Annotated in this window: 46 protein-coding genes and 6 pseudogenes (1 of these 52 only partly in view); 36 read left to right on the forward strand and 16 right to left on the reverse strand. The window is 58.2% G+C overall.

Features of this window, described 5'->3' with window-relative positions:
* Positions 1 to 58, reverse strand: the beginning of a protein-coding gene (gene istB, locus IVB45_RS05000; RefSeq protein ID WP_007605871.1) for an IS21-like element helper ATPase IstB. Its footprint begins 686 nt before the window's first position; 58 of the gene's 744 nt are visible here — the first part of the coding sequence; it begins with the start codon at positions 56 to 58; its stop codon lies beyond the left edge, outside the window.
* 11 nt (positions 59 to 69) lie between these two features.
* The gene (istA, locus tag IVB45_RS05005) at positions 70 to 1,602 is read right to left on the reverse strand and encodes an IS21 family transposase (protein WP_247807624.1); all 1,533 of its coding nucleotides are present in this window, start codon (positions 1,600 to 1,602) and stop codon (positions 70 to 72) included.
* A gap of 198 nt (positions 1,603 to 1,800) precedes the next feature.
* Between istA and IVB45_RS05010 the strand changes: the two are divergent.
* Positions 1,801 to 2,560, forward strand: a pseudogene (locus tag IVB45_RS05010) (porin); the annotation flags it as partial.
* A gap of 489 nt (positions 2,561 to 3,049) precedes the next feature.
* Here IVB45_RS05010 and IVB45_RS05015 read toward each other — a convergent pair.
* Positions 3,050 to 3,559: an IS5 family transposase gene (locus IVB45_RS05015; RefSeq protein ID WP_247807625.1), complete on the reverse strand. Its 510-nt coding sequence runs from the start codon at positions 3,557 to 3,559 to the stop codon at positions 3,050 to 3,052.
* A pseudogene (locus IVB45_RS05020) lies at positions 3,499 to 3,810 on the reverse strand (IS5 family transposase); the annotation flags it as partial. The pseudogene IVB45_RS05020 and the gene IVB45_RS05015, both read right to left, overlap by 61 nt.
* 114 nt (positions 3,811 to 3,924) lie before the next feature.
* On the opposite strand from IVB45_RS05020, the gene IVB45_RS05025 reads away from it, so the two are divergent.
* Together IVB45_RS05025 and folD are read left to right on the forward strand one after the other, a co-directional pair.
* Positions 3,925 to 5,145, forward strand: a complete 1,221-nt coding sequence (locus IVB45_RS05025) for an IS701 family transposase (protein WP_247285483.1) — start codon at positions 3,925 to 3,927, stop codon at positions 5,143 to 5,145.
* A 695-nt stretch (positions 5,146 to 5,840) separates the two neighbouring features.
* Complete coding sequence (gene folD, locus IVB45_RS05030) at positions 5,841 to 6,806, forward strand: bifunctional methylenetetrahydrofolate dehydrogenase/methenyltetrahydrofolate cyclohydrolase FolD (protein WP_247356431.1); 966 nt, start codon at positions 5,841 to 5,843, stop codon at positions 6,804 to 6,806.
* Positions 6,807 to 6,822: 16 nt separating this feature from the next.
* On the opposite strand, the gene IVB45_RS05035 is transcribed toward folD, so the two are convergent.
* Positions 6,823 to 7,785, reverse strand: coding sequence for a GlxA family transcriptional regulator (locus IVB45_RS05035; protein WP_247356430.1), 963 nt, complete (start codon positions 7,783 to 7,785; stop codon positions 6,823 to 6,825).
* A gap of 332 nt (positions 7,786 to 8,117) precedes the next feature.
* Between IVB45_RS05035 and IVB45_RS05040 the strand changes: the two genes are divergently transcribed.
* The 10 genes from IVB45_RS05040 (at position 8,118) to IVB45_RS05085 (ending at position 21,913) form a co-directional block, all read left to right on the forward strand.
* Positions 8,118 to 9,779 carry a class I adenylate-forming enzyme family protein gene (locus IVB45_RS05040; protein WP_247356429.1) on the forward strand — a complete coding sequence of 554 codons (1,662 nt, stop codon included), beginning with the start codon at positions 8,118 to 8,120 and terminating at the stop codon, positions 9,777 to 9,779.
* Positions 9,780 to 10,334: 555 nt separating this feature from the next.
* Entirely contained in the window at positions 10,335 to 11,516 is a 1,182-nt protein-coding gene (locus tag IVB45_RS05045) for an alpha-hydroxy acid oxidase (RefSeq protein ID WP_247356428.1), read from the forward strand.
* A gap of 156 nt (positions 11,517 to 11,672) precedes the next feature.
* A complete protein-coding gene (locus IVB45_RS05050) occupies positions 11,673 to 13,115 on the forward strand; it encodes an FAD-binding oxidoreductase (RefSeq protein ID WP_247356427.1) in 1,443 nt (480 codons plus the stop codon).
* Positions 13,116 to 13,164: 49 nt separating this feature from the next.
* Entirely contained in the window at positions 13,165 to 14,070 is a 906-nt protein-coding gene (locus IVB45_RS05055) for a fumarylacetoacetate hydrolase family protein (protein WP_247356425.1), read from the forward strand.
* 808 nt (positions 14,071 to 14,878) lie between these two features.
* Complete coding sequence (locus IVB45_RS05060) at positions 14,879 to 16,129, forward strand: sarcosine oxidase subunit beta family protein (protein ID WP_247356436.1); 1,251 nt, start codon at positions 14,879 to 14,881, stop codon at positions 16,127 to 16,129.
* Positions 16,130 to 16,149: 20 nt separating this feature from the next.
* The gene (locus IVB45_RS05065) at positions 16,150 to 16,425 is read left to right on the forward strand and encodes a sarcosine oxidase subunit delta (protein WP_247356423.1); all 276 of its coding nucleotides are present in this window, start codon (positions 16,150 to 16,152) and stop codon (positions 16,423 to 16,425) included.
* Positions 16,422 to 19,406 (forward strand): sarcosine oxidase subunit alpha family protein, encoded by a 2,985-nt coding sequence (locus IVB45_RS05070; protein WP_247356421.1) that lies wholly within the window; start codon positions 16,422 to 16,424, stop codon positions 19,404 to 19,406. Before IVB45_RS05065 ends, IVB45_RS05070 begins: the two co-directional genes overlap by 4 nt.
* Positions 19,399 to 20,019, forward strand: coding sequence for a sarcosine oxidase subunit gamma family protein (locus IVB45_RS05075; RefSeq protein WP_247356419.1), 621 nt, complete (start codon positions 19,399 to 19,401; stop codon positions 20,017 to 20,019). The genes IVB45_RS05070 and IVB45_RS05075 overlap by 8 nt, the downstream gene beginning before the upstream one ends.
* Positions 20,020 to 20,098: 79 nt before the next feature.
* Positions 20,099 to 20,962: a formyltetrahydrofolate deformylase gene (purU, locus tag IVB45_RS05080; RefSeq protein WP_247356433.1), complete on the forward strand. Its 864-nt coding sequence runs from the start codon at positions 20,099 to 20,101 to the stop codon at positions 20,960 to 20,962.
* A 162-nt stretch (positions 20,963 to 21,124) separates the two neighbouring features.
* Complete coding sequence (locus IVB45_RS05085; RefSeq protein WP_247356417.1) at positions 21,125 to 21,913, forward strand: SDR family oxidoreductase; 789 nt, start codon at positions 21,125 to 21,127, stop codon at positions 21,911 to 21,913.
* Between the two features lie 386 nt (positions 21,914 to 22,299).
* Here IVB45_RS05085 and IVB45_RS05090 read toward each other — a convergent pair whose 3' ends face one another.
* Both IVB45_RS05090 and IVB45_RS05095 read right to left on the reverse strand, forming a co-directional pair.
* On the reverse strand, positions 22,300 to 22,809 hold the full coding sequence (locus IVB45_RS05090) for an IS5 family transposase (RefSeq protein ID WP_247807626.1): 510 nt from the start codon (positions 22,807 to 22,809) through the stop codon (positions 22,300 to 22,302).
* Positions 22,749 to 23,060, reverse strand: a pseudogene (locus tag IVB45_RS05095) (IS5 family transposase); the annotation flags it as partial. The gene IVB45_RS05090 and the pseudogene IVB45_RS05095, both read right to left, overlap by 61 nt.
* Positions 23,061 to 24,157: 1,097 nt before the next feature.
* Between IVB45_RS05095 and IVB45_RS05100 the strand changes: the two are divergent.
* The 4 genes from IVB45_RS05100 to IVB45_RS05115 all read left to right on the forward strand — a co-directional run bounded on the left by IVB45_RS05100 (position 24,158) and on the right by IVB45_RS05115 (position 28,000).
* A complete protein-coding gene (locus IVB45_RS05100) occupies positions 24,158 to 25,417 on the forward strand; it encodes a Glu/Leu/Phe/Val dehydrogenase (RefSeq protein WP_247356756.1) in 1,260 nt (419 codons plus the stop codon).
* A 1,058-nt stretch (positions 25,418 to 26,475) separates the two neighbouring features.
* Positions 26,476 to 26,748, forward strand: a complete 273-nt coding sequence (locus IVB45_RS05105; RefSeq protein WP_247356759.1) for a hypothetical protein — start codon at positions 26,476 to 26,478, stop codon at positions 26,746 to 26,748.
* A gap of 394 nt (positions 26,749 to 27,142) precedes the next feature.
* Complete coding sequence (locus IVB45_RS05110) at positions 27,143 to 27,409, forward strand: DUF3551 domain-containing protein (protein ID WP_247356761.1); 267 nt, start codon at positions 27,143 to 27,145, stop codon at positions 27,407 to 27,409.
* 390 nt (positions 27,410 to 27,799) lie between these two features.
* Entirely contained in the window at positions 27,800 to 28,000 is a 201-nt protein-coding gene (locus IVB45_RS05115; RefSeq protein WP_247356764.1) for a hypothetical protein, read from the forward strand.
* A 1,495-nt stretch (positions 28,001 to 29,495) separates the two neighbouring features.
* On the opposite strand, the gene IVB45_RS05120 is transcribed toward IVB45_RS05115, so the two are convergent.
* A complete protein-coding gene (locus tag IVB45_RS05120; protein ID WP_247356765.1) occupies positions 29,496 to 30,026 on the reverse strand; it encodes a gamma carbonic anhydrase family protein in 531 nt (176 codons plus the stop codon).
* Between the two features lie 51 nt (positions 30,027 to 30,077).
* Positions 30,078 to 30,320 carry a hypothetical protein gene (locus tag IVB45_RS05125; RefSeq protein WP_247356766.1) on the reverse strand — a complete coding sequence of 81 codons (243 nt, stop codon included), beginning with the start codon at positions 30,318 to 30,320 and terminating at the stop codon, positions 30,078 to 30,080.
* A 2,678-nt stretch (positions 30,321 to 32,998) separates the two neighbouring features.
* Here IVB45_RS05125 and IVB45_RS05130 point away from each other — a divergent pair.
* The 4 genes from IVB45_RS05130 (at position 32,999) to IVB45_RS05145 (ending at position 39,752) form a co-directional block, all read left to right on the forward strand.
* Positions 32,999 to 34,042 (forward strand): ABC transporter substrate-binding protein, encoded by a 1,044-nt coding sequence (locus tag IVB45_RS05130; protein WP_247356768.1) that lies wholly within the window; start codon positions 32,999 to 33,001, stop codon positions 34,040 to 34,042.
* A gap of 538 nt (positions 34,043 to 34,580) precedes the next feature.
* Positions 34,581 to 36,689: a hydantoinase/oxoprolinase family protein gene (locus IVB45_RS05135; protein WP_247356771.1), complete on the forward strand. Its 2,109-nt coding sequence runs from the start codon at positions 34,581 to 34,583 to the stop codon at positions 36,687 to 36,689.
* A gap of 4 nt (positions 36,690 to 36,693) precedes the next feature.
* Entirely contained in the window at positions 36,694 to 38,445 is a 1,752-nt protein-coding gene (locus IVB45_RS05140; RefSeq protein WP_247356773.1) for a hydantoinase B/oxoprolinase family protein, read from the forward strand.
* 260 nt (positions 38,446 to 38,705) lie between these two features.
* A complete protein-coding gene (locus IVB45_RS05145) occupies positions 38,706 to 39,752 on the forward strand; it encodes an ABC transporter substrate-binding protein (protein WP_247356774.1) in 1,047 nt (348 codons plus the stop codon).
* 30 nt (positions 39,753 to 39,782) lie between these two features.
* Here IVB45_RS05145 and IVB45_RS05150 read toward each other — a convergent pair.
* Positions 39,783 to 40,019 (reverse strand): annotated as a pseudogene (locus IVB45_RS05150) (IS3 family transposase); the annotation flags it as partial.
* 549 nt (positions 40,020 to 40,568) lie between these two features.
* Between IVB45_RS05150 and IVB45_RS05155 the strand changes: the two are divergent.
* The 6 genes from IVB45_RS05155 to IVB45_RS05180 all read left to right on the forward strand — a co-directional run bounded on the left by IVB45_RS05155 (position 40,569) and on the right by IVB45_RS05180 (position 45,499).
* The gene (locus IVB45_RS05155) at positions 40,569 to 41,081 is read left to right on the forward strand and encodes an extracellular solute-binding protein (protein WP_253075472.1); all 513 of its coding nucleotides are present in this window, start codon (positions 40,569 to 40,571) and stop codon (positions 41,079 to 41,081) included.
* Positions 41,044 to 41,451, forward strand: coding sequence for an extracellular solute-binding protein (locus tag IVB45_RS05160; protein ID WP_247356778.1), 408 nt, complete (start codon positions 41,044 to 41,046; stop codon positions 41,449 to 41,451). Before IVB45_RS05155 ends, IVB45_RS05160 begins: the two co-directional genes overlap by 38 nt.
* Positions 41,452 to 42,185: 734 nt before the next feature.
* Positions 42,186 to 42,587 carry a transposase gene (locus IVB45_RS05165; RefSeq protein WP_247356780.1) on the forward strand — a complete coding sequence of 134 codons (402 nt, stop codon included), beginning with the start codon at positions 42,186 to 42,188 and terminating at the stop codon, positions 42,585 to 42,587.
* Positions 42,584 to 42,931, forward strand: a complete 348-nt coding sequence (gene tnpB, locus IVB45_RS05170; RefSeq protein ID WP_247356782.1) for an IS66 family insertion sequence element accessory protein TnpB — start codon at positions 42,584 to 42,586, stop codon at positions 42,929 to 42,931. Before IVB45_RS05165 ends, tnpB begins: the two co-directional genes overlap by 4 nt.
* A gap of 45 nt (positions 42,932 to 42,976) precedes the next feature.
* Complete coding sequence (locus tag IVB45_RS05175; protein WP_247356783.1) at positions 42,977 to 44,626, forward strand: IS66 family transposase; 1,650 nt, start codon at positions 42,977 to 42,979, stop codon at positions 44,624 to 44,626.
* 69 nt (positions 44,627 to 44,695) lie between these two features.
* Positions 44,696 to 45,499 (forward strand): carbon-nitrogen hydrolase family protein, encoded by an 804-nt coding sequence (locus IVB45_RS05180; protein ID WP_247356784.1) that lies wholly within the window; start codon positions 44,696 to 44,698, stop codon positions 45,497 to 45,499.
* 97 nt (positions 45,500 to 45,596) lie between these two features.
* On the opposite strand, the gene IVB45_RS05185 is transcribed toward IVB45_RS05180, so the two are convergent.
* Positions 45,597 to 46,729 (reverse strand): IS3 family transposase gene (locus tag IVB45_RS05185; protein ID WP_247360333.1). Its coding sequence is split into 2 segments (ribosomal slippage): positions 45,597 to 46,474 and positions 46,474 to 46,729, totalling 1,134 coding nucleotides; the frame shifts between segments, so codons are not numbered across the junction.
* A gap of 388 nt (positions 46,730 to 47,117) precedes the next feature.
* Between IVB45_RS05185 and IVB45_RS05190 the strand changes: the two genes are divergently transcribed.
* Positions 47,118 to 48,176: an amidohydrolase family protein gene (locus tag IVB45_RS05190; protein WP_247356673.1), complete on the forward strand. Its 1,059-nt coding sequence runs from the start codon at positions 47,118 to 47,120 to the stop codon at positions 48,174 to 48,176.
* 38 nt (positions 48,177 to 48,214) lie between these two features.
* Here the strand turns inward: IVB45_RS05190 and IVB45_RS05195 are convergent, their stop codons facing one another.
* Entirely contained in the window at positions 48,215 to 48,427 is a 213-nt protein-coding gene (locus IVB45_RS05195; protein ID WP_247356674.1) for a hypothetical protein, read from the reverse strand.
* 764 nt (positions 48,428 to 49,191) lie between these two features.
* On the opposite strand from IVB45_RS05195, the gene IVB45_RS05200 reads away from it, so the two are divergent.
* The 4 genes and pseudogenes from IVB45_RS05200 (at position 49,192) to IVB45_RS05215 (ending at position 53,342) form a co-directional block, all read left to right on the forward strand.
* Complete coding sequence (locus IVB45_RS05200) at positions 49,192 to 49,482, forward strand: hypothetical protein (RefSeq protein WP_247356675.1); 291 nt, start codon at positions 49,192 to 49,194, stop codon at positions 49,480 to 49,482.
* A gap of 850 nt (positions 49,483 to 50,332) precedes the next feature.
* Positions 50,333 to 50,824, forward strand: coding sequence for a CHASE3 domain-containing protein (locus IVB45_RS05205; protein ID WP_247356677.1), 492 nt, complete (start codon positions 50,333 to 50,335; stop codon positions 50,822 to 50,824).
* Between the two features lie 63 nt (positions 50,825 to 50,887).
* Positions 50,888 to 51,698: pseudogene (locus tag IVB45_RS05210) on the forward strand (IS701 family transposase); the annotation flags it as partial.
* A gap of 87 nt (positions 51,699 to 51,785) precedes the next feature.
* Positions 51,786 to 53,342 (forward strand): ISL3 family transposase, encoded by a 1,557-nt coding sequence (locus tag IVB45_RS05215; RefSeq protein ID WP_247356678.1) that lies wholly within the window; start codon positions 51,786 to 51,788, stop codon positions 53,340 to 53,342.
* Positions 53,343 to 53,478: 136 nt separating this feature from the next.
* On the opposite strand, the gene IVB45_RS05220 is transcribed toward IVB45_RS05215, so the two are convergent.
* From IVB45_RS05220 to IVB45_RS05230, 3 genes are read right to left on the reverse strand one after another with little or no spacing between them, the layout of a single operon-like run.
* On the reverse strand, positions 53,479 to 53,703 hold the full coding sequence (locus IVB45_RS05220) for a recombinase family protein (protein WP_247356680.1): 225 nt from the start codon (positions 53,701 to 53,703) through the stop codon (positions 53,479 to 53,481).
* A complete protein-coding gene (locus IVB45_RS05225) occupies positions 53,700 to 54,554 on the reverse strand; it encodes a recombinase family protein (RefSeq protein WP_247356682.1) in 855 nt (284 codons plus the stop codon). Before IVB45_RS05225 ends, IVB45_RS05220 begins: the two co-directional genes overlap by 4 nt.
* Positions 54,535 to 54,726, reverse strand: coding sequence for a hypothetical protein (locus tag IVB45_RS05230; RefSeq protein ID WP_247356684.1), 192 nt, complete (start codon positions 54,724 to 54,726; stop codon positions 54,535 to 54,537). Before IVB45_RS05230 ends, IVB45_RS05225 begins: the two co-directional genes overlap by 20 nt.
* Positions 54,727 to 54,916: 190 nt before the next feature.
* On the opposite strand from IVB45_RS05230, the gene IVB45_RS05235 reads away from it, so the two are divergent.
* From IVB45_RS05235 to IVB45_RS05250, 4 genes and pseudogenes are all read left to right on the forward strand, one after another.
* Positions 54,917 to 55,078, forward strand: a complete 162-nt coding sequence (locus tag IVB45_RS05235; protein ID WP_247356700.1) for a hypothetical protein — start codon at positions 54,917 to 54,919, stop codon at positions 55,076 to 55,078.
* Positions 55,039 to 55,236: pseudogene (locus IVB45_RS05240) on the forward strand (transposase domain-containing protein); the annotation flags it as partial. The gene IVB45_RS05235 and the pseudogene IVB45_RS05240, both read left to right, overlap by 40 nt.
* On the forward strand, positions 55,233 to 55,835 hold the full coding sequence (locus IVB45_RS05245) for a plasmid pRiA4b ORF-3 family protein (protein WP_247356685.1): 603 nt from the start codon (positions 55,233 to 55,235) through the stop codon (positions 55,833 to 55,835). The pseudogene IVB45_RS05240 and the gene IVB45_RS05245, both read left to right, overlap by 4 nt.
* A gap of 224 nt (positions 55,836 to 56,059) precedes the next feature.
* Positions 56,060 to 56,317: a hypothetical protein gene (locus IVB45_RS05250; protein ID WP_247356687.1), complete on the forward strand. Its 258-nt coding sequence runs from the start codon at positions 56,060 to 56,062 to the stop codon at positions 56,315 to 56,317.
* A 96-nt stretch (positions 56,318 to 56,413) separates the two neighbouring features.
* On the opposite strand, the gene IVB45_RS05255 is transcribed toward IVB45_RS05250, so the two are convergent.
* A complete protein-coding gene (locus tag IVB45_RS05255) occupies positions 56,414 to 57,454 on the reverse strand; it encodes an ABC transporter substrate-binding protein (RefSeq protein WP_247356689.1) in 1,041 nt (346 codons plus the stop codon).
* Positions 57,455 to 57,671 lie beyond the last annotated feature (217 nt).

Raw genomic sequence — 57,671 nt, forward strand, 5'->3', positions numbered from 1 at the left:
TGGCCATGCCGTGGAGGCCGAGGGCGTTGAGGCGGTCGAGGGTCGGATGGGTGAGCAAGGGATGATCTCCTAATTGTAGTAGCGCGGTCCGCGGATGTTGGCATGCAGGATCGGCGCATCGTCCGCGGAACGCTGGTGAGCAGAACGCCGATCGAGATTGTTGGCGAGGATCGACTTGACCGAGCCATAAGTGCGCGCGCCGATGTCGATTGCCCGCGCAGCCGCGGCGTCCAGCCGTTCGCGCCCATAGGAGGCGGCGAGCCTGAGGATGCCGAGGCAGGCGCGGAAGCCTTGCTCGGGGTGCGAGCGCTCGTCGAGAATGAGGTCGCACAACGCGCTGGTCGCCGGCCCGATCGCGGCGGCGTCCTGGCGGATACGCGCGATGGTCCAGCCGGCGTAGCGCCGATGGCTGGAGGCCATGTGCTCCGGCACGGTGGTGTGTTTGTGATTGCCGCTCATGCGCTGATGCGCGGCGATCCGCTCGCCCTTGTGGAAGATCTCGACGGTACGGGCCGTGAACCGCACCTCGACCTCGGCGCGGGCGAAGCGATGCGGAACGCTGTAGTAATGCTTCTCCACCTCGACGTGGTAATCGAGACTGACGCGGCGGATCCGCCACTCGGCGAGGACATAGGGGGAACCCGGCAATGGCTTGAGCGCCGGCCGGTCGACCTCCTCGAGCAACCGGCGGCGTGTCACGCCGAGCCGCCGGATCGGCCGTTCCTCATTCAGCCTCGTGAGCAGTTCGCCGATCGCCGCATTGACCTCGGCCAGGCTGTAGAAGGTGCGATGGCGCAGGCGACCGAGCAGCCAGCGCTCGACGATGAGGACGGCCTGCTCGACCTTGGCCTTGTCGCGCGGCTTGCGCGGCCGCGCCGGCAAGATGGCGGTGCCGTAATGCGCCGCCATCTCCGCGTAGGTACGATTGATCTGCGGGTCGTACAGGCTCGCCTTAATGACCGCGACCTTGGTGTTGTCGGGCACCACCAGCGCCGGTATGCCGCCGATCGCCGCGAAGGCGCCAACATGGGCGCTGATCCAGTCGGCGAGCCCCTGCGTCCACGTCGCCTGTGCGTAGGTGAAGCTCGATGCGCCGAGCACGGCGACGAAGATCTGCGCCGTTCTGCGCTCACCGGTCAGGCGGTCGACCACCACCGGCACGCCATCGCCGGCATAGTCGACGAACAACTTGTCGCCGGCCGCATGGGCCTGGCGCATCGTCACCGACAGACGGCCTTCCCAGGCGCGGTAGAGCTCACAGAAGCGCGAGTACCGGTATCCGCCGGGCTCGGTGGCGATATATTCCTCCCACAGGATCGACAGCGTCACGTGCTTGCGTTTGAGCTCGCGGTGCACGCTCGCCCAGTCGGGCTCGGCGATGCGGCGGTGACCCTGACGGTTGCCATTGCCGGTCTTCGCGAACAGGCGAAGTTCCAGAACCGTGTCGGTGACGTCGTCTGGCAACGGCCAGCTCAAGCCCGCGGCCTCGAACCGCCGGAGCGCCAGTCGCACCGTCGAGGGCGCCGCGCCCACCCGTCGCGCAATCTCGCGGCTCGGCAGCCCGGCCGCCTTCATTCTGATCACATCGCGCACACGGCGCATCGCAAGCCTGTCCGTCGGCATCCAGGGTCCCCTTCGCAAGCCGAAAGAGTTGACCCTATGGGAGCCAGAAGAGGCCTCGTCACCCGGGCGACATCATCCCGGAATGGTGGGCGAGATCATCTCGGAACGGGTGGCGACTTCAAATCGGAATGGTGGGCGAGATCATCTCGGAATCCTGGGCGACATCGATCGGAATCCGCACCAGACCTAGTCGCGATGCTTCGTGTTGACCAGACGTGGGGTCTCTTCCAGGCGTCGGTCGCCGCGCATGATAACCATGCTGCCTACTCTGGCGCGACTGAAGTCACCGGCCATCCAGGCGACAAGTGGGGTTGGGCTGGTCAGTTGGCATTGTCCATCAAGAACATTCCGACGGGACCGGGTGATACCATCAACGTCCAAGGCGTGTATAGGAACGGGGCAAGCCGCTACAACTTCGATAGCTATAAGTCGACCACCTATGCGATGCATGGGGGCACCGGCCTCGCGGGTGCCAACCAGAGCGTCGGCTTTGCTGGTATCTCTGACACCGTGTTTGTGACTGGCTCCGATCAGCAGTCGACCACGACCTATGGCTTCAACGGCGCCTACACCCACAACTGGGATCCGTATTGGAGCACGGCAATCTACGGTGCGTGGGCAGCCGTACGCTACAACAACGCGGCCAAGGGCTATGTCTGCGGCGCGGTCGTCGCGACTCTGGCGCTGTCGAGCGGTCTTGCCGGCTGCAACCCCGATTTCAACTATCAGGTTTGTCGGTACAGTCACGCGCTGGACCCCGGTCAAGAACCTGACTTTCTCGGCTGAACTTACCTTCATGATGCTCGACCAGAAGTACAAAAGCGGAAGTACGGTGACTCTTCCGGTACAGTCGAGCACTGCCAAGCCGGGTGCCGCGTATGAGCTGAAGGACCAGAGCAACGTGGCGCTGCTGCTACGCGCTCAGCGCAATTGGTAAATTTAACTCGAACTTGCGAAAGGAGAAAAGACGCGGCCTATGGATCTGAGTGACCTCCAAGAAGGCCTTCGGCATGCCCGCCGGAGGCCTTAGAAAGTTAGAACCGATAAGCTTTGGAACAACCTTCCCAAGCTCTGCAAAAGCATGGTGTCGCTGAGCTACTTCCCGCGAGCGGTAGGCCGCGCGGAGGGATTCCTAAAGCCAACGGCGTCATCTGTTCTCTGAGCCTTCGAGCGCCGCGGACCGCGTCGACAGATCGATCATCAAACAGTATCTGCAACCGGACTTGGATCCTGTAGATCCTGACTCCTAGGCCCATCGGGCGGAAAAAAGAGCACCAAGCGATCGAGCAAACGACCAAGCGATGCTGAGTCTGTGACTGGGTTCTGGATGTCGCATCGAAGGCGCTTTCGGCACGCTCATCATGCCATTCCGGTGAGAGCGCTTCGGAAGCACTGTTAGGATCCCGGGTTTTGCTAGGGTTCAGACTCAATTGATCCAATAAGCGACGAGAGCGGCGAGGTGGACGGCGGCCAAGAAGTTACTGGCAAGTTTGTCGTAGCGAGTAGCAACACGCCTGAAATCCTTGAGCCGGCAGAAACAGCGCTCGATAACATTGCGCCCTTTATAGAGGCGCTTGCTGAAGCTGTGGAGGGTTACCCGGTTGGATTTGTTTGGAATGACGGGTTTCGCGCCGCGATTGACGATTTCGGCGCGAAAGCCGTCGCCATCGTAGCCTTTGTCCCCAATGAGGGAAGACATGGGCGGCGCGAGCTTCAAAAGGGCCGGCCCTGCGGCAATGTCTGCGGCTTGTCCCGGAGTGAGATGAAATGCGCAAGGTTTGCAATCAGGGTCGCTCAGCGCGTGGATTTTCGTGGTCCGCCCACCGCGCGAGCGGCCGATCGCCTGTTCACACTCCCCCCTTTTCCGCCGCTCGCCGAGCGATGCGCTTTGATCGAGGTGGAGTCGATCGACAAAGCCACTCGGTCCTTGCCGCAGCGGGCGAGCGCTTCAAAGATCGCCTGCCAATGTCCGCGCTTAGCCCAGCGATTGAACCGATTGTAGATCGTCGTGTAAGGGCCATAGTCGGACGGGCAATCGCGCCAGCGTGCGCCGCACTGGAGCATGTGAATGATACCGCTGATAATGCGTCGATCGTCTTCGCGCGCCGGGCCGGTCTGGTTCGTTGGCAGATGCGGCTCTATCTGAGCCCACTGCTTGTCGTTGAGCCAGAACAGTCCTTTGCGCATCGAAGTCCCCCGTGCCGAATCAACTTGGCACCAGGGAATCAGAACTCGCTAATTAGGTACAGACCCTAGCATTACAGTTGCTTTTGTTGCGGGCTTCTGAATCCATGGGCAACCATGATTCGAATGTCGTGGGCGCGGGCCGCGTCGGTTGAGGCGACGCTTGCGTTGTGGGCGGCGTCGCTTCGAGAGATCAAGCAACGGATACGTCCGTTGTTCACGCAAGAGCGTGTTGCGACGAATGCAGGTCTGTTCCTGGAAGGTCTGCTCGGAGATGAGCAGCGCAAGACCGGTTGGATGCGCGCGGAGGCGGCTGGCGATCCCGGCCCATGGCGGCAGCAGGCGATTCTGGGTCGTGGAGACTGGGACGCTGATGCCCTGCGCGATATCGTGCACGACTATGTCATCGAGCATTTGGCGGATGACGATGCGGTGCTCGTGATCGACGAGACCGGTTTTCTCAAACAGGGCAAAGCGTCATGCGGAGTGGCGCGGCAATACACTGGTTCGGCAGGAAAGATCACGAACTGCCAGATCGGCGTCTTCGCTGCCTACGTTTCGCGTCATGGCCATGCGTTCATCGATCGCGCGTTGTATCTTCCGAAGGAATGGACCGACGATCCAGATCGTCTGGAAGCCACATATGTGCCTGCCGATGTCGGCTTTGCGACCAAACCAAAGCTTGCGACGAGAATGATCGCACGCGCGATAGCCGGGTCTGTACCATTCAAGTGGGTTGCCGGTGATACCGTCTACGGTGTTGGCAACATCGAACAGCAACTACGTCGGGCAGGCAAAGGCTACGTGCTTGGGGTCAGCAGCGCTCATGTGTTTCGATCCTGGGGCAAGCGACCGCCGGTCGCCGGTACGGCTGCAGACCTCGCCCGGACGCGGCGCTCATCCGACTGGAAGCGCCTGTCGGCGGGAGCCGGAACCAAAGGACCGCGGCTGCACGATTGGTGTTATCTCGAATTGGCGGATCTCGAGGCCGAGCAGTCCAACAGTGCAAATGACGGTTTGTGGACACGCGGTCTACTGATCCGTCGTCGCATTGCCGATGATGACCTCGCCTTCTTCACCACCTGGTGCCCAGCGGGAACAGCCATTGAAACGCTGGTCGCGGTCGAAGGCCATCGATGGGCGATCGAGGACAGCTTTGAAACCGCGAAAAACGAGTTCGGGCTCGATCACAACGAGAGCAGATCCTGGCATGGCTGGCACCGTCATGTGTCCTTGGTGATGCTCGCCTTCGCCATGATGGCCGCGATCCGACATCGCGCTAATCCGCCACCGCCCAAAAAAACGAAACGGCGCCCCCCGGCAAAAGCCAAAACATAACCACCCCACCACTGATCCGTTGGTCAATCCAGGAAATCCGCCGCATTGCTATCAGACTTGCGCGGAAGCGGATTCAACCCGCACACATCATCGCATGGTCCTTCTGGCGCAGAGCTCACCAGGCTGCCGCTCAACGCGCCCACTTCAAATCAAAAAAGCAACTGTAATGCTAGGTGACGACTATCCAAAAGCCGCAAGCCGGAACATTGCAAGGCGAGTGGTAGACCGGCTGCTGGCGAGTCGTTTTTGTCCTTCGATGCTTGGACGTTTCCGACGCGCGGTAGCATTAACCCACAATCGCAAATGTCGCATATGGTCATGTTAGTGACGTGCCCCGTCAAGGAAGCTTGGTCTCACCTGAGGTTTAATACAAATCAACAGGGTGGCAGATAGGGCTGCAATCGGCCGATCTCCGCTGAACGTGCGTGAAATATGTCAAATGCTCTCAATCAAACCGGCGACTTCGCTAGTTTCGTGCATGTTGCGTTGCCGTACTGCATGATGGTGGAGCGCGGTATTCCGAACCGTTAGAATGGCAGAGTGCGTCGGAAGCGGGATTGCGAAAAACCGACAGTGCCGCGCGAACGTGCTGCGTCGTACGCGTCAATCGATGGGGACTGCGATCATAACGACAGCAGCATCATTGGCGGCCCGCCGAATAGGCGAGAAGTCACTAACATGCTCAGGAATTGACGATGAGTGCTATCGTAATCGATGGAAAGGCGATCGCCGAGGTCCTTCGGAATCGCGTTGCGCGCGATGTGGCGTGGCTTCAAGCCGAATGCAACGTTACCCCGGGGTTAGCCGTGGTGCTGGTTGGCGAGGACCCGGCCAGTTCGGTTTACGTGAGGACGAAAGCCAAGCAGGCGCAAGCCGTCGGCTTTAAATCTCAACAATTCCTGCTGCCGAGCAATGTTGGCCAAGCCGAACTGCTGACGTTAATCGAGAAACTTAACGCTGACGACACGGTCGATGGCATCCTCGTTCAGCTTCCACTGCCGGGGCACATCGACCGTTGCCGTGTCCTGGAAGCCATCGATCCGGCTAAGGATGTCGATGGCTTCCATCCTTACAACATTGGACGATTGGCGGCCGGTCAGCCCGCTCTTGCCCCTTGCACCCCTCTTGGTGTTGTCCACCTCGTCAAGACTGTTGTGCGTGACCTGGACGGGCTTGACGTTGTCGTTATTGGTCGCTCGAATATCGTCGGAAAACCTCTGGCACTGCTTCTCGGTGATGCCGGATGTACCGTTACAGCTGCACAGCTCCAGACGCGCAATCTGCCGGAACATTGCCGAAGGGCCGACATTGTCGTGGCTGCCGCCGGCTGCGCGGGGCTGGTCCGTGGCGATTGGCTTAAGCCGCGCGCGATTGTCATCGATGTTGGCATCAATCGCGCGACGGATACGACCGGCTCCCCCAAAATTGTCGGAGATGTTGCTTTTGCCGAGGCAAGCAAGCGCGCGAGTTACATTACTCCTGTGCCTGGCGGCGTTGGTCCGATGACGGTCGGCTACTTGCTCGCGAATACTGTTGACGCGGCGATTTCGCGCCGAGAGTTGTCATCGCTGGCGAATCCTTACGATCGGAACATTTCGTCATCATCCAAGCTCAAATCCGACAGAGAGATCGTTCGGCTTGATCCTGAGCGAGCAACCTAGAGGCCCGGCGTAACTGCTACCTTTCGGGCGTTTCGTGCAATCGCTCTGCTCGCGGCGCTTTACCGAAGCGTGCCCGGTATGTGCGAGAGAAGTGGCTCGCACTTGTAAATCCGCAGGCTAGCGCAATCTCGAGTACCGAAAGGCTGGTTTGCCTGACCAGATCACGCGCGCGATCGAGCCTCAGCGCTAAATAGTGCTCGCCGATTGAGTGTCCGAGATGTTGGCGAAAAAGGCGTTCGAGATGTCGGAGCGAAACGTCAGCGAGACGAGCCAGATCTTCCCGCGATACTGGATTTTCCACAGTTTGCTCCATTCGACTGATCACCCGAAGCAGGGGCGCATGTGCGATGCCGAGACGTTCTCGCAATGGCATTCGCTGGGGACCGGTTCCTTCGCGAACGTGAGTCTGAAGGAACCACTCACTCACAGCCATTGCTAAAGCGCTTCCGTGTTCGCGAGCAAGCAGGGCGTGCATCATGTCAAGCGGCGCAGCGCCACCGCTCGATGTCAATCGATCACGATCGATTTCATAGAGAGAGCGCCGCAGATCGAGGTCGGGGTAGTCCTCGACAAAGGCCGGCGCATGCTCCCAGTGAATGGTAAATCGGTAGCCGGTGAGCAGAGTCGCCCGCGCAAGAATGTAAGGTCCGCCCGATACCCCACCTAGAGTGACGCCGAGCCGAGCAAGTCTCCGTAGCCATGCGAAAGTCGGAGCATGTCGAAAGAGCGCCGGATTGCCGCCGGCGCATACGAATAAGTAGTCGAAGTGAGCGTCTGTCCCGACACAATAGTCCGTTTGAATACGTACGCCGTTCGATGCCGCGGTGGCTTCTCCGTCGATCGAGACATGACTCCAGTGGTATAGCGCTCGACCGGATAGGCGATTTGCGGCGCGCAGCGGTTCGATCACCGACACATAAGGCAACATTGCAAAATCAGGAATCAACAGGAAGCCGACATGAGCCGCTGGTTTGGTCAAGTTGTCGCTTCTGGGCAATCGAAGGTCGCTGGCGATCATGACGGAGAAGCTACGCCGTTCAATGTGCACTAGACAAGCGGGACTTTTGGGGCGCCGGCTTTGGGCCGCTGATGCCTGCCTCAGGAAAACGCCTGGCGCAAAGAAAGCGAAAGAGGTTGCCTGTGCTTTTGCAAACAGATGATGTCTTGTTGCCGTCGTTGCTGCGATGCAGCGATAAATTGGTGGCGACGTCCTGCAACCAATCCTCCCGCACGAAGGATTCAATTCTGGCTCGATCGCGCCGATATCTTCACATCAGCTAGTTGGCTGCATTTTTACTCCTTAGGCTCCCTATGATGACCTCTGCAAAGATAACACGAAACAAGCTGCGTGATCAGGTGGCAGGCGCCTTGCGCAAGGTTGAGGCGCTGGAAGCGGCATACGAGACGATCACGGTTGGACAGCTTGTTTCAGAGCGAGCGCGAACGCACGGTACCGCCACTGCGATCAACGTCTTCGAGCGCGACGAGCGCGCAACGTACGCGGAGATGGACCGCTGGTCCAATAAGTATGCCCATGCTTTGCGGGCATTTGGAGTGAGCAAGGGGGATCGCGTTGGTGTGATGCTGCCAAATCGGATCGAGTTCCCGATCCTTTGGTTTGCCTTTGCAAAACTCGGTGCCGTGATGGTGCCGATCAACAAGCGCCTGACGCCAAGAGAGATTGAATATGTTCTTAGCGACACGCAGGCTAAGTGTGCGGTCGTTGACGAGTCCTCATGGGCAGTGTTTTCGGCAATGGATCCATGGCCGCAAGAGCTCTCGAAGGAGCGGGTCATTGTTGTCGGGCAACGCCCATCGACGAGCGGGACGTGTGCTTCCCTGGATGATCTGCTCAAGGGCGCGGGAGAGGCTCCGGTTAACGAGGATGTCGGCCCCGACGATCTGCTGAACATCCAATATACCTCGGGGACGACTGGCTTTCCCAAGGGCTGCATGTTGACGCACGACTTCTGGGGCATTGGCTCGTATCGATGGGCGTCCATGGACTATGAGCCGTACAAGAGCTATCTCTCCATGGGGCCGTTCTCCTACGGCGAGCCGCAAGCTCATCTTCTGAAGTCATACCGACAAGGCGGAACGCTTTACCTGGCTCCGCAAATCAGCTCGACGCGGTTGCTTGGCTGGATCAAGCAATACAGCATCGAGTGGTGTTCGTTTCCCGAATTGGTTGCACGCCAGGCAGAGGCCGAGGATATCGACGGAACGACTTCGCTCAAGCAGACCATAAATTGGGGCTGGACTCCCGAGACGCTAGCCCGCTTCCGAAAGCGGTTTGGCGTGCGTACCGGCGACGGTTTTTCGATGACGGAAATCAGCTTCGGCACCATATTGCCGAATGAACTTGAAGAGGCGATCGACCTTGGCTCGGTGGGCATACGCGCGTCGTTCCGTGAGTTGCGGTTGGTCAATGACGACGGCAGCCCTACGCCGATTGGCGAGATCGGTGAGCTCTGGGTGAGGGGGCGCGGGATTTTCAAGGGTTACTGGAACAATCCACAGGCAAATGCTGCCGTATTCGAAGGTGAATGGTTCAAGACGGGTGACCTGTTACGCTGCGACGATCTCGGCTTCTATTGGCTGGTCGGACGCAAGAAGGACATGATCCGTCGTTCGAGCGAGAATATTGCTGCGCGCGAGGTCGAGGCGGTCATCTGCGAAATCCCCGGGATCTCGGATGTCGCCGCGGTGCCAGTTCGCGATGTCAAGCGGGGTGAGGAGGTCAAGATCTACGTGGAGCTCAAGGAGGGCGTCACGCCAGCAGATCTGCCGGTGGAGCGCATTCTCGAGCATGCTCGAGCGCGTTTGGCTGCCTTCAAGGTGCCGCGATACATTGCCTTCATTCCAGCTCTTCCCCGGCCCGATACAAAGTCACGGGTGCTCAAGCGCGAATTGACGGCCATCAGCGATCCAATCTCCGGCTCCTATGACACGGAGGAGATGCGCTGGCGTTAGCTCGTTCTCTTTCGCGCGAGCGAGCTGAGGCCGCGGTTTGTATATTTCGACAAGGAGAAGGGGCGTGCGCAAAGCTGAGTGGCAAGAGTGGTTTCGTTACGACTTGGCGGCGGCCTACAGATGCACGGCAGAGCCGCAATCACCTTAGTAGGAGCTACGGCCAGGCCAGCGCTCAAACGCCGCTTTGATCGCATAAGCCCGGAGCACGCGACCTGACGGTACGTAGGGGCGTGCAACCTGAGCGGTGGCAACCAATAGAGCCCATCATGAAAAGACCCTCCAAGACATTTCCTTGATGAATGGCGTGCGCTCGCTCGCGACTGGAGCACAATAAGGATCGAATGATTGGAGTAATCAGCCGCTCCGTCATTTCGCATGCGGAGTGGATTTGAGGTCAAGTGATACCTTTCAAATGGAAAAAAGTGGCGACCGCCTTTTCTAGTTCGGAACGGATACTGTGGACGTGGTCGTGGGTCGGAAAACGTAGCGCGCCTACCTCCTCGGAAAGCGCTGAAGTCGAAATGTCACGCAATCAATCTTCGTGGAAGTAGCAGGATGATGAACGATGTGGTGAATATCGATGATCTGCGTAAGCTGGCGAAGCGCCGGCTCCCGAAGATTGCCTATGATTACGTTGAGGGCGGCACCGACGACGAGGCGGCCCTACTCACCAATCTACAGGCATTCCGCCGGACGCGTGTCATTCCGAGGTACCTCGTCGATGTCAGTGTGCGCGATCAGTCGACCGTCCTGTTCGGTCGCACTTATTCCAGCCCGATCGGTATCGCGCCGACCGGACTGGCCGGCCTTCTTCGCCCGGGTGCGGACATCATGCTGGCTCAAGCGGCGCGCGACGCCAACGTGCCTTTCATCATGTCGGGCGTTAGCACGGGTTCGATCGAGGATCTTGGGAAGGTGGCACCCGACCATGGATGGTACCAGCTCTACTCGTCCAAGGATCCGTCGATCTCCGAAGACATGATTAAACGGGCGAGCGATGCTGGGCTGAGGACTCTAGTCTTTACCGTCGACGTGCCGGAATCCTCCAACCGCGAGCGCGACCTTCGGAACGGCTGGCGGCGACCGTTAAAGCTCACCTGGAAGACCAAATTCGAAGCGCTCCGGCATCCGGCCTGGATGATGCAGTGGTTGCAACATGGGGCACCTTACTTCGACAACTGGACCAAGTACGCAGGTCCCAATGCCAGCGTCGAACAGGTGGCCGATCTTGTCGCCAACCAATGCCGCGCGCCGATGACCTGGAAGCATGTTGAGCGCTATCGTGAGCTGTGGAAGGGAAACTTTGTGATCAAGGGAATCATGCACCCCGATGACGCGGTGCGCGCGCACTCCCTTGGCGTCGACGGTATCATCGTCTCCAATCACGGGGGCCGCCAGCTCGACAATGCGCCTTCGCCGCTCGAGATGCTGCCCAGGATTTGCGACGTGGTGGGCGACAACATGACCGTGATGCTCGATAGCGGAATTCGGCGGGGGCTTGATGTCTTGATCGCCATCTGCATGGGCGCTCAGTTTGTCTTCCAGGGCCGGCCAACGCTCTACGGCGTGACGGCTGGTGGAGTAGCCGGCGCAGCAAAGGCGCTGGCGATCTTCCGTCGCGAAATCGACATCAGTATGGCCCAGATGGGCGTGAGCAGCATCGCCGATCTAGGCCGGCATCACTTGATGTGGAAAGACAATGAGGATTGGCGCAGCAATCGCCGCGAAGAAACGTAGCGGGTCGACTTCAATCTGGTCTTGAGCGGCCATTCCTACCTCACCATCAAGCCGACTCGGTCGCGCCCGGGTGTGTGTCTGCCTGCGGTCACGCCAGCCTCCCCGCCGTGAGTATCCGCGACTTGACTGTCAAGAGCATCGATGTTCGGAGAAACAATGATCATGTCTGACGTTCAGAATTTGCTTGAGCGGTTGATCTCAGCGGGCACTGAGATCATTGGGGATGGTGGAATACTATCGCAATCTACAGATATCGCGGGGTATCTCGAAGATGGGCGTCGCCGCTACAAGGGTGAGGCGTTGGCCGTGGCACTCCCCAAGAGCACCCAACAAGTCGCCGCTATTGTCAAACTTTGCGGTGAGCTGGGCATCGCGATCGTACCGCAGGCCGGCAATACAGGCATGACCGGTGGCGCAATTCCCCTCGGCAATCGCCCTTCGATGATCCTTAATGTTTCTAGATTGAACCGCGTCAGAGAGATCGACATTCAAAACAATTCGGTGATCGCCGAGGCTGGCTGCATCCTGGGAACTCTGCGAGAGACCGTGCAACAAAAGCAACGGCAATTTCCGATGTACCTTGGGAGCGTCGGAAGCTGCCAGATCGGCGGGCTAGTCTCTACAAATGCGGGAGGCACAGGCGTATTACGGTATGGGAACATGCGCGATCTTATCTTTGGACTGGAGGTCGTGCTGCCCGACGGACGGATCTGGAATGGCTTGAAAGTGCTCCGCAAGGATAATTCAGGATACGATCTGAAACAGTTATTCATTGGCGCAGAAGGTACACTGGGGATCGTAACCGCGGCCGCCTTGAAGCTGTTCCCGCTGCCGACGACGACGGGGACGGCGATGGTGTCTCTATCGCGAGTCTCCGACGCTGTTGATCTGCTGAGGCTTTTCGCCGACTGCACGGGCGGCAAGGTTGAAGCATTCGAATTGATTTCGAAAGGGCAGCTACAAAATGTCCTGGCTCATTTCGGTGAGCGGCCCCCTATGGACATCTCATCGCCATGGTATGCCTTGATCGAACTCGCCGACAGCAGCACGAGCTGGGACCCGTCTGAAGTGTTCGAACGCGTTCTGAACGAAGGAGTTGAGCGCAAGCTCGTTAATGACGCGATCATTGCATCGGATTCACTTAAGGCAGAGCGCTTGTGGAAGTATCGGCACAGTATTTCCGAAGCAAACATGCGCAAAGGATTCTCGGTCGCTAATGACACATCAGTACCAATTTCTAAGCTGGAGATCTTTATCGAGCGCGTGGATACGCGGCTCCAAACCGAGTTTGACGCTGCGGATGTATTCCATTGCGGTCACATTGGTGACGGCAACATCCACGTGATCATCGTCTTTGACAGGCTCGTCTACGATACCCCTGTCAAGAGGGAGACGGCCGCGGCGCGCGCGAACTTCATCGTACACGAGGCAAGCGTCGAGCTTGGAGGAAGCATTAGCGCCGAGCACGGGATCGGGCTCATGCACGTCGAGGAGTTGAAGACCTTCAAGGAAGGCATCGATCTGGAGCTCATGGCTGGCATCAAGAAGACCCTAGATCCCCGAAATATCATGAATCCTGGCAAGATCTTGGGCTGCTGATGTCCTGCCGAAGACTGTACATTATTTCCCACACGATTGAGAGAGTACGATGAAGTTATTTTGTGCGCGGCTCCGCGATACGGTTCGCGTCGGCGTCCTTTCAGGTGATGAGGCCGTCCTTCTGCCACAGCGATTTGGAGACCTTCTGGAAATTATTGAGGCCGGCGAAGAGGCCCTGGAGGAGATAAGGCGAGTTGCCAGTGAAGCGAGCGCCGAACGTATGCCGTTTGCGGACCTTTCGCTGCTTTCTCCCATCCGGCGCTTTCGCCGTGACGTCTTGTGTGTTGGCTGGAACTATCTCGATCACTTCAATGAGGGGCGTGAGAAACGCGCTCCGCAAGCGGCAAAAGAATTGCCCAAGGCCCCGACGTTCTTCACGAAGAGCCCATATACAGTCATCGGTCCGCGCGATGCTATCGCTTACGACGCGAGACTTTCGGGTGAATGGGATTACGAGGCGGAACTTGCGATCATCATTGGGCGAGCCGGGCGCAGCATACCCGAGAAGGACGTTCGCAATCATATTTTCGGTTACAGCCTGGCGAACGATATCTCGGTGCGCGATATGCAGCGAAAGCATGGCGGACAATGGTTCAAGGGAAAGAGCATGGACGGAACGATGCCGCTCGGCCCTTACATCGTGACAGGCGACGAGATGGATCTCCCGGCTGTTCGACTGCAATGTCTGGTGAACGGCGAGCTTCGCCAGGATGCATCGATTTCTCAAATGGCGTTTCCGATTGAGCGCCTTATCGCCGAAATTTCGCTTGGAATGACATTGCAGCCGGGAGACGTGCTTTTGACCGGAACGCCTAGTGGGGTTGGATACGCGCGGACCCCTCCGTTGTTCTTGAAGGAAGGTGATGAAGTGCTGGTCCGGGCCACTGGGCTCGGCGAATTGAGGAATCGCCTCGTGCACACCGATCTTCTTGGTTGCTCTGATGTAAAAATTTGAGCGCTCACTACGTGCAGCTCGGCCATGATAGGGCAATCGCCATCCATGCTGCCGAAGCAGCCTTCCGTCGGCCTCGTTCGGTCTACGCGTGCGATTTCCAACCCAATCGACCGATCGAATGGAGCTGACATCGACGCGTCAAACCGATCTGCCTAAACGACGTTCTCGGAAGCCGCCCCTGTGGAGCTCGATACTTCCGAGTTCCTGACGACGACCGATACGAGCGCGCGGCTCCTGCAAAGAGTACACGCTCGCCAAAGGCTGTCGGCACCCATCCCGCAGCTGTTCCGAGAGCGATGCGAGGCGCATCGGCCGCAGTTGGTGCGATTGCGGGCGCGATCGTATCAATAGTTTTGTCGGACCAGGATCCGAGCGGACGACAGACGATACGTTTCCGGCCTTCACACGAGCGCGCAGATGGCGGTCGTTCGCAGTCCAGCCACGTCTCAATCCGAATAAGATCGGATTGTCAGCGCTCGTATTGGACTGGTTCGATCGATGGCGCGTAGACATCGGGGAGCGACATTCCCTCGCCAAAATATGTCCAAGGCAGCTAACCTGGATATCCCGCATCGCGATCCTCAAGTCGGGGGCTGCGGCTGGCGGCCTGATGCTGCTGCGCCCGATTAAGGCATTGGGGCAGGTTACCCGGCCATGAGGCGTCCGAACCTGGCATCGGCTGTGGCCAGAGGACCTGTCGCTTTCAGGCAATGGCAGGTCGCTAGCGATCATGCCGGCGAAGCAGAGCAGTTCAATGTGTATCAGAAGGCAGGACGATCCGGCCGCGCTTACCCAGTATTCGGACCCAATGCGCTATTCCATATTTTCTCTCATTGGCCAAACTCTAAAGGGACATCGTGGCTGGCAGCCTACCTGGCGCGACGCAGCGCCCAAGCCCGAATACGACGTTCTGATCATCGGTGGTGGCGGTCACGGTCTTGCCACAGCTCACTACCTTGCAAGTCGATTTGGCATCAACAACGTTGCCGTGATCGAGAAGGGTTATATTGGCTCTGGTAACGTGGGCCGCAATACGACGATCATTCGGTCCAACTATCTGCTCCCTGGAAATACCCCTTTCTACGAATTGTCGATGAAGCTCTGGCAAGGGCTGGAGCAGGACGTGAACTACAACGCGATGGTCAGCCAGCGCGGGGTTCTCAACCTCTTTCATTCGGACCCGCAGCGGGACGCCTACGCGCGCCGCGGCAATGCGATGCGGCTCGCCGGCGTCGATGCCGAGCTGCTCGATCGCGAGCGGGTGCGTGCCATGGTGCCCTTCCTCGATTACGAGACAAGCCGCTTCCCCATTCAGGGTGGGTTGCTGCAGAGGCGTGGCGGCACCGCGCGCCACGACGCCGTTGCGTGGGGTTACGCACGGGCGGCCGATAGTCGGGGCGTCGACATTGTGCAGAATTGCGAAGTCACCGGTGTCACCATCATGAACGGCCGCGTGAGCGGGGTCGCGACGACGCGTGGCCCGATCAGAGCGAAAAAGGTTGCGCTCGTTGTCGCTGGTAACTCTTCCCGTGTTGCCGCGATGGCAGGGATGCGGCTACCAATCGAGAGCCACGTTCTGCAGGCCTTCGTCTCCGAAGGGCTCAAGCCTTTGATCGATTGCGTGGTAACTTTCGGCGCGGGCCATTTGTACATCAGTCAGTCGGATAAGGGCGGCCTCGTGTTCGGTGGCGACATCGATGGCTACAATTCCTATGCTCAACGCGGCAACCTCCCGGTGATTGAAGACGTGATGGAGGCGGCGATGGGTCTGTGGCCCGGCTTGGGCCGGGTGCGGCTGCTGCGTCACTGGGGCGGCATCATGGATATGTCGATGGACGGCTCGCCGATCATCGATCATACGCCGGTTCAGGGGCTCTATCTCAACGCGGGCTGGTGCTACGGCGGCTTCAAGGCGACGCCGGCCTCCGGCTTCTGCTTCGCCCACCTCATCGCCAAGGATGAGCCGCATCCCGTCGCTGCCGCTTACAGGCTCGACCGCTTCGCCACCGGTCGGGTGATCGACGAAAAGGGCGCGGGCGCGCAGCCAAATCTTCACTGAGAGATCATTGAGCTATCCCAATGCGCATTCCATGTCCCCATTGCGGCGCGCGTGACGTCCAGGAATTTACCTATCTGGGCGATGCGGGCCTGCAGCGCCCCGATGGCCTCGCTGCCACGGAAGCTGCGATGTTCGATTACGTTTATCTCCGTGACAACCTTCGCGGGCTTCACGAGGAGCTCTGGTATCACGGCGCCGGTTGCCACGCCTGGCTCGCTGTGCGCCGTCACACATTGACCCATGCTATCGAGTCGGCGGTGCCGGCAAAGAGCCGCTGGACGGGAGCGGCAGCATGAGCACGCTGCCGTTCCGTCTCCCCAGCGGTGGCCTGATCGACCGCACCCAGGCGCTCTCCTTTCGCTTCGATGGCAAAGGCTATGCCGGGTATGCCGGCGACACGCTTGCCTCGGCGCTTCTCGCGAGCGGCGTGCGGCTCATCGGTCGGTCTTTCAAATATCACCGGCCCCGCGGTGTTCTCTCTGCCGGTTCCGAGGAGCCGAACGCGTTGGTCGAGCTGAGGACAGGTGCGCGACGCGAGCCGAATACGCGAGCGACGACCATCGAGCTGTTCGATAGTCTTGAAGCAACCAGCCAGAACCGCTGGCCCTCGCTCGCATTCGATTTGCTATCTCTAAACGGTCTCGCTTCGCCAGCTCTCGTCGCTGGCTTCTACTACAAGACCTTCATGTGGCCGGCCTCGTTCTGGGAGAAGCTCTACGAGCCATTGATCCGCCGCGCCGCGGGACTGGGACGTGCCGCCCAAGCCGGCGATCCCGACCATTACGAAAAGGCCTTCGCCTTCTGCGATGTTCTGGTGATCGGTGGCGGGCCGGCGGGCCTGTCCGCCGCCCTCGCGGCCGGCCGCAGCGGCGCGCGCGTCATCCTCTGTGACGAAGACTTTAGGCTCGGCGGTAGTTTGCTCGCTGAACAGCGCGAGATCGATGGGCGTCCCGCTGCCGAATGGCTAGCCGTCACGCTGGCCGAACTCGCAAGCTTGTCCGAAGTGCGCATCATGCCGCGCACCAGCGTGTTCGGCCTCTACGATCACGGCATCTACGGTGCGGTTGAGCGCGTCAACGATCACGTCGCCCTTCCGCCCGCGCATCAGCCGCGACAGCGCAGCTGGCGAATCTACGCCAAACACGCGGTCCTCGCCTCCGGTGCGCTCGAGCGACCGATCGTCTTTCCCGGAAACGATCGCCCCGGCGTCATGCTCGCCGGCGCGGTGCGCACTTACATTAACCGCTTCGGCGTTCTGCCCGGCCGCGAAGCAGTCCTCTTCACTGCCGGCGACGGCGGTTGGGCGACGGCGCGCGATCTCGCAGCGGCCGGTGCTCGCGTGGCAGCGATCGTTGATTCCCGTAGCGAGATCGATCCATCACTCAAAACGCTGGCCCAACGTGTCGGCGCGCCGCTGTTTGCGGGCAGCGTGGTCGAGGCGACGCAGCGGAGTCGTGAGCTGCGCGGCGTCGTCATTCGCGATGCTTCCGGCAAACGAACGACTCTGTCTTGTGACCTGCTTGCGGTCTCCAACGGCTGGAACCCGACGGTTCACCTCACGTCTCACCAGAATGGCAAGCCGGTTTGGGATGATGCGGTCCAGGCATTTGTGCCTGGCGCGCTGCCGCCGAACCTCGCTGTCGCCGGCAGCGCAGCCGGTCGCTTCACGCTCGCTGAAGCACTTAAGGACGGAGCGCGGCTTGGCCGGGAAGCGGCAGCGGAGGTTGGCCTCGCACCGGCGGCGGCCGAGGCGGCTCACGCAACTGACGCTGAGCTGAATGGCCTGATGCCTGTCTGGCGCGTGAGCGGCGGCAAAGGCAAGGCCTTCGTCGATCTCCAGAACGACGTCACCGACAAGGATGTCGAGATCGCAGCCCGCGAGGGCTTCCGTTCGGTCGAACATCTCAAGCGTTATACGACGCTCGGCATGGCCACCGACCAGGGCAAGACCTCGAATTTCGCCGGTCTCGCCATTATGGCCGAGCAGTCGGGCAGGGCGATCCGCGAGACCGGTACGACGAGTTTCCGTCCGCCCTACACGCCGGTTGCCATCGGCGCGCTTGCCGGCCACCACCGTGGCAAAGATTTCCGGGCAGCTCGTCTGGCACCGACCCATGAATGGTCGTGCCAGCAGGGCGCCGTCTTCGTCGAGACCGGCCAATGGCTGCGAGCGCAATATTATCCCAAACCGGGAGAAAACGATTGGCTGACCGCGGTCAACCGAGAGGTGCTTGCGGTGCGCGGTAGTGTCGGATTCTGCGATGTCTCAACGCTTGGAAAGATCGATATCCAAGGCGTCGACGCAACAGAGTTTCTCGAACGCGTTTACATCAATGGTTGGAAGGCGCTGCCGGTGGGCAAGGCCCGGTACGGACTCATGCTGCGTGAAGATGGCTTTGTCTTGGACGATGGCACCACCTCTCGCCTGGGCGAACATCACTTCTTGATGACCACCACGACAGCCAACGCCGGCAAGGTGATGCAGCATCTGGAATTCTGCCATCAGGTGCTTTGGCCGGAGCTTGACGTGCGGATGGTTTCTGTTTCCGAACAATGGGCGCAGGCATCAATCGCTGGTCCAAGATCTCGCGATGTTCTGCATCGTGTGGTCGACGCCGAGCACGATATTTCCAACGACGCCTTCCCATATCTCGCCGCGCGCGAAATCACGGTTGGTCGAGGTATCGCAGCACGCTTGTTCCGTATTTCGTTTTCGGGGGAACTCGCCTACGAGCTCGCAGTTCCGGCTGAATACGGCGAGGCGATGATGCGCGCGCTCATGGTGGCTGGGGAGCCATACGGCATCACACCGTACGGCACCGAGGCGCTTGGCGTGATGCGCATTGAAAAAGGGCATGTAGGAGGCAACGAGATCAATGGCCAGACGACAGCGCGCGATCTGGGGCTCGGCAAGATGATGTCGTCAAAGAAGGATTTTATTGGCCGACTGATGGCGAAGAGGGAAGCCTTGATGGAGAGCCACCGTCCGAGCTTTATTGGTGTTCGGCCTGTGAATTCCTCCGACCGCCTACGGGCCGGTGCACACTTTCTCGGAGTTGGTCGCGCAGCCGAGATGGAGAATGATGAAGGCTACATGACCTCGGTGGCCTACTCGCCAAACTTGAAGCAGTGGATCGGGTTGGGCTTTATCAAAAATGGGGGGAGCCGAATCGGCGAGCGTGTCCGCGCTTTCGACCCGGTCCGCAATGGCGATGTCGAGGTGGAGATTTGCTCTCCCGTGTTTCTCGATCCCGAAGGAACTCGACTTCATGGTTGAGCAAGAGACTGCCACTTGGCGTGCCCGTGGAGCTTGGGCCGGTATTGCCGAACCCGGACAGATCGGCGCGAGGGGCGATCCGGATATCACAGCAGTGACCTTGGACGACGCAGGTTTTGCAACGCTGATTGCGTCTTCCGGCTCTGCCGATCTGGAACTTGCCATCAAGCGGACGATCGGCCTCGATCTACCACGGAGGCCGTTGGTCTCACTATCGAACGCGCATGGTTTGGCGTGGGCTGGTCCGGACCAGTGGCTCCTTATTGCCCGACAGAGAGCTGGCTTCTCTGACGTCCTCGCCTCGTTGTCGGGTTTTGCCGCGGTGAGTGATCAGAGTCATGGCCGCGCCGCATTGCGCGTATCGGGGAGGCGGGTACGGCAGGCCCTGGCAAAAGGTGCGATGATCGATCTCCATTCTTCCGTGTTCCCAGTCGGCGCGACAGCGCTGACAAGCTTTGCACATATCGGCGTGCAGTTGTGGCGAACCGAAGATGGGCCGGATGGCGCAGTCTTCGAACTGCTTGTAGCGCGCAGCATGGCCGGCAGTTTTTGGTCCTGGTTCACTGCTTCGGCAGCGGAGTTCGGCTGCCATGTTACGTGTGGTCGATGTTAGTGTCCGCGCGCTACGTTCGTTTTATTTCAGCGTATCTTCACCGCAGTTCGCGAGGGATCGCCGTCAGGCGATGACTACCATGTCCGAGCATTCTATGATCCTTGCATTGTCATGCCCTGATCGACCGGGCATCGTATCGGCTGTCTCGAGCATCTTGTTTGAAGCAGGCTGTAACATCACCGACGCTCAGCAATTCGATGATGAAGAGGCCGGCCGCTTCTTCATGCGCGTGGTGTTCGATCGGCTCGAGCAGGCGAAATCAAAAGCGGAGATTTTGGCCGCTATCGAAGAACTGGCTCAGCGCTTCCTTATGACATTTACGCTGAGAGAGAGTTCTGCAAAAAAACGGGTGATGCTTCTGGTTTCTAAATTCGATCATTGTCTAGCGGATTTGCTATATCGCTGGCGCATTGGCGAATTGCCCATGGAAGTGAGTGGAATTGTTTCCAATCATGGGCGCGAGCACTTGGCTTCTACCGATCTGGGAGAATTGCCGTTCTATCACTTGCCTGTCACGAAGCAGACTAAGATGGAGCAAGAGTCGCGTATTTGGGAGATTGTGCAGGAGACAAACACGGATCTTGTTGTCCTTGCGCGCTACATGCAAATCCTATCGGACGGATTCTCGGCGAAGTTGTCGGGACGCTGCATCAACATTCATCACTCATTTCTACCTGGATTTAAGGGCGCCAGGCCCTATCACCAGGCCCATGCGCGAGGCGTCAAGCTCATCGGAGCAACCGCCCATTATGTGACCTCAGATCTCGACGAAGGACCGATCATCGAGCAGGATGTCGAAAGGATCTCGCATCGCGACACGCCAGAGGACCTCGTTCGCAAAGGGCGCGACATCGAGCGGCGCGTTCTCGCCCGAGCTGTGCGCCATCACCTGGAAGATCGCGTGATGCTCAATGGAATGAAGACGGTCGTCTTTACCGGCTGAACGGAGCGCGACAGAATAAGGCGGAGCTGGTTCGAGAGCAGCGCTGAAGCTTGACGTGCGACAATGTGGCGCGCGAAGCACATAAAATGCATCGCGAATTGATTGGAAGCCCACAATCGTTTGCCGCTGCTTGAGAAGAGTTTGGCTACATAGGAGGAAGCGATGTCAGAGAATGGTTTGTGTGCAATCGTGACGGGTTCAGCGTCGGGGCTTGGAGCGGCCACCGCGACACTGCTCGCCAAAAATGGCGCGAGCATTGTGATTAACTATTCCAATAGCCAGAAGGAAGCTGAGGCCACTGCCTCTACCTGCCGTGCGGCCGGCGCTGCCGAGGTAATTGTGGTGCAGGGGGATGTTTCGCGTGATTCGGATTGTAGGAAAATTGTCGCTGTTGCTGAGGCGCAGTGGGGCCGGCTCGACGTTCTGGTCAACAATGCCGGTACGACGAAACATATGGCGCACCACAAACTCGATGGGCTTTCAGCTGAAGAGTTTCAGCAAATCTATGCGGTCAACACCATTGGGCCTTATCAGATGATACGGGCAGCACGAGCGCTGCTGGAAGCGAGTGCGAAGGCAAATATGCGGGCCGCCTCTGTAGTCAACGTCTCGTCTGTCGCCGGCATCAATGGCTTGGGTTCGTCGGTCGCATACGCTGCAAGCAAGGGCGCTGTCAATGCTATGACGCTCTCGCTGGCTCGTGCGCTCGCGCCTTCCATCCGCGTGAATGCGGTTTGCCCCGGCTATATTGATACTCCCTGGTTCACGAAGGGCCGTGGCGAAGCTGGCGCGAAACAGGTGCGGGATGCGATAGTAGAGCGCGTGCCGCTCAACATCGCCTCCTCCGCCAACGACGTAGCGCAGCTCATCTACTTCCTGGCCAGTCCTGCATCTAGCAATATGACCGGCGAATGCGTCCGCGTGGATGCGGGAATGCATTTGCTCTCGTAACCAGTTTGCCCCTGCCTCCAGGCGTCGCGCCATCTGGCGGAGGATAAGTATCGCCGCGAGCAATCTGCAAGCGCAGCTGCGTCAAGCTTAGCTCTCCCGAGCAGGCGTGGGAGAAGCCGATCGGTCCGAAACGCGGTCAGGCCCCCATGGGCGCGAGAGCTTCCCGCCTTAATGTCTCAGAGCAGCGATAACATCGTAACCCTTTCGATTAGTCTTTCGATCGCCTGCCTACAGGGTGTGGTTACACCGACATGCCAGTCTAGCAAGCGGACGCAAACCCGCCCCATCGATGCTATGATGATCAAGTTCCACGCCATGAGTGGGTGTCCGCAGCTCGCTGCGGCTGAGCGGTCCTTTTGGCGCTGCAGCCAAACTAGGGTTCAGATTCAATTGATCCAATAAGCGACGAGAGCGGCGAGGTGGACGGCGGCCAAGAAGTTTCTGGCAAGTTTGTCGTAGCGAGTAGCAACACGCCTGAAATCCTTGAGCCGGCAGAAACAGCGCTCGATAACATTGCGCCCTTTATAGAGGCGCTTGCTGAAGCTGTGGAGGGTTACCCGGTTGGATTTGTTTGGCATGACGGGTTTCGCGCCGCGATTGACGATTTCGGCGCGAAAGCCGTCGCCATCGTAGCCTTTGTCCCCAATGAGGGAAGACATGGGCGGCGCGAGCTTCAAAAGGGCCGGCCCTGCGGCAATGTCTGCGGCTTGTCCCGGAGTGAGATGAAATGCGCAAGGTTTGCAATCAGGGTCGCTCAGCGCGTGGATTTTCGTGGTCCGCCCACCGCGCGAGCGGCCGATCGCCTGTTCACACTCCCCCCTTTTCCGCCGCTCGCCGAGCGATGCGCTTTGATCGAGGTGGAGTCGATCGACAAAGCCAGTCGGTCCTTGCCGCAGCGGGCGAGCGCTTCAAAGATCGCCTGCCAATGTCCGCGCTTAGCCCAGCGATTGAACCGATTGTAGATCGTCGTGTAAGGGCCATAGTCGGACGGGCAATCGCGCCAGCGTGCGCCGCACTGGAGCATGTGAATGATACCGCTGATAATGCGTCGATCGTCTTGGCGCGCCGGGCCGGTCTGGTTCGTTGGCAGATGCGGCTCTATCTGAGCCCACTGCTTGTCGTTGAGCCAGAACAGTCCTTTGCGCATCGAAGTCCCCCGTGCCGAATCAACTTAACACGAGGGAATCAGAACTCGCTAATTAGGTACAGACCCTAACCTTTGCGGTTGCGTCTACTGTATAGTAGCGCGATGCACTACGTAGTATTTACGAGACAGTTTGCCGCCGGTAAACCCTAACTGCATCCATCCCCATCTCCGACCGCTCTCCTTTTTGGATGTGGACGGACATGAGTATCGTGACTTTGTTTGCGAGATGACGGCGGGAATATACGGTCACAGCCATCCAGTTATCCGTCAAGCAGTGATGAGGCGGCTGGACCTCGGCTGGAGCCTCGGCGGCCACACGTCCCTTGAAGGCGAACTGGCGGAGCTCCTCGCAGGACTGTTCTCTTCCATAGAGCGTGTCCGTTTCGTCAATTCTGGAACGGAAGCAAACATGTTCAGCATCCAGTTAGCTCGGATCGTCACCAACCGTTCCGCCGTGCTCGGCTTCGACGGTTGTTACCATGGAGGGTTGCTTGGATTTTCAGCCAAGCCTAATCCGCTAACTATCCCCTTTGTAAAAAAAAGCGGAGATGCGCTCGCGGAAATCTGCGCGATCCGAACTCTACCTAGCACGCTGTCTCGCCCTGCCTTTCGCGACGGCGTCAGGAGCCCTACCGCTGCATCAGCTCCTACGACCGTCTCGTTCGTTCGAAGGAAGAACTCATTTCTTGGAGCGTCTGCGCTCGCGCGCGAGATACAAGAGTCTGGAGCGTCCGTTCTGACGACTGAAAGGTTTCAGCGTGTCGCTGGAAGGCAATCGTAGGTCGGTTGCGGTCACGCCAGGAGGATCAAGTTCTGCGAAGACGACAAAAAAGTGGCTACTCTTTCGTTGCTGCTACTTCCTGTGTGAGGCCTTTGGGTCCTCACCTATTTTCATGGCTCTCAGCAGCCAGATGCAAACTGGAGCTCTAGCTTGAGATTTGGAAGCGACGCGCACAGGAGCTGTTGCCCTCACTTGGGTGATTCAGTGGCTTATCAGTTGTGCCACCAATAGAGCATCGTCATCCGTTCGATGCGCCTCCGTCCAAGTACAGCACGGGTCAACATCTGATGAGTCGTTTGCAGCTAAAGGAGTTAACGTGACCGCATATCATGGGCCGGTCTTTGAGATGGCCGAAAAACAGTTTGAAGTAATAGCGGATTATCTGTGCCTACCGGGAGACGTTAGAGCTAGGCTACTACTGCCCAAGCGAGCAGTCATAGTCTCTTGTCCGATACATCGTGAGGACGGGACGACCGCCGTCTTTGAGGGCTATCGCGTTCAGCATCACCTCACCCTTGGCCCGACGAAAGGTGGCACGCGTTTCGCGACCAGCGTTGATCTCGGTGAAGTGGCTGCGCTCGCGATTTGGATGAGTTGGAAGTGTGCGCTGGTCGGACTGCCGTATGGTGGCGCAAAAGGAGGAATTTGCGTAGATCCTTCCAATCTGACTAAGCGCGAGCTCGAGGCGCTTTCGCGTCGGTATATGCAAGAAATGATTCCCTTTGTCGGGCCGCATACCGATGTGATGGCACCAGATATGGGGACAAACGAACAGATTATGGCTTGGTTCATGGATACGTATTCAATGTACCAGGGGCAAACGGTCACCGAAATCGTGACAGGCAAACCTGTCAGTGCCGGCGGCACCTTGGGGCGCCGTGAGGCGACAGGACGAGGCGTTGCTCATCTGGTCGGTCGCGCCGCGGCCGAACTCAACATGAATCTCGGTGGCGCAACAGCGATCGTGCAAGGGTTCGGAAATGTTGGTTCGATTACCGCTCTCGAGCTACACAATATGGGCGTCAAGGTGATCGCGGTGAGCGACCACACGAGCGCACTCTATCGCCCCGCGGGTCTCGATATTCCACAATTGGTCAGACATGCAGCTTTGCGTGGTAGCTTACAAGGCTACTCTAGTGAGCTCGTTTTGGATTCTCAGGAGCTGTTGACGCTGACGTGTGACATACTCGTACCCGCGGCAATGGAGCGGGTAATCGATGCCAAGATCGCCAATGGTCTGCGATGCCGCATACTCGCGGAGGGCGCGAATGGCCCGACAACGCCCGAGGCCGACCGGATCTTGGAAGAGCGACAGAAGGACATCTTTCTCATCCCGGATATTTTGTGCAATTCCGGAGGCGTAGTTGTTAGCTACTTTGAATGGGTGCAGGACCTTCAGAGATTGTTTTGGGAGGAGGACGAGGTCATGCGGCGGGAATATCAGGTGTTGGATCGCGCGTTTGATCGCGTCTTGGCGCGAAGCAAGCGAGACAAGATCTTAAGCCGGACTGCTGCTATGGCCATAGGCGTAGAGCGGGTGCGCGGTGCCAAGGAGACACGTGGGCTGTTCCCATAGCAGAGCGCCCCCTGCAGGCTCTTTCCGTTTGCTGCCCTCGGCGTGTCGGACGGCGAGGTGTCAATCTCAGCCTTTATTCTCGAGGGCATTGATTGGAAGAATCCGCGACACGGGCGACCTACCAGCACGAGCTGGGCGAAGAAGTTTGCGGTTGTAGACCATTTGGAGGGTACAAGGTCCAATCTGTGATTCACTGCTTTGCTTTAGGGCTGATGGCGATTCGAGATCGGTTGACGTTGCCGCCCTGAAAGGGCGCCGGTGATCGAGCGCGCGAAGGCTCTGGAGACCGCGGAAGAATTCTCAATCCCACGCGCGAAAAGTCCGCGGGTGCCTTCACCATCAAGGGAGAGGATCCGAAAGGTCGCTTTGCGGCCAGAGTTGCTTCAGGCGTGCACGGATTTAAACGGCGGTCGGATCAGCTTGCACCGCTGACGTCCAATATTGACTATTTGCAGAATCCGACCGTTTCCGCGTCTCTTTCGCCTCCAGCTCCTCCTCCGCCGCCAACCCCCACCATTTCAAAACTGGCCAAGAGGAGCAGCCAGCCCGCGTAATCAGAAGGGTCGGTTTCAGCTGGGGGCGCGCCACTGATCTCCGACCCGGGCACGGACCAAGGTTGATCACATCCTAAAAGGCTTCTAGCCGCAATCCAGCCCACCAAAGCGGCCTTCATCGACATAATATATGTCGGGCCGCTTGCGGAGCCAGGCCGATTTCGGACGATTTGAAAGAGGGTAGCGGTGAAGTTCGTCTGCAGGCCGGGCCCCGTTCCCAGCAGAAACTTGTCGGCCAGGGTTAAGCTTCCTGAATGGTAAAACTAGGAAACAACGTGTTTTGGGTTTAGGATCTCTGTCACCGGGGCTGGTCTGCATTTAATCACGACGAACAATTTTGAGCCCGGAGGGCCGCGGGCTATACTGTCGGCGGCCGTTTTTCAAGAAGAGGCGGAAGAGGGTTGGTCGTTCCGATCTGGCGTTGGGCGTTTGCGCCATCATGTTGCAGGCTGGGTTGTGATGAACTGGCTCGTCTAGCGCGGCCGAGTCGTGCGGAGGGCTTCAATGTATGACTGTAAGAGCGAACTCGATGCGCTCGTTGCTGAAACGATGGCGTTCGCCAAATCGCTGAAGGTGGAGATCGAGCGGCCGCGGCCGCAGCCAGAAAAAGTCGGCGAGTGGACTGGCCTCAGCGTGCCCGAGTATGGCGCCAGCGAACGCGATGAGATCAGGAAGCGGGTCGAAATCTTCAAAGCGCATCAAGAGCGCTTCACGCTCGAGCGCGAGGAGTATGCCGATTCACTGCTGCGCCGGATCAGGCCGATCACAAAATCCTAGAGCTCTTGGTCGAGCCATTCATGAGCCCCCAGGTCCCTTAAGTGCTGCAGCTCAAGCAATACGCGCTCGACGGCAAACCAAAAGTGCCGCGAATTTTCCATCGTTTCCGTCATTGATAAGCTCGCCGTCGACTTGCGACCGACCCGAACCGGCTCATTCCGGAGCGCGAGAGATCCCAAGCTCGATCCATTGTTTGACCTCGTTTTGCGCCGCATCACGCTAGAAAGGTGCAAACAGAATTAAAGCTCCGAACTAGGAGCTCCGTTACACCCGAGCTTCTTTCGAAAGGCGATCGGCCCCGGGACGGCGACCGGTATTTGCCATTGACTAACATCAAAGCATCAAATCCGGATCCTATATCTTTCAGCAAGACTTAACGGAGGCTAGTGATCTCATGCGGAACGTTCTGTTTATCGGTGTGCTTGCCCTTCCCATCCTCGTCGGCGTTGGATCGCCTTCGACCGCGGCTCCGCGGGGGCGTTCGAATATCCCTCCGGCTTCGCGGGACGTTTATTGCCTGCAGGGACGTATCTGGGGATATCCTGGGAATTGCCAGTTTTCGACCTATGACCAGTGCACGGCAACTGCATCCGGCACCTACGCCTATTGCGGTATGAATCCGATCTACGCTTTCCAGCGACAAGGAGGACAGTTGCGCTGATGTGTGATCGTCAGGTCTGATCGAGACATCGGTCGGAGTATTGCGCACATCAATGGGCCTGCCGTGCAAGCTTGAGAGACGTTGGACGCCGCCTGATCTGGGCGCCCGGCATCGAGCGCGCTCGCGATGCAATTTCCTCAGGTGCATCAAGACGCGGAGCAACAACGATTGGGACCTAGTGGCTGATCGGAGTCACGCGCCGTCGAGTGTGGGTTTTTAATTCAATTCAAGGAAAACAACGCGAAAGCGTCAAACAGACATCTCCTTGTTGCGTTCTTGTCAGCTTATTCCTCCACAGGTGACCTTTCGACTGTTCTACTTTGGGTAGCTTTCCGCGCGGGGCGCGAAATTCCGCCACGCTACCCGCTAGAGAATGAGGGAGATCTCCAAATGTTGGATGCCCCCACCACTGCGCTCCTACGGATGGTCCTCGACGACGTCTGCAAGAATGTTTCCCGGTACGATACCGGTGCTCGTACCCATGTCGCCTCGAAAATGTTGGAAGCCGCGGCCACAGGTGAAATGAGACCTGACCGCCTCAAACAAATCGGTCGCGATGCTCTTTCCAAAGCCCCGACAACGGGGCGTTAGGCTCAACTAGGGTCTCGTCACTGAGGAGCCACGGAGCCGGTTCTGCAGCGACGATTTATGTGACTGCGTCCGCGACGCACTTGGCAGAAGCGTATCCCGACGAGGCAGCCAAGTCGATGAGGCGCGTAACGGGAATTTTGCTCGACTTCCAGACCTCAGATCGATCGGGGGTAACGAGTGGTCTGATCACTAAACGCCGCTGCTATTCGTCGCGCAGTCGTTCATTTCGTTGCTGTCATCTCTGGCCTTACTTTTTCGGCTTGTCTGTCGTTTGCCAATGCTGGCCTCGTTCGGTCATCCTTCATATTCGCGGCCTTGATTCGACTCACTTTCGTTCTCAGGTCAACGTAAGGATTGGCTTCTGTGCGGGTTTCGATGCGCTCGCGCCGGCAGTCGTGATCGCGAATAGGGGACCGCGATCCAATCGCCGAACGGAATCAGAACTGAGGATCCTGATGTTGCTCGTAGCGCTAATGCGCAGAGCTTGGTATAAGCGGGGCAGGACCTGAAATCTTGATCGGGACCTAGCTGTCGCTTCGCTGCAACCTGAGCTGCTCCTTCGGGCTTCCATCCCATCTGCAATCCGATTTGCGTAGTCAAGGGCGTAAGGGCTCGCTCGATCTTCGGCTATGGGCTAGGGGCCACCCAAGGTTGCCGTTTTCACCGACGTGCCTCAAGTAGGCCAACGTGAATGCCCAAGGCGTCGTGCTGATGCTCGCTACGCCAGTGATCGAGCGTTTCATGGCACCCATCGCGCGCTTGCCAAGGTACCTCGACGCTCGACCAGTAAGATGACGCTCACAACAAACGCGGGGCGGCGGCAGTGAGTTGCGAGCTTCTCGCGGCCTCGCTCATTGATTTTCCAGTACACTGCGCCAAAAGTTGTATCAGCTCCATTGGCGCGGACGCGCAATGCTCGCGCAAACTACGCGCTTTCACCGTTGGCGAGCGCCGTAGTTCGTGACGTTTGGTTCGAGCCGCTATCTTTCAATGTTCCAGCCGCTATCTTTCAAAAAACTGTTGCGTCCGTCATAAATATAATGTATTAGTATGCAATACTGAGTGTTTGGCCGGTGCCCGGCCGCATGCCAGTGTTGGCGGCGCGCAATTCTAGTTATGACGTTGTTCGTCGCATTATTCCTCCCGCGACGGACCATACTGGCCGCCCCCTTTTGCGGGGCGGCCTTTTTTCTCTATCAGATCGCGCAGCATTGCGGGCCCGCGCCGTCAAGGACGAGACGCGCAGGCTGATTTTCTGATCAACCGATAGTCTGGAGACCTGTGGAGCTGGCAGCAGAAATCAATTCTCAGGTCGCCGCGGCTCGCGAAGGTCACGGAACGTTCGCGCCCAGGTCGTCACAATGGTCGCCATTTATAAGAACTGCTTGGCTCAGGCATCGGGCGACACGTCCAGCCGCAGGATGCTTAAAATGACGAGCATTGCAAAGTGATGGTGAAACGCCTTTGAGCGGCGGTCCTTGGCTCCGGTTTAGAATCAGCCGATCCGCTTCAAACCTTTCTCGAACCGTGGGCCGTTCGCGAGGTAAAACGTTGCGGCTCTCTCTATCCGCTCGATCTGGGCGAGATCAAGTTGCCTGATCGCTCGCGCCGGCGCACCCATGATCAAGGATCGTTCAGCAAACGTCTTACCTTCGGTAATAACCGAACCCGCACCTACAATGCTGCCCCGACCGACCTTCGCGCCATTCAACACAATAGACCCCATACCGATAAGCGCGCCATCTTCCAATGTGCAACCGTGCAGAACGACGTTATGGCCAATCGTACAGTTCTTGCCAATGATCAGCGGAAAACCTGGATCACTGTGGCAGGTCGAATTGTCCTGGACGTTTGAACCTTCGCCGATCTGAACCCACTCATTGTCACCGCGAATCACGGCACCGAACCAGACGCTCGCGCCCTTCTCAATCCGCACCTTGCCAATCAGTGCTGCAGTATCCGCAATAAAGTAGTCCCCATTAAGCGGAAGATCGGGCGCCTGCCCGTCCAGTTCGTAAATTGCCATGAACGTCCCCTGCGTAAGAGAAGCGAACTTGGCACAGTCGAACGCATATCTTCAAGCCTGTACCTGCGGTGTCGCGGCATGCGCATCGTCCCGGCTGACGGAGCGAAAAGCAGCAACGATTTCGGCGTCCTCTGCCGCGCGCGCAATGTCGCATACGGTCATGTAAATGACGTATCCCCTCAAGCGCACTTCGACAAACGGCCAATCATCGAGCAGATGTCGTGCGGCTCTCGCACCGGCGTTGCGCCAGACGGTCTCGTCCGCAAAGGGCGCGATACCGAATTCAGGGGGCATGCATGCATCTCGGATTTTGCAAACGGATTTGTGATCGAAAGCGCTCATTCCAAAGAGTTCAGCTGCTGCCGCTGGACCCAAAAGCTGTGGCCGTTTCAAAGATGCACTGAGAGGGCCTCACGAGTGCTCAAATCAAGAAAGTGGAAATCTTGACGTTTCGACGCGCTTGTAAACTCCGAACACCATATTGCATTAGGGTCCCCTTCCTTGTCGTAGTTGCCTTGTTGAAGGCGAGGACGCCCTGAAACCTCTCTCACGCGAGACACTGGGTCGAGCCAGGATCGTTCGCATGGTCGAAACGATCAAGCTCCGGAATCTATGTAGGGCGTATCAAGCTCCGTGTCAGTGCGAAGCACGTGAGGATTAGAACCGCCGGTCAAATCGTTGAAAAAAGGATGCCCGCGCTCCTCTCGGGGATTCGGTTAATTCCTTCCTCGACTCGCACAGAAAGTCGATCAAGCTATTTAGCTAAATCAAGCAAGAGCTGCAGGTGAAGGAACCGTATACTTCCGCGGGAAGGAGACGACCAGGCATACCAACTTAGCTCCAAAGCTGGCAGTCGTCCGCGCTGTGGCATCCAGCATTTTGGCATTTTGCATCCAAGGCGCGTCGAAGACGGAGCCAGCGGGGGGCGCTTCAATCTCCTCGCGGTAAGGAATTGGTGCCCCCGACCAAGACCTGGTCGCAAACAAGGAACCCCGATTCTGAGTGGCGCAGTGCGACCGCCAAGCCCAGCAAAACGAACCCTTGCCAATCCCGCTAAGAGAGGAGATATTATATAGCGATACATGGTATCAGATGCTACATTCAAACGAAGTGACTTTCAGATGGGAAAACAGTCGGGGCACCTCGATGCGCTTCGAAATTCGCTGCGAGCCGCGACCGCTGCAGCAACAAGATACTAACGCGGCAACCATGCCCTCAAAGGCGAGATGGGGGGGGCGGTAGTGATGCTTGCGCAACGCATCAACATCAGGAATACGATTCTGAATAGTCTGCCGCCAGCAGATTTTGAGCGCCTGCGGTGCTACCTCCGTCCGGTCTCCTTTAAACGAAATAGCGTTCTCGAGGAGCAGTCCAGGCCCGTGGAGAATCTCGGCTTCATCGAAAGCGGCCTGGTATCCCTTCGCCGAAATTCAAGTATGAACTCGGTTGAGATCGCGCTCATCGACCATCGAGGAATATTGGGGGTATCCACGCTACTTGGTATGGATGTGGCGGGTCACCAATCAATTGCGGTGACGTCAGGGACGGTCCTTTCTATCCGAGTAAGCGATTTGCAGTGCGCAATGGAAGCCCAACCTGACATTAAAAGTCGGCTCTTTTGCCGCGTTCAAGCGCTGTTGGTTCATACTTCACAGGTTGCGCTTTGTGCTCTCAGCCATAGTGTTGAGCAACGTGTTTCCGGATGGCTGTGCCACGCGTCGGATGCTTTCGCTGGAATGGAACTTCCCGTGACCCATGAGCACATAGCCACAATGCTCGGGTTACGTCGAGCTAGCGTAACCGAAATGCTTATTCGATACGAGAACCAGGGACTGATTGCAAAGACGCGTGGGGCGCTTCGTGTTCGGGATCGCGACCGATTGAGACAGATCGCCTGTTCTTGTTGCTCAACAATTGCTTCACATAGTCCATATGTGGCTAAGCCGCTGTCGTCGATCGGCTCGCAAGGTTAGCTCCTTGAGAGCTTCTTCTTGCTCCGCAATCCGTGTGGTCTCTTATCCTGTTACTGAGGCGCAGGCATCGCGCCTGAAAACAGCCCCTAGGCTCCGGAATTGGGAGCATGCTGAACCGCTCGCTCGAACGTGTTGTGCGAGGTTGGATGCCGATGACGTGCCGGGCTACCGCGTTCAGATCGAATGCCCGTAGACTTTGAATCAACGAAAGCTCAGCTAGATGGAGTACGCCAAGATCGTCACGCTTCCTGACAAGCGTGGCGCAGCGCCACGCTTGTAGTTGACGAGCAATGCAACACAGCCAACGACATCCGTCTGTTCGCCCGGGCAAAAGCGGCTCGTCCAATTCAGATCAAGATGATATCGGCTCGGTCGCCGACATAGCCAAAGCCGTCTTTGTCTGCAAAGACAATGGGATCAGCGTGCATCTTGGCGGAAGCTGTACTGAAACAAATTTGTCGGCAAGGGCAGCCGCGAAAATTGCGGCGGCAATACAGCCTACATGATGCTCGCAAACCCGGGATAGAAGCCGATGAAGGTATCTCCATCATCGAAAATGAGCAAAAGCGGATTCCGACGTACCCAGAACTCCATTCGCGATAAGAACGCCGCGACTCGCATGGCAACGGACTCGAAGGGTACTATCGGTTTGCTATCGAGCGGGCGGTTAGCCGTGCCTTGCGCCTCTTCCCGCGTAGCTGATGCCGGCGCGCGTGCAACTAAGGTCGAAATTGTGAATCCTCTTTCCTCGTAAACAGCTTGGGTCCGTTGGAGCGCTCAAACTGACGGGCGCCTTCGGAACGCACCAAGATAGCGCGCAAGTTGCTGACTCGGAATCAACGTGTACGCGACCACAAGCCTTTCTCACTTGCTCGGCTCGTGACGCCAACACAGCGGGCGCTGATCTCAATATAATAGCCGTTGACAGTCTAATACGATGAAATACCATTCGCTAACTCGTATCGCATAGCACGACTTCATGGCGGGAGGCAGTGAGATATGAATCGGCGAGATGTTTTGTCGGGCGCGGTAAAACTTGGCGCGTTCGCTGCGAACGTGGCTCCCTTCGTCGTACCGTGTCAGGCCCAAGCTGGTACAACAATTTCTTTCGCGAGTTGGGGTGGGAGCTACGGTGATTTCATCAAGGAATTCTGGATCAAGCCGTTCACGGCAGAAACCGGGATTTCTGTAGACTACGTCAATGGTCCAGATCTGGCGAAGGTGAAGGCGCAAGTCACGAGTAACAGCGTTCTATGGGATGTGTTCGATACGTCCGGTGCTGTGGCCTATGCGGGCGCGAAGGAAGGTTTTTGGGAGCTGATAGACACCAAAATAGTTGATTCCACGCGATTTGCGCGGAGCTCGCCCGCTTTCGCTGTGCCCACGGCCATCTATGCGGGTGGGATCGCATATGACCCAAGCCGAACGAAGCGCCCGGCGGACGACTTTGGCCAGCTTTGGGATGTCAAGAACTTCCCTGGGCGTCGTTCCCTTCGCGGGGAAAACGGCACTAGTGAGACGCTTCAGCTTGCATTGCTTGCGGACGGTGTTGCGCCGACCGAGCTGTATCCGCTTGACGTAGATCGGGCCTTCAAGGCGTTGGATCGGATCAAGCCGCACGTCAAGAAATGGTATTCGGCCACTGCCGAGGGGGTATCGCTTATTCAGACCAATGAAGTGGACTATACCTTCACGTTTGCGAACCGGGTCAGGTCTGCGAAGGAAGCGGGTGTATCTATCGATTTCTCCTTCGGCCAGTGTATCAGCTCTGTGCAATACTGCACCATACTCAGGGGCAGTCCGCGGAAGGAAGCTGCGATGCGCTTCCTTGAGTTCATTACCAGGCCAGCGCAGCAAGTTTTAATAGCCAACAAACTTGGTGTCTTGCCGGTGACAAAAGGCGCCGAGCAAAGCATGGACGAGAGGGCGCGGCGTTGGGTTCCCGATCTCAACAGTCCCAAGAATGTGTTCACAAACGAGGAGTACTGGGCCGATCATCACGTCGAGCTCGACAAGCGTTTCAAAGAGTGGATCCTAATGTAGGATTTCGCATTTTTCTTTTTCGACCACGATCGTACATGGAGAGGAAGGCGAGAATGGCGGGCGATATCCTTAGTTCCAAATCCAGGCTCACCGACTCGCGGCGCGATATGTTGTGCCAGGTTCGGATTGATCCCCCGCGCTACCTCGTCTTCATTCCATCCCTTTCGCGATCGGACACGAATGTGCGGGTGCTTAAGCGCGAGTCGACGCCCATCAGCAACCCGATTTCCGGCTCTTATGACACTGAGGAGAAGTGCCGGCGCTAAGCCGCCGCCTTAGTTCAGTTCGTTCGCGCATGCGCAGTGAGCCATTTGATACTTCCAGGCGAACTTCAAGGACAACCGTGGCCAGCTTCGGTGTCCATTCTGCCCCGCAGATCACGCATCGATCGGACAGACTTGACTAAGGATGCGCCAAGCCAGGCTCGTGATCGAGTGACTCGGTCGCGTCTCGCTACAGCTGTCTGGCGGTCAGCAGGCGCGAGTAGGCAATGCTCGTGCGCTGATGGTCAACCCGCATCAGCATTGGAGAATGTGCGATGAGTATCGGCTCGGTCAACAAGACAGACCTCAACCAAAAGCCCACCGCAACTGCCCCGTGGCGAATCGGAGTTGATGTCGGAGGCACATTCACTGATCTCGTAGTCGCTGACGCTACCAGCGCGCTCTTCACCTTCAAGTCGCCGACCAACGTGCCTAATCCGGCCATAGGTGTCATTGCCGCCGTGGAGCTAGCTGCAAATGGTCTGGGGATCTCCGTTCAAAGCCTGCTTGCGAACTGTCGTGGGTTTGTTCACGGATCGACGATCGCGACCAACACAATTCTTGAGCGAAAGGGAGCCGTCGTTGGCCTGCTTGCGACCGAAGGCTTTCGCGACGCGCTCGAGATTCGGCGTGGCTTTCGGGAAGATGCATGGGACCATCGCACTCCGTTTCCGGATCCGATCGTTCCACGCCATCTGCGGCTGCCGGTTCGGGAGCGGATGGACAAAAGCGGCTGTCCAATACGAGCTCCTGAGCCCGAGAGCATAGAACGAGCGATCGATACGTTCCGACGAGAGGGGGTGACTTCCGTGGCGATCTGTCTGCTCAACAGTTATCGCAATGATAGACACGAGCGGATGTGCGCTCAGCTAGTTCGAAAGAGTTGGCCAGAGGTCTGGTTGTCCATTTCGGCGGATATCGCTCCCGTGCTCGGTGAATATGAGCGTACCTCAACTACGGTGCTCAACGCCTACGTGACCCCCCGTGTTGTCCCGTATCTGCGTCAGCTTGAGCAAGATCTGCGAGCGCAGGGATTAGCCTATCCGCTTCTCCTGATCCAGAGCAATGGTGGAGCGGCGAGCGTTGAACAGCTGGTCGACCGTGCGGCCATGTTGGCTCTATCGGGGCCTGCCGCAGGGGCGAGCGCGCTTCGTGCCGTGGCGGACATGGCAAAACGCGATGACCTGCTGCTAATGGAAATCGGCGGCACAAGTTGCGACGTCACCTTGATGAATGGAGGTGAAATCGCGATGGTCGATTCGTTTTCTCTCAACGACTATCACTTAACCCTCCCGTCGGTTGATATCCATTCAATCAGTGGGGGTGGGGGCACAATTGCGGCGGTCGACTCCGGAGGACTGCTAAACGTTGGCCCGCACGGTGCGGGCGCCCGACCTGGTCCGGCTTGTTATAGTCTCGGCGGCGAGGATCCCACAGTTACGGATGCGCATCTTCTGCTTGGCCGGATGCGTCCCGGCCCCTTTGCCGGTGGGCTCATCACGCTCGATCTCACCCTCGCACGCTCAGCAATCGAAGACAAAATCGCGGCCCCACTGAGGCTCGATGCTATTTCTGCTGCGTCTGGCGTTATTCGTTTGTTGGAACAGAGTCTGCAGCATGCGATCGAGCGCGTTAGCGTCGAGCGTGGACACGATCCTCGGCGCTTCCTGCTCGTTGCGGGCGGAGGCGCGGGAGCGCTGCATGCGGTCCCCGTCGCGCGCGCACTGGGCTGTCCGGCGGTGTATGTGCCACGCCTTGCAGGAGTGTTTTGCGCGTTCGGCATGTGTAGCACCGACATACGCGAGGACTTTCTCGAGACTTGGTTGAAGCTACTCGACCAACAATCGAGTGACGACATTGACCGAGGCTTCTCTCAGCTAGTCGCTTCGGCTAAGACACGGCTAGCGGCCAGCGGATTTGCGCTTTCAGATATCAGCTTCGAGCGAAGCGTCGACTTGCGTTATGTCGGACAGCAATGGTCGCTGCAAGTCCCTGTCAACAGCTGGGAAGCGTGGTCAGTTCGCGCGGAGTTCGAAACTCGACACCAACGCCAATTCGGTCACTATCAGCCCGACGGGCAGATCGAAATCGTTCACCTGCGGCTGGTCGGGATCGCTCGTTTGGGGCGAGTACGGCGCCCCGATCTGCCGGCGCTCGAGACCACACCAGTGCCATGCGAGCGGCGCTCTGTATATCTTAACCGAACTTCAGGCTTTCAAACGGTGCCGGTCTATGATGGTAACGAGATGCGTCCTGGCCAGGCGGTGAGCGGTCCGGCGTTAATCGAGGAAAAGAACACGACCATCCTGATTGGTCTTGGCGATCGCCTCGAAGTCGACGCCAGTGACAACTTTCTCGTTCATGTGACGAACCCCGCGGAGTAATGCGATGATTGACGATCCCATCGGCCTTTCAATCGTCCAGAAGCAGCTTGACCACATCGCGCGGCAGATGGGATGGGTGATGATGCGGACAGCGCGGAGCACGATATTCAGCCAGTCCCATGACTTCTCCTGCTTCATTTGCGACGCCCACGGGAACATCGTGTCGCAGGCCGACGGATTGCCTATTCATACCGGTGGCGGTGGATTTGCGGTCAGAGCCGTACTTGAGAGGTTCGGCCGGGAGATTGCCGATGGGGACGTGTTTATCCTCAACGACCCCTATCTTGCTGGCGGCAATCACTTGCCTGACTATACGATTATTCGGCCCGTGTTTCTGCTGGGTGAATTGCTGGCCTTTTGTTGCAACAGAGCCCATCAATCGGATATCGGAGGAGGTGCTGCCGGCACCTACAATTCGGCAGCAACCGAGATCTTTCACGAAGGGATCAGGCTTCCGGTGCTGCAACTGATTGCTGCCGGTAAGTTGCGTCGCGACCTGTGGGAGCTGCTTCTTGCGAATACCCGGTGTCCGGATCTCTTGGATGGCGACTTGCGGGCAATGATCGGCTCAACTGAAATCGGTGCCAGACGTTTGGCCGAGGCGTTATCGCTCTTGCGGCAGGGGACAGCGCGCGACTATCTCAATGGCATTCTCGACTATGCCGAGCATCTGGTTCGTGAAGAAATCACTCGATTGCCTTGCGGTGTCTATGAAGGCGAGGATGAGAGCGACAACGACTGCTTTGGGCCTGCCGATATCCGGGTTCGCGTTCGTGTTACGGTCTCTGATAAAGATCTGCACCTCGATTTCACGGGCAGTTCGCCGCAGATCTCAGGCTTCAAGAACTCTTCGATCGCCAATACCTACTCCAGCGTCTATCTTGCGATCATTGCGTTTCTTGGTCCGCAACTGCCTAAGAACCAGGGCGCTTTCCGCGCAGTCACAGTGCACGCTCCAGAAGGGACCGTCGTGAATGCCCGGTCGCCGGCGCCGATGACGATGAACACTATATTTCCTGCAACCAACATCGTTCATGCTTGCTGGAAGGCATTGGCTTCATGCGATCCAAAGCGGGCGTGCGCCGGCTGGGGAAAATTGCTGCATTGCGTGACGTCTGGCCGCCGCTTAAGTGGAGAAACCTTCGTCCTGTACCACGGGCATGGGCTGCCATCAGCAGGTGCCGTTCGCGGTCGAGATGGCTTTCCTGGAATGGGATTGGTACCAACATTATGCGGATCACGATTGGCGAATGTGGAGACCCAGGAGCAGTTCTATCCTATCACCATCCACAAACATGAAATGCGGTGCGACGGCGAAGGTGCCGGTGAATTTCGTGGCGGTCCTGGCATGAACTATGTCGCGGACGTAGAAGTGGCCGCCGAATATTCGTTTCGGGGCGAAGGGGGGTATGGACTGACCGCCTTCGGAGTTAATGGCGGCTCCGCAGGTCAGTCCGGCTCAATGACACTTGCCGCCGCGAATGGCGAGCCGTTCGACATTCCCCAATATGGCGTACGCAACCTGCCGCCGCTCCGGATTAACATTACCTCACCCGGAGGCGGAGGATATGGCGATCCGAGGCGACGTAACCCTGATGCCGTGCTTTGCGATGTTCAAGGCGGAATCGTGAGTCCTAGAAGGGCGCGAGATGTATACGGCGTGGTCCTCACTACGGATCGGCGTAGTGTTGATGCTGACGCCACTGCCCTGCTGCGCTCAAGACGACAGACGGCATCCGAAGCTTTGAGAGCTTGAGATAACATTGCGTGAGGCAGGCCCGCTAAGGCGGCAAGATGCTCTCTGCCGCATGTTGGATAGAAGCGGTTTTTCTCTCGGAGCATACAACGTCCGCGTGCGACCATGCATCCAGCCTCGATTTCTTATGGCCTAGCTGGTGGCGGCGTGCTGCGTTTTGACGATCTCGCTCGGTGCGGCCGGACGAATTCCTTGGAATAGCCTGTCAGAGATATAATATTGTAATGAAATACAGAGAATTGTGTTGGGGGAGGCAACGTATGAACCGTCGAGATCTCTTAACGGGCGCAGCGAAGCTCGGCACTGCACTATCGCTGAGCGCGACTCCATTTATTTCGCCCCGCCGTGCGCAAGCTGCCACGACAATTTCCTTCGTGAGCTGGGGCGGGAGCTACGGTGATTTCGTGAAAGAATTCTGGATCAAGCGGTTCACGGCTGAAACGGGAATCTCAGTAGAATATATCAATGGTCCAGACTTAGCGAAGGTGAAGGCTCAGGTCGAAAGCAATAACGTTCTGTGGGATGTATTCGATACGCCTGGGACTCAGGCTTATGCGGCCGCCAAACAAGGTCTTTGGGAGGCAATCGATACCAAAATAGTCGATTCCGAGCGTTTTGTTCACAAACCGCCTCCTTTTGCCATCCCTACAGCCATCTACACGGGAGGCATAGCGTACGATCCAGCCCGAACGAAGCATGCAGCGAATGATTTTTCGCAACTTTGGGACGTTAAGAGTTTTCCTGGGCGCCGCGCACTTCATGGCGCAAACGGAACCGCTGAGACATTGACCGTTGCTTTGCTTGCGGATGGTGTTGCCCCTAACGAGCTGTACCCACTTGATGTAGACCGCGCTTTCAAAGCGTTAGAGCGGATCAAACCATACGTTAAGAAGTGGTTCGGTGAAACGGCTCAAGGGGTGAGCCTCATTCAAACGAATGAAGTTGACTATACCATCACATATGCGAACCGTGTCAGGTCTGCGAGGGAAGCGGGTATTTCGATCGATTTCTCTTTCGGTCAAAATATCAACGTGGTGCAATATTACACTGTACTCAAGGGGAGCCCGCGGAAGGAGGCTTCGATGCGCTTCCTTGATTTTATCAGTAGGCCGGCGCAGCAGGCCTTAATAGGCAACCAACTTGGTGTTGTCCCGGTAACAAAAGGCGCCGAGCAAAGCATAGATGAGCGGGCGCGGCGCTGGCTCCCCAATCTCAGCAATCCTAAAAACGTGTTCCTCAGCAATGAATACTGGGCCGATAACTTCGTCGACCTCGATAAACGTTTCAAGGAGTGGATCCTAACCTAAAGAGCGGTGCATCCACGCGATCGCCCTGCACTCGACCTTGCGTTGGGTTTGCGGGTGCAGCGAAGTCCCTCGCACATGGCTCATGCCGTTGGCCTCGATCCATTCCGCCAATTCGCCGTCGATGTAACTAGAGTCGTTGTTGCTGAGCAGCTTCGGCTTGTGCAGCAGCTCGGCGGACCCAAAGCCTGAGGATTCGACGGCCAGCTCCAGCGTGTCAGTGACGTCCTGGGCGCGCATGGCGGAGCATAACTTTCACTCGATCACGTAGTCAGAGAGCTGAGTGCCGCGTTTTCAGCAGACCGGCCGCGGCGACATGCGCAGCACCTGTTGGCATCTAATGGTGAACGCAGTCGGGCCTGCACGACGCTGTCCGTCAACCGATGCATCAGGTACATACCGTCATCTCCGACCACGATTGATCCTAAGCTGCTTACGGCCGCCAGTGCAGATCGATCTACAGCCCGCAAATTAAAAGCAAGGGACCAGGCCACTGGGGGAAGCAAGCAAATCCTGGTGCTTTTCGGACGGAAAAGACATGCGAATACACCCAACTGAATTAAAGACGTGTTCTGTACGTTACGTGCAGACTTATTGCTTGTATAGATCTTCCGCATCCAGAAAAATACCAACGGTGTTTGTGAAGTGGAGGACAGTCGTATGAACCGTCGAGATGTCTTAGCGGGCGCGGCGAAACTCGGTGCGACCCTCTCTCTGGGCGCGGCTCCCTTCGTATCATCCCGCCGGGCGCAAGCTGCTACAACAATTTCGTTCGTCAGTTGAGGCGGAAGTTACGGTGATTTCATCAAGGAGTTCTGGATCAATCCCTTCACGGCGGAAACCGGAGTCGCGGTTGAATATGTTAACGGTCCAGATCTAGCGAAAGTGAACGCCCAAATCCAAAGTAACAACATTCAGTGGGACGTATTGGATGCAGCCGGTGCTATGGCTTATGCGGGCGAGAAGGAAGGTCTTTGGGAGGCGGTCGATACGAAACTAATTGATCCCGCCCGATTTGTTCGGAAGCCGCCTTCCTTTGCTGTGCCCACGGCCGTTTACACGGGTGGCGTCGGCTATGATCCAAGCCGAAACGAGCGTCCGCCGAAGGACTTTGCCCAGCTTTGGGACATCAAAAACTTCCCTGGTCGTCGCGCACTACCTAGGATCGTCGATGAGGTGTTGGAGCTTGCTTTGCTTGCTGACGGTGTTACGCCAAGCAAGCTGTATCCGCTTGATGTAGACCGCGCCTTCAAAGCGCTCGATCGCATCAAGCCTTATGTCAAGGTCTGGTTCGATGCAACCGCTCGGGGGCTCGCTCATTCAGACGAATGAAGTCGACTACACCTTTACTTATGCGAACCGGGTCAAGGCCGCGAAGGAGGCGGGCATTTCGATCGATATCTCTTTCGATCAGACTCTTAACGTGCAGCAATACTTCTGCGTGCTCAGAGGCAGCCCGCGAAAGGAAGCTGCCATGCGCTTCCTTGAATTCGTTACCAGACCTGATCGGCAGGCCCTGTTAGCCAATAAGCTTAGGGCGACTCCGGTGGCAAAGGACGCAGAGCAAAAGGTAGACGCGGTGGCGCGGCGCTGGCTACCCGATCTCAACAATCCCAAGAACGTATTCCGGAACGATGCGTACTGGGCGGCCGATCACTATGTCGAACTCAACAAGCGTTTCAAAGAATGGATCCTAGCGTAGGGATCTCCGCTTGCGTCCGGGTGTTTTGGCGTCCGACCTTCTACGATTGCCAGTTAAAGGAGGCGGCAAGCTTACAGGCGGGCTTTAAGATGATCTCCACCGATGCCTTTGTATTGCCGGATATGCTGCGCCATCAGTTTCCTTCAATGAACGCCAATGCCTCGGTCGCGAACGTCAGCACGGATCCGCCGGCACGAACTGTGCCGGCTGTGGCAAAGCCGGACGCGAGCCAGATTGACGCTCACCAGGCTCGCTCAGCAGGACCACGTCGGGAGAAACATCGAGAATATGAATGCTCTGCCCCAATTCACAGCCAATGAATTGGAGTTCGATTGTCACGCGGATACACTGCCGTGCCGAACTTGAGGGGCACTTAAGAACCAACGAAGTCGTCAAGATCGCGACGCGTCCTCGAAGGATGCAGGATTTTCCGGCATCTCGCAGAGACGGGCCGCGATTACTCGCGCAAATCCATCGTCCGTCCAAAACCAATGTCCGAGCCACCATCACCGTAAGTGCCCGTTAGACTGCCCAAGCCCCTCGTCGACCGAGGAGACCTTAAATGTCAGAAACAGTGATCGCCACGTGTGCGTTTCCAGGGACATACGACATAAACAAGAGCCTCGAGTTGCATCTGTCCTACATCGAGGAGGCTGGTATTCCTCCGTTGAGGGCCGCCTTGTTTGACGGACGCGAACGCTGCAGGTCCTAGGGGTAATCCTAGGAGAAGCGCTATGACGATTTCGAGGGCGGAGGTGATCACATCGGTCGAGCGGCGGCGCCGGTGGTCGCAGGATGAGAAGGAACAGCTTGTTGCAGCATCGCTGGAGCCCGGAGCCAGTGTTTCCGAGGTCGCTCGCATGGCTGGCCTTCATGTAAGCCAGCTGTTCAGGTGGCGCAAAGAGCTTTGCAAGCACGGTGAAGCGAGTATAGCGCCGTTCGTTCCGGTCGAGATTGGACCGTCTGTGCCGCCGCGGGAGGTGGCCGAAGCGCCACTGACGACGACGGCGGCGCGTCGACGGAAGAGCCTGGGCATTATCGAGATAGATCTTGGTAGCGGGCACCGCATCCGGGTCGATGGCGACGTTGATGGAGACGCACTACGTCGCGTTCTCGATGCTTTGGTACGCCGATGATCCCGGTTCCGACGGGCGCACGAGTGTGGCTTGCGACAGGCTACACGGACATGCGCCGAGGCTTTCCGTCGCTGGCACTCCAGGTCCAGGAGGTGCTGCGCAAGGACCCGCTCAGCGGTCATCTGTTTGTCTTCCGCGGTCGCCGCAGCGATCTTGTGAAGGTGATCTGGCACGATGGCCAGGGAGCATGCCTGTTCACCAAAAGACTGGAGAGAGGGCGGTTCATCTGGCCTTCGGTTGCGGGCGATGCAGTGACGATCTCGCCGGCGCAGATGAGCTATCTGTTGTCCGGGATCGATTGGCGCAACCCGCAAGAAACCCAGCGTCCGACGCGGGTCGGATAGCCGTTTTGGGTTTAAATCTGCTGCTTGATCTGATTCAATAGCTTCATGATATCGGAGCCGGACAACCTTCCATCGGATCTTGTCAGTGCCCTGGCAGCGCTGCAGGCCGAGCGTGAGGCCCGGCTGCGAGCCGAGGCGATGGCTGCCAGCGCGCAAGCGGAGCTGTCGGACAACGCGGCGCTGATCGCGCATCTCGAGTTGCGGATCGAGAAGCTCAAACGCGAACTGTACGGGCAGCGCTCCGAGCGCACGGCGCGGCTGATCGAGCAGTTGGAATTGGAGCTCGAAGAACTCGTCACCACGGCGAGCGAGGATGAGCTTGCCGCGCAGGCCGCAGCGGCGAAGACGCAGAACGTGCGCCCCTTCATGCGCAAGCGGCCGATGCGCAAGCCATGGCCGGATGACATCGAACACGAGCGCGTCGTTATCGAGGCTCCGACGACCTGTGCCTGCTGCGGTGGATCGCGGCTGGCGAAGATCGGCGAGGATGTGACCAAGACGCTGGAGGAGATCCCGCGCCGGTTCAAGGTCATCGAGACCGTGCGCGAGAAGTTCACCTGCCGCGATTGCGAGAAGATCAGCCAGCCGCCGGCACCGTTCCATGCCACGCCGCGCGGCTTCATCGGTCCGCAATTGTTGGCGACGATCCTGTTCGACAAGTTTGGCATGCACATCCCGCTCAATCGCCAGAGTGCGCGCTTTAAGGCCGAGGGGATCGACCTGCCGTTGTCGACACTGGCCGACCAGGTCGGCCACGGGACCTTCGCCGTCATGCCGCTCTTCCACTTGATCGAACGCCATGTGCTTGCTGCCGAGCGCCTGCATGGCGACGACACCACCATCCGCATCCTGGCGAAGGGCAAGTGCAAGACCGGTCGGATCTGGACATATGTGCGAGATGACCGGCCCTTCGCCGGACCTGCGCCGCCGGCGGCGGTCTATTACGCCTCGAGCGACCGTCGAGGCGAGCATCCACAGAAGCATCTGGCCGCCTTCGCCGGTATCCTGCAAGCCGATTGCTACAACGGCTTCGAGCCGCTGTTCGATCCGCAGAAGAAGGTGCTGCCGATTACGCCGGCGTTTTGCTTCGCCCATGCGCGGCGGGGCTTCTTCGAGCTGGCCGACATCGAGAAGAACGCCAGGGAAGGCAGGGGCAAACCGGTCTCTCCGATCGCGTTGGAGGCGGTCAGACGCCTCGATGCGTTGTTCGAGATCGAGCGCGCCATCAACGGCCGCGGCGCCGACGAGCGGCGCGCCGTACGCCAGGAGAGAAGCAAGCCGCTGCTCGACGACATGCACACCTGGCTGCTGCGCGAGCGAGAAACCCTCTCACGCTCCTCCGAGGTCCTGAAGCCCATGAATTACATGCTCAGGCGCTGGGGCGACTTTGCCCGCTTCATCGACGATGGCAGGATCTGCCTCAGCAACAACGCCGCCGAAAGAGCGTTGCGCGGCATCGCCTTGGGAAGGCGCAATTGGACCTTCGCCGGCAGCCTGCGCGGCGCCGAACGCGCCGCCATCATGCTGACGATGATCACGACCTGTCGCCTCAACGACGTCGATCCCAAGGCTTGGCTGGCCGATATCGTCGCCCGTATCGCCGATCTTCCCGCATCGCGTCTGCACGAACTGCTGCCCTGGGAATGGAAGCTCCCGCGCCAAGCCGACGAACCCAACGATCAGCAAGCTGCCTAACCTTCACGCAGCGCCATCATAGCCGACCCGGCCCCCGCGCGCATGTGTCAATCGGGCGGCCTTCGTCGCATGCGTACGGAGGCTGCTGCGGCTGGCGCTGCTCTCGTCGTCTTCCCCGAGACGAGCCTACTGGGCTACCCGCCGATTTTGAGCTTAGTGGGCATCGAGGACGTACTCCACAATGCTCAACGCACGGCCGAAACAGTGCCGGATGGCCCGACTGTGGCACGCATGATCGCTGCAGCAAGAAAGCACAATATTCACGTGGTCTTCGGCCTCACCGAGGCGGGTAAGCAGCCGGGCATCCTCTACAATACTCTCGTGCTCGCAGGACCGCAGGGGTACATCGGATCATACCGGAAGTTCCACCTCGGACTCGCGGAGCAGCTCGTGTGGCGGTCGGGCGATCAGTGGCCGGTGTTCGATACCCCTCTTGGCAAGCTCGGCTTGTTGATATGCTATGACAAAAGATGGCCAGAAGCGTGTCGGGAACTGACCTTCTCCGGGGCTGAGCTGCTGGTCGTGGGGAACGCATGGCCCGCGCTGCCCGGCCACGGCGGAGGAGAAGACAACCTCAGGGTGGGCTGGTGCGATCTATTCGACCGGGTGCGCGCTGTAGAAAATTACCGTTGGCTCATCTCGTCGAACTTCGTCGGTGAACTTGGCGGACCAAACTTCATTGGCTTCAGCCAGATTGTCGATCCGCTCGGCTGCATCGTCGCAAGCAGTGGACTTAATCACATAGGTTTGGTCAGCGCCTCGATAGATATCCGCGCCGGCCTTTACCGCACCGCTGCAATTTTAGGGGGGCCGCGCCTCATCAGGGACCGTCTGCCGATACCTACAAAGTGCTCAACGGCTCCCTGCCCATAGTGGTGGACGGTTGATGGTTAATGGATGGCCTCAGAGCTGGTCCCGGTTGTCTGAACAGAATCTCCGCGTCGATAAGTGGAGGCTCTGCCGGGGTTAGTTAGGCCGCCATGCGGATTGGCAGCGGGTTGAAGTAGGCTTGATCCGGTGTGCCGCCGTCAAGGCTCGAGTGAGGACGTCGGCTATTGTAAAAGTCGAGGTATCGGCCGATCGAGGCGCGGGCATCGGACACGCTGTCGTAGGCCCGCAAGTAAACCTCCTCGTATTTGACGCTGCGCCACAGTCGCTCGACGAACACGTTGTCCCGCCAAGCTCCTTTACCGTCCATGCTGATGGCGATGCCGTTGGTGGCGAGCGCGCCGGTGAAGGCCGAGCCGGTGAACTGCGAGCCCTGATCCGTGTTGAAGATTTCAGGCCTGCCGTGACGCGCCAAAGCGTCCTCCAGTGTCTCGACGCAGAACGCCGCCTCCATCGTGATCGAGAGCCGCCACGACAGAACCCGGCGGGTCGCCCAGTCCAGCACGACAGCGAGATACACGAAGCCGCGCGCCATCGGGATGTAGGTGATATCCATTGCCCAGACCTGGTTCGGGCGCGTGATCTCCACGCCGCGCAGCAGATACGGATAGATCTTGTGCCCGGGCTCAGGTTTGGTGGTGCGCGGACGACGGTACAGCGCCTCTATCCCCATCCGCCGCATGAGCGTTTTGACATGCCGGCGGCCGACCTTGCACCCCTCGGCAGCCAGCAGGCCTCGCAACATTCGCGAACCGGCGAAAGGAAACTCCAGATGTAGCCGATCAAGCTGTCGCATTGTCGCGAGATCGTCGGGCGGCACTGGGCGCGGCAGATAATAGACGCTGCTACGGCTGATCTTCAAAACTTCCGCCTGCCTGGTGATCGACAGATCGTGCTCACGGTCGATCATCGCTTTGCGCTCAGCAATCCCGCCTTGGTGAGCGCTCCTTCTAAAAAATCGTTCTCCAGCGTCAGTTCTCCGATCTTGGCGTGCAGCGACTTCACGTCGATCGCAGGCACGGCGGGCGCGGCGCCGCCAGGTCCAAAAACTCCGGAAGCTCCACCCTCCAGCTGGGCTTTCCATGCCGTAATCTGATTGGGGTGAACGTCAAAGTGCTCGGCCAGTTGAGCTATCGTTCGGTCGCCCTTGACAGCGGCCAGCGCCACCTTCGCCTTGAAAGCCGGTGTGTGGTTCCGGCGTGCGCGTCTCGTCATCGTCTCTCCTGATTCGCGGGCCAATCTTGCCCGCCGTCAGGCAGAAACTCCACTTATCGCCCTGTTCAGATTTCCGGAGCCGGCTCTCTCGATCGGGAAGAGCCTATAGGGAGCCTTTCCAGCTTTATGTGCTGACGTCTTCGGCGGCGGCACGGCTGTTATGATGTTTGCGGTGCGATCGATGTCGGCGTCTTAGCGGCGCGGGATCTTAGTTCGTCCCGATCGTGGAGCGCGTTCGCCGATAGAAGTGGGCGGCTTTCAAGCGTTTCGGCTGCTGTCGGAGTTCGGCGAGAGAGCCGCCGGCTCCTGATTGAAGTGCTTGCGGAGCGCTGCCACTCTGATTAAAAAATCATACTCAGGGGTTTTTCGATATCAGCAAGCACTCCCAATGATTGCCGGCGCCGCCTACATCTCGAAGAGCGGGCTCTACGCCGATCCGCGCGAAGATTGGCTTGCCCAACACCGTGAGCAAGTCATTGATCCTGCTCGTCCGATCGTCGATCCGCATCATCACTTGTGGGACTGCGACGGCCAGCGCTATCTAATCGAAGAGATGTCCGTTGACATCGGCACCGGCCATAACATTGTCGCTACCATCTATGTCGATTCACGGTCGATGTATCGCGCGGTGGGACCAGAATCTTTACGTCCTATCGGCGAGGTTGAGTTCGCCAACGGCGTTGCCGCCATGAGCGCGAGTGGCGGCTATGGCAAGGCGCAAATCTGCGCCGGCATTGTCAGCCACGTGAATCTATTGCTTGGCGAAGCAGCAAAGCCGGTGCTGGAAGCCGAGATTGCCGCCGGCGGCAGCCGCTTTCGAGGCATCCGTCATTCCTCGGCGTGGGATTCCGATGCCGGCATTGCCGGCATATATACGACGCGGCCCAGGGGGCTACTGCTGGATGCCACCTTCCGCAAAGGCTTTGCATGCCTGGCGCCGCTCGATCTTAGCTTCGATGCCTGGCTGTTTCATCCGCAGATCGGCGAGCTCGTCGATCTCGCTCGCGCCTTTCCTGATACGAAAATCGTGCTCGATCATTGCGGTGGCCCACTTGGGCTCGGCCGATTTGCGGGCCGGCGCGAGGAGACTTTTAGTGTGTGGAAAGCGTCGATCACGGACATCGCAAAATGCCCGAACGTCGTGGTCAAGCTCGGCGGCCTCGCAATGCGGCTATTGAGCTATGATTTTCACGAACGGCCGCAGCCGCCTTCGTCCGAGGAGCTGGCCGCCGCTTGGCGACCGTACATTGAAACCTGCATCGAGGCGTTCGGCGCTGGGCGCGCAATGTTCGAGAGCAACTTTCCACCCGATAAGGGCCAGTGCAGCTATCAGGTGATCTTCAACGCCTTCAAGCGGATCACGGAGTCCTGTTCAGAAGACGAAAAGAGCGCGTTGTTTGCGAAAACGGCTGTGGATTTCTATCGCCTTGACCTCGCACCGAGCTGAGTGAATCAAAAACGATTCCCAATCAGCTGTCGCATGACTCAAACTCTCTGCCGTGGCTGGAGGCCGGCAGCGATGCGGTCGAAGTATTCGAACTCCACGCCGTCCCGGCCGAAATCGCTCTTCAGGGCAGAGATGCTTGCGCCCGCCTGGCTGGCGGAGGCATAGATGTGGCTCCAGTCGCTCCAGTCGCAGTCGGTCGCGTGGACTGCGACATCCAACACCATCACCATCTCGGAAATCAAATCGAACACGCTTGAGGAGAAAGTCACCGAGCGTGGACCGGCAGCGGCGAGGAACTTGCCTTGCTCATCAAGAAGTCTTTACGCGACGGCCTCGAAGCAGCAACTATGGAAGTCGCCCGCCTCAACGATCGTAGCGGTCCTGGCTCTTTGGGCCAATCTGTGACGTAGGCCAGGCATTGGGACACGCTTAGCTTGGCGGCCTTACATTTGAGACCTGCATCGAGGCCTTCGGTGCGAGGCGCGTAAGATTTCCACCGCCTTGATCTCGGGAAACGTTAGAGCATTCGCCCTGCTCAGCAAATCGAGGGCGAATCCCAGATCAGCTGCCATGCGCCAGCCATTGTAGTACGTGAAGCCAGCCCGATCAGAATCCGATGGATCGGCCGGGGTCCGACGAAATAGCGCTGGCGTTCGGCGAGGCAGTTCCCCGATAATGCTCACGGCAGTGCCAAATCCGCGGATGCACGTAGAAATTCGGCGACTTGAAGCCGACCTGCCGTGTGCGATGTTCGTCGCGCCGTTCGAGGATCCCGCCATTGGGCTGCCGTTATCGAGCAGTTGAAGGCGAAGACGCATTGCCATAGGCCGAACTTACAGAAATGCGAGGCTTTGGCTCCGGACGTGCTCGGTTGGATCCAGTACGGGATTAAGGTGTCCTCTGTACGGTCCGAACAGAATTATTCCTTCATCAGAAGATCGAGTTGACCTAATGAACCGTGGCGCCTGCAAGCTGTCTTCGATTTGACCGGTTGCGTGGCCAATGCCGATCGACGTTGGAACTAATCCCGGAAGCCGCGGCCCTGATCAAATGGAACACTTTTCGCATGCCGTACTACTCTTTTGACCTTGTGATTGGCGCGGAGTACAGGGACCAAGGCGGTCTTATCCTTGAAAATCTTGAGCTTGCTTCCGAGCGGGCGCAGCAGCTCGCGACCGAACTCTCTGCCGTATATCCAGGCCTGAAGGCCAAGGGCTGCGCGGTTCGCGTCATTAACGTCGACAACACCGAACTCTATCGCACGCCGCTTGATCCGGCGCCGCCATCAAGGAGGCATCAGTACTAAACTCCATCAACACTGGCTTCACTCGAAAGCTGGCGGCTCCACGAGTCGTGATTCCCATTTTGCGTAGTCGCCGATGGAACCTCGCGTGATGGGCCTATCCTCGCGAAGCGCTGATTGTTATTCGGCCTGCAATATTGCCGCCTGAGTCGGGTGGCTACGGATAGGAGACGGCACTTTTACATGCGCGCCGAACGATCGCCGCGCCGCCGCATCTCTGGAGTTGAGACGCCACAAGCGCATGGCTGCCAAGTTGACCGACAGGCTCGCTAGCGCCAAAACACACGTCGGAACGAAATCGCCTAAAGCGTGTTTTCTAAGCCCTGTTTGCAGGGCCCGGGATGTTGCTCGCATTCGCCGTAGTACTATAGCGTTTCGGTGTGAGAGCTCTCGTGTCGACAAACTCCGACATTCGTACGCTGCGGATCGACAATTATCTTTCTTGCACACCGCATGCGGGACGAAACCGCTTTGGCACTGACGTACCGCCTCAACCTCACAGTTACAACAAGCTGCAATAATGACAAGGAGTCCTCGCATTCTGCAGGTCTTACTCGAGATGCCGTATCACATCTTTCAAACGGTCCATCTCTCCTGCCTCAGGAAGAACAACAGATTGGCGAAGATCGAAGACAAGTGGCAGCCGATCACAGCGATCTGTACGTAACGTACTGTTCAGGTTGAGGATTTCGAAAACAATTGAAGGTAGTTTTTCCGTCGTCCATTCCGATTCGAACGATAATACGAGTTCAAGGTCTACGTCGCGTCATCGTCGCAACCTACCTCACCAACGATTCAGTGAACGCTGTCGCGTTTGCTTCGCACGATACCATTCTCACGTTTGGAGTCCTTGATGACGCTCGTCAAGCGCTTGATTCTTGCTTTCACCGCCGTAGTCGCCGTCGGATTGATCGCTACCGTTGTAACCAGCCTCTCGCTTGGTTCGTTTAGTGGCAACGATCAGAACGTAACGGAATCGCATGCAGCCGTTATAGCTGTGTACGAAACACAAATGGCTCTGTCGCGGCAAAACACGTTACTTGTAACCTACATTACAACCGCGGAGCGAAAATATCGCGACGAATTTGACCGACAGGCGATCGGTTTCGATCATGCCCTCGATCCGGCTCTCATCCTCGTCGGGGGGCACGCGGAAACAAGGCAAAACATAGAGCAGCTGAATGGCTTGATGAAGCAATGGCTGGAAAGCGCCGGAAAGAGCATGCGTTTCATGTCAGAGCTCGTTGAGACGCGGAATCTGAGGGCGAAGATCACTGAGCAAGCCGGGCGCGCCGTTGCCGCACTGAATGAGTCGATAGCCGAGCACTACTTTGGCAGAGTTTAAGCTGCGCGGGATTCCCAAATCAGTTTTTTTGTGACTCATGGGTTGTTTGTGGAGGGGCCGACCATGGGAGGCGGGAGATCGGATTGGCGGAAGGAGCTTGGACGCTTTCTGGAGCCGTTTTTGGATCGATTGGGTCACAAGGCTCGGCGGCAGATGTGCCCAGCCTATGTGGCGGGACTGATTGGCTCCGGCGATCGCAACAGCATCCAGCCCATGGCAGCGCGCGACGGACAGGTCGGCTACGACCAGCTGCATCACTTCATAGCAAGTGGTGTATGGGATGCGGCCCCGCTGGAGAACGTCCTGCTTGCCGAGGCCGACAAGATGGTTGGCAGTGATGACGCCTGGCTGATCATCGACGATACGGCGCTGCCGAAGAAGGGGGAGCGCTCGGTCGGCGTGGCGCCGCAATACGCTTCAGCCCTTGGCAAGACAGCCAACTGTCAGTCTCTGGTCTCGGTGACGCTGGCCTCGCGCGAAGTGCCGGTGATGGTCGGGCTGCGGCTATTTCTACCCGAGACCTGGACGAACGATCCCGAGCGCTTGAGGCGAGCCCACGTGCCGAAGGATCGGCAGATCGCTCTAACAAAGCCGGAGATCGCGATCGAAGAAATCGATCGTGTCATTGCCTCCGGCGTGCGTTTCGGCTGTGTGCTTGCCGATTCAGGATACGGATCAAGTGGGCCTTTCCGCCAGGCTTTGAGCGAGCGCGGGCTGCTGTGGGCAGTGGGACTGTCGCGACGCCAGAACGTCTACCCCGCGGACGTTGCCCTTATCTTCCCCATCGCAAAAAACTGGAAAGCGCCGCAAATACCACATTCCTGACCGGCCTCCGGTTTCCGCCGAGGCAACGTTGAACGGAGAGAAATGGCGAATGTCATTCGGCCTGCAATATTGGGTCTGACTCATTTCCGATGAAGTTTGCCGGGCGACTGTGGTTCTCAAACGGAGAATCAGCGCCATGCGGACGGGCTTTCAAATCTCATCGCTAGTACCGAGTGGTTTGGTGTTTGATGGTGTAAGTGACTCAATGGATTCGGTTATTCTGGCTGTTCGGTCAGAGGCTGCGGAGGCCCAATGCCCTTTGTGCGCGACAGCGTCGCGCCGAATCCATAGCCGATACATCCGGCACGTGGCTGATTTGCCGTCAGCGGGCAGAAGGGTGCGCCTCCGATTGCTCACGCGGCGCTTCACATGTGAGGTGCCGCATTGCCGCCGGCGGATCTTCGCGGAGCGGTTTGGAGAAGACATCGTCCCGCTTCGACGGCGCCGGACGGCACGGTTGGAATACATCGTCCATCACTTGGGGTTGGCGCTCGGCGGCCGGCCGGCGGCAAGCTTCGCCAAGCGGCTCATGCTGCCCGTCAGCAACGATACCTTGCTGCGGGTGGTCCGCCGGCGGACGGCGATGCCGACAGATCCATTGCTTGTTGTGGGCATCGATGACTGGGCGTTCCGGAGAAATCATCGATACGGGACGATCGTGTGCGATTTGGAGCGCCGGCGGATCGTTACCCTGCTGCCCGACCGGGAAACGGCGACCGTTCGGGCGTGGCTATCGAAGCACCCAGCGATCAACATTGTGTCGCGAGATCGCGGTGGTGGATACGGCGAGGCAGCAGCCAAGGCGCTGCCGAACGCCATCCAAGTCGCCGACCGCTGGCATCTGATGGAAAATGCGAGCGCGGCCTTCCTTGATGCGGTGCGCCGCTCCATGAACAGAATCCGAACCGCAATTGGAGCGACGACGATCAACCCGGAATTGCTGACCTGTGCGGAAAAGCTGCGCTATCAGGGCTATTTGCGGCGGCAGGACAGCCATGCCGTAATTACGGCTCTCGTCAGCGACGGTGTGTCGCTCAAGGAGATCGTCCGCCGCACAGGACATAGTCGCAATCTGGTTCGCCAAATTAGCCGCGGCGGCGGTACGGATATGTTCCGCACCCGTCAAAGCACCCTGGACGGGCATCTGCCGTTCCTGGACGCGCAGTGGTCAGGCGGCTGTCGCAACGGTGCCGAGCTCTGGCGCCGCTTGAAGGGACAAGGCTTCAAGGGATCGCTGCGCGTCGTGGCGGAATGGGCGACGCGACGGCGACGTGCCGAGACCATCAGCCATCAACAATTGCAGAAGGTCCCCGCCGCCAGGACGATAGCGCAGCTGATGACGACGAAGCGCGACCACCTAACCAAAGCCGAGACCGTCACGCTTGCGGTCATCGAACAAAACGTTCCTATGCTGGCCGATGCCCAAGCTCTCGTTGGCCGCTTCCACGCGATGATCCGAAAGAAGGCCGAGATGGAGCTCGAACCTTGGATTGATGACTCCAAGCGGAGCCTCATTGCCTCGTTCGCGAATGGCATTGCCAACGATAAGGGCGCGGTGCACGCGGCTATCACGCAACCATGGTCCAATGGCCAAGTGGAAGCTCAGATCACCAAGCTCAAGCTGGTCAAACGGCAAATGTACGGGCGCGCTAAGCTCGATCTCCTTCAGGCTAGGCTGATTGGCGCGCCATAAAAACAATCACGATCATCGAATATGCGTCAGAGCCAAATTTGAACGCCGATTGACACCGTAGGACATCCAGACCGTCGTGATCGGCGATATCGACATCGGGGGCTTTCTATGGCGCCCTTCTCAAGCTGATCGCGGCTTACGCGCCGATCAAGGGCAGTGTGTTGCCGCCTTTGCCGGTATAAGCGACATGCAATCGGCGGCCGCAGCGAGCGCAACGGAACAGACCAGGCAGCAGAGCTTCGCCGCGCCGGATAGCCCCGCGGCCCAAATAGCTCTTTCCGTTGGCATTGTCGGCGATCAGACGCTGATTCCGTTCGAACTCCTCCGAGGAAATATATGCCTCGTGATGGTCGCGGATCAAACTTCCCAGTCTTTCCAGTTCCGACGGATACTGTCGCGCACGACTCGCTTTCTGCCACCTTCGATCAAAACGCGCGTGCCGCGCCGGCCGAAGACGAATGCGCCGGCATAAACCGGATTGGTCAGCACGTGGTGCAGTGTGTAATAGACCGGCGCTTTCCACTCGGTTGTTTGCTTGCCATGGCCGTGAACGACCGCCGGAAAGACGACTTGCTCCTCCCGGAACCAAAGCAACACCTGCCGAATCGACTGCAGTTCGGCGAATTTGCGAAACACCAGGGCGATGCTATCCTGAACGCGCCGATCCGGGTCCTTCTCGATCCGGCCATCTTCGGCCTTGACGTAGCCGACTGCCACGGTCAGTAGGAGCTCTCCACGGCGTGCCTTCTGCTTAAGCGCCTCGAGGGAACGCTGCCGGAATACCGAAAGCTCCATCTCGCTCATCGTGCCCTTCATGCCAAGCAGGAGGCGATCGTTGATCGAGCGAGGATCATAAATGCCGTCTTCATCGACAATCAGTGTTCCGACTAACCCGCAGAACTCAAGCAAAGTATGCCAGTCGCGGCCATTGCGCGCGAGCCGCGACGCCTCCAGCGAAACAACGGCGCCCACCCGACCCTCGCAAATTGCTGCCAAAAGCTTCTCGAAGCCGGGTCGAGCCGTGCCGGCGCCAGATCGGCCGAGATCATCATCGACGATTTGAACATCGCTCCAGCCCAATCGGCGAGCCCGGTCGGCGAGGGCATATTGGCGCCGCTGGCTCTCCAGGTTGTTCGCGGCTTGGTAGGATGTCGACTGGCGGATGTAGACGATGGCGTCGCGGCAAAGGTGCTCAGCGCTGATCTTGCTCATCGCGCACCTCCGCGAGGCTTTGGACCGGCTGCCCGGCCGTTGGCGTGATTATCGCTTCGACGAGCCGACACCGCAACAGCGCTATTGCCTTCAGCCTCTCCTCGTCCGACAGTTCGGCTGGTGGTACGGCGATGGCGAACAAATCCGGTTGCGTCCGCAGCGGGATCTTCATTGGCATCTCCTCCTTCGGGGGTGGAATCCCCCACAGAAGAGGCTACGAGATGATCGAGCATGGCACGAATCTCGAGGAGGGCCTTAAGCGGAATCCGGGGTGTGGCAACAATCGCAATCGAACCGGCTTGTGGGGTGACCATCCAGTCTGGAACGTAGAGCGTTCCGTCATGCGGCTGCCGGATTAAAAAGTGGCGAATGCCGTTATGTTCCTGCTCACCGACTACAAGAACGGTTTGACCAACGAGCGGGTGGAATGGATAGGCTACAACAACATCGAACGCCAGATTCCCGGCATTATGGCGCTGCTTCCGACGAGGGCGCCGAGAATTGGGCAGTTCTGGCTTCGTTAATCGAGACCTGTAAGCTCAATGGCGTCAGTGCCGAGCACTGGCTCGTTGACGTTCTCGCGAAGCTCGTCAATGGTTAGCCTGCGGCGCGACTGGACGAACTGCTCCCTTGGGCGTCGTTCTACACGATGCATGCACACGATCCGAGGCTGGCGGCATGAGCCTGAACACGACCGCGGTCCGGGTCAAGGTAATCCTCAAGGAAGTAAAACCAGAGGTGATGCGTCGCCTTGTCGTACCCGTCACGCTGCGCCTTGATCGGCTGCATCTGACGCTTCAGGCGGCGTTTGGTTGGTCAACCAGCCACCTCTTCGAGTTCTTCGCTGGTGAAGACCGTTGGGGGATTCCTGATCCCCACAACGACTACGGCCATCAGCCCATGGATGCCAGCAAAGTACGGCTCTGCGATGTCGTTCGCGAGATCGGCGCCAAGACGATCCACTATCTCTATGACTTCGGCGACAGCTGGGATCACGTGATCAAGCTCGAAAAGTTGTTCGACAACACCACGACGGAGGGCATGCCCTTCCTGCTCGAGGCCGCCGGTCGTTGTCCTCCGGAAGACGTCGGCGGTGCGCCAGGCTATGCCGAATACCTCGACGCCATCAGCGACCCTGCTCATCCGGAGCACGAACATATGCGCCGCTGGGGCCCTGAGCAGTTTGATCCCAACCTCGTCGACCGGAAGGCGCTCGAGGCCGCCGTCACCGCTTTGTCGGAAATATGGAAGCCGCGCCGGCGCACCACGCGTTCAAAATAGACGTCAAGCACCAATCAAATGGGCCTCAGAGCTACGCTTACGTCCGATCAAGACGGCGCGCGATCTGATCGGCAGTCGCCGTCAATAAGCTGAGTGCGCATCTGGAGTTCGTGTTCGCGAATATCTCGCGCGGAACGGCCTCAGCGCGAGTGAGGCCAAGCAGGTCACGCTGGTAGCGGTCCCACCTGTGACCGGCGAGCGGGCTCCGTCAGGGGCAGGTCGAGGTGAGCACGCTCAGTGGCATCTTGCGCGACGAGGCGCTGGAGCGGGGTGGAATCCACTCGCTCTTCAACGACACCAATCTGTTCGGCCAGTTCACCGGTGGTTCCTATGTTCTGCGGGAGAGGTTCATCAAGGACGATCCGAATGCATCCCGCATGCTTGTTGAGGGCGTCTCGCGCACGATCGCGTGGGCGCAGACGATACCGGCCGAGGAGGTGAGGGCGGTTCGACCGGATCATCGCGGATCGCAAGCGCTATGAGGATGGCCTCGCGATCAAATATTGGAAGAGCGCCGGCGCGCGAACGGCAAGACCATCGTCTTCATCACACATGGCATCGACGAGGCCGCGATATAGTTACGTCAGGATCCACTCCTTAAATCGCTTATCGAGCTCAACGAAATGATCGGCCCAGTACTCATCGTTTATCAACACGTTCTTGGGATTGTTGGGATCGGGAAGCCAGCGTCGCGCCTGCTGGTTCAGCTGTTGCTCGGCACCTTTTGTAACCGGGATGGCGCCAAGTTTATTGCCAATTAATACCTGCTGCTCTGGCCTGGTGACGAATTCGAGGAACAGCATCGCGGCCTCCTTCCGGGGGCTGCCCCTGACCACAGTGAAGTATTGTGTCTCGCTGAAACATTGGCCGAACGAGAAATCGATTGACACGCCTGATTCCTTCGCAGCCCTAACTCGGTTTGCAAAGGTAATGGTGTAGTCGACTTCATTTGTCTGAATGAGCTTTACCCCCTCAGCGGTTGCAGCGAACCACTTCTTAGTGTGCGGCTTGATCCTATCCAGCGCGGTGAAAGCGCGCTTTACGTCAAGCGGATACAGCTCGCCCGGCGCAACACCATCAGCAAGCAACGCTGGCTCCAACGTCTGCTCGGCGAGACTGCGAAGGGCGCGACGCCCAGGGAAGTTCGTGATGTCCCAAAACTGCCCAAAGTCACTTGCGGGATACTTCGTTCGGCTTGGGTCATAGGCGATACCACCCGTGTAAATAGCCGTGGGCACAGCAAAAGGAGGCCGCTTCCGGACAAACCGGGCGGGATCTATCAATTTGGGATCGACCGACTCCCAAAGCCCTTCCTTTGCGCCTGCATAAGCTGCAGGTCCGCCCGCATCGAATACATCCCACAGAACGTTGTTACTTGTGACTTGGGCCTTCACCTTAGCCAAGTCCGGACCATCGACGTATTCTACAGAAATTCCGGTTTCTGCCGTGAAGGGCTTGATCCAGAATTCCTTCACAAAATCACCGTAGCTCCCGCCCCAGCTCACGAACGAAATCGTTGTAGCAGCTTGAGCTCGGTGGGGTGCTGCGAAGGGAGCGGCGCCTATCGTAAGGGCCGAACCGGCCTTCACAGCACCGGACAAAACATTGCGACGGTTCATAACGATTACCCTCGGGTCATGAGTAACGCGGCGTGCTACTTGGCATACAACTCGTCTCTCACCGACGAGCTCCTAAGCGTCATCGTTTCTCGTCGCGGGAACTCTGTCAAAGGATGATTCTGCACGTAACGTACAGAGCGTGTAGTCGTTTCTCTTTCTGATGCTTCACTCCCGCGAACACTCGTCGCATCCGCTTTTGCCACGCGTTCGCGTTCGA

This window comes from Bradyrhizobium sp. 4 (genome assembly GCF_023100905.1).
Classification (GTDB): domain Bacteria; phylum Pseudomonadota; class Alphaproteobacteria; order Rhizobiales; family Xanthobacteraceae; genus Bradyrhizobium.

Excerpts from the sequence above, each read along its gene's own strand:
- istA (WP_247807624.1), bottom strand. The coding sequence starts at position 1,602 with ATGCGCCGTGTGCGCGATGTGATCAGAATGAAGGCGGCCGGGCTGCCG.
- IVB45_RS05025 (WP_247285483.1), top strand. The coding sequence starts at position 3,925 with ATGATTCGAATGTCGTGGGCGCGGGCCGCGTCGGTTGAGGCGACGCTT.
- folD (WP_247356431.1), top strand. The coding sequence starts at position 5,841 with ATGAGTGCTATCGTAATCGATGGAAAGGCGATCGCCGAGGTCCTTCGG.
- IVB45_RS05040 (WP_247356429.1), top strand. The coding sequence starts at position 8,118 with ATGATGACCTCTGCAAAGATAACACGAAACAAGCTGCGTGATCAGGTG.
- IVB45_RS05045 (WP_247356428.1), top strand. The coding sequence starts at position 10,335 with ATGATGAACGATGTGGTGAATATCGATGATCTGCGTAAGCTGGCGAAG.
- IVB45_RS05050 (WP_247356427.1), top strand. The coding sequence starts at position 11,673 with ATGATCATGTCTGACGTTCAGAATTTGCTTGAGCGGTTGATCTCAGCG.
- IVB45_RS05055 (WP_247356425.1), top strand. The coding sequence starts at position 13,165 with ATGAAGTTATTTTGTGCGCGGCTCCGCGATACGGTTCGCGTCGGCGTC.
- IVB45_RS05060 (WP_247356436.1), top strand. The coding sequence starts at position 14,879 with ATGCGCTATTCCATATTTTCTCTCATTGGCCAAACTCTAAAGGGACAT.
- IVB45_RS05065 (WP_247356423.1), top strand. The coding sequence starts at position 16,150 with ATGCGCATTCCATGTCCCCATTGCGGCGCGCGTGACGTCCAGGAATTT.
- IVB45_RS05070 (WP_247356421.1), top strand. The coding sequence starts at position 16,422 with ATGAGCACGCTGCCGTTCCGTCTCCCCAGCGGTGGCCTGATCGACCGC.
- IVB45_RS05075 (WP_247356419.1), top strand. The coding sequence starts at position 19,399 with ATGGTTGAGCAAGAGACTGCCACTTGGCGTGCCCGTGGAGCTTGGGCC.
- purU (WP_247356433.1), top strand. The coding sequence starts at position 20,099 with ATGTCCGAGCATTCTATGATCCTTGCATTGTCATGCCCTGATCGACCG.
- IVB45_RS05085 (WP_247356417.1), top strand. The coding sequence starts at position 21,125 with ATGTCAGAGAATGGTTTGTGTGCAATCGTGACGGGTTCAGCGTCGGGG.
- IVB45_RS05105 (WP_247356759.1), top strand. The coding sequence starts at position 26,476 with ATGTATGACTGTAAGAGCGAACTCGATGCGCTCGTTGCTGAAACGATG.
- IVB45_RS05110 (WP_247356761.1), top strand. The coding sequence starts at position 27,143 with ATGCGGAACGTTCTGTTTATCGGTGTGCTTGCCCTTCCCATCCTCGTC.
- IVB45_RS05115 (WP_247356764.1), top strand. The coding sequence starts at position 27,800 with ATGTTGGATGCCCCCACCACTGCGCTCCTACGGATGGTCCTCGACGAC.
- IVB45_RS05120 (WP_247356765.1), bottom strand. The coding sequence starts at position 30,026 with ATGGCAATTTACGAACTGGACGGGCAGGCGCCCGATCTTCCGCTTAAT.
- IVB45_RS05125 (WP_247356766.1), bottom strand. The coding sequence starts at position 30,320 with ATGCCCCCTGAATTCGGTATCGCGCCCTTTGCGGACGAGACCGTCTGG.
- IVB45_RS05130 (WP_247356768.1), top strand. The coding sequence starts at position 32,999 with ATGAATCGGCGAGATGTTTTGTCGGGCGCGGTAAAACTTGGCGCGTTC.
- IVB45_RS05135 (WP_247356771.1), top strand. The coding sequence starts at position 34,581 with ATGAGTATCGGCTCGGTCAACAAGACAGACCTCAACCAAAAGCCCACC.
- IVB45_RS05140 (WP_247356773.1), top strand. The coding sequence starts at position 36,694 with ATGATTGACGATCCCATCGGCCTTTCAATCGTCCAGAAGCAGCTTGAC.
- IVB45_RS05145 (WP_247356774.1), top strand. The coding sequence starts at position 38,706 with ATGAACCGTCGAGATCTCTTAACGGGCGCAGCGAAGCTCGGCACTGCA.
- IVB45_RS05160 (WP_247356778.1), top strand. The coding sequence starts at position 41,044 with ATGCAACCGCTCGGGGGCTCGCTCATTCAGACGAATGAAGTCGACTAC.
- IVB45_RS05165 (WP_247356780.1), top strand. The coding sequence starts at position 42,186 with ATGACGATTTCGAGGGCGGAGGTGATCACATCGGTCGAGCGGCGGCGC.
- tnpB (WP_247356782.1), top strand. The coding sequence starts at position 42,584 with ATGATCCCGGTTCCGACGGGCGCACGAGTGTGGCTTGCGACAGGCTAC.
- IVB45_RS05175 (WP_247356783.1), top strand. The coding sequence starts at position 42,977 with ATGATATCGGAGCCGGACAACCTTCCATCGGATCTTGTCAGTGCCCTG.
- IVB45_RS05180 (WP_247356784.1), top strand. The coding sequence starts at position 44,696 with ATGCGTACGGAGGCTGCTGCGGCTGGCGCTGCTCTCGTCGTCTTCCCC.
- IVB45_RS05190 (WP_247356673.1), top strand. The coding sequence starts at position 47,118 with ATGATTGCCGGCGCCGCCTACATCTCGAAGAGCGGGCTCTACGCCGAT.
- IVB45_RS05205 (WP_247356677.1), top strand. The coding sequence starts at position 50,333 with ATGACGCTCGTCAAGCGCTTGATTCTTGCTTTCACCGCCGTAGTCGCC.
- IVB45_RS05215 (WP_247356678.1), top strand. The coding sequence starts at position 51,786 with ATGCGGACGGGCTTTCAAATCTCATCGCTAGTACCGAGTGGTTTGGTG.
- IVB45_RS05225 (WP_247356682.1), bottom strand. The coding sequence starts at position 54,554 with ATGAGCAAGATCAGCGCTGAGCACCTTTGCCGCGACGCCATCGTCTAC.
- IVB45_RS05230 (WP_247356684.1), bottom strand. The coding sequence starts at position 54,726 with ATGAAGATCCCGCTGCGGACGCAACCGGATTTGTTCGCCATCGCCGTA.
- IVB45_RS05245 (WP_247356685.1), top strand. The coding sequence starts at position 55,233 with ATGAGCCTGAACACGACCGCGGTCCGGGTCAAGGTAATCCTCAAGGAA.
- IVB45_RS05255 (WP_247356689.1), bottom strand. The coding sequence starts at position 57,454 with ATGAACCGTCGCAATGTTTTGTCCGGTGCTGTGAAGGCCGGTTCGGCC.